This is a genomic window from Neisseria mucosa (assembly GCA_003028315.1).
GTDB classification, from domain to species: Bacteria; Pseudomonadota; Gammaproteobacteria; order Burkholderiales; family Neisseriaceae; genus Neisseria; species Neisseria mucosa.
This window is the reverse complement of sequence record CP028150.1, coordinates 922,744-980,414: the sequence shown is the minus strand read 5'-3', so window position 1 is coordinate 980,414 and position 57,671 is coordinate 922,744. Positions and strand designations below refer to the sequence as shown.

Annotated in this window: 49 protein-coding genes and 7 pseudogenes (2 of these 56 only partly in view); 23 read left to right on the top strand and 33 right to left on the bottom strand. The window is 52.0% G+C overall.

Annotation, left to right across the window (positions count from 1 at the left end; genetic code table 11):
- The 4 genes from NM96_04805 to NM96_04790 form a co-directional block, all read left to right on the top strand.
- On the top strand, window positions 1-33 hold the final stretch of the coding sequence (locus NM96_04805; GenBank protein ID AVR78750.1) for an amino acid ABC transporter ATP-binding protein. Its footprint begins 735 nt before the window's first position; the window shows 33 of its 768 coding nt (coding positions 736-768); its start codon lies off the left edge, out of view; the stop codon is at window positions 31-33.
- 193 nt (window positions 34-226) lie between these two features.
- Window positions 227-2,149, top strand: coding sequence for an ABC transporter (locus tag NM96_04800; GenBank protein AVR78749.1), 1,923 nt, complete (start codon window positions 227-229; stop codon window positions 2,147-2,149).
- Between the two features lie 289 nt (window positions 2,150-2,438).
- Window positions 2,439-2,807, top strand: a complete 369-nt coding sequence (locus NM96_04795) for a nucleolar protein (protein AVR78748.1) — start codon at window positions 2,439-2,441, stop codon at window positions 2,805-2,807.
- Window positions 2,808-2,870: 63 nt separating this feature from the next.
- Complete coding sequence (locus NM96_04790) at window positions 2,871-3,509, top strand: hypothetical protein (GenBank protein ID AVR78747.1); 639 nt, start codon at window positions 2,871-2,873, stop codon at window positions 3,507-3,509.
- A 260-nt stretch (window positions 3,510-3,769) separates the two neighbouring features.
- Here NM96_04790 and NM96_04785 read toward each other — a convergent pair whose 3' ends face one another.
- Window positions 3,770-4,603, bottom strand: a complete 834-nt coding sequence (locus tag NM96_04785) for a GTP cyclohydrolase I FolE2 (protein ID AVR78746.1) — start codon at window positions 4,601-4,603, stop codon at window positions 3,770-3,772.
- Between the two features lie 121 nt (window positions 4,604-4,724).
- Here NM96_04785 and NM96_04780 point away from each other — a divergent pair, with 121 nt between their 5' ends.
- Both NM96_04780 and NM96_04775 read left to right on the top strand, forming a co-directional pair.
- Complete coding sequence (locus NM96_04780) at window positions 4,725-5,882, top strand: PLP-dependent transferase (protein AVR78745.1); 1,158 nt, start codon at window positions 4,725-4,727, stop codon at window positions 5,880-5,882.
- Between the two features lie 93 nt (window positions 5,883-5,975).
- A complete protein-coding gene (locus NM96_04775; protein AVR78744.1) occupies window positions 5,976-6,434 on the top strand; it encodes an META domain-containing protein in 459 nt (152 codons plus the stop codon).
- A gap of 105 nt (window positions 6,435-6,539) precedes the next feature.
- Here the strand turns inward: NM96_04775 and NM96_04770 are convergent.
- Window positions 6,540-6,659 (bottom strand): annotated as a pseudogene (locus tag NM96_04770) (IS5/IS1182 family transposase).
- A gap of 58 nt (window positions 6,660-6,717) precedes the next feature.
- On the opposite strand from NM96_04770, the gene NM96_04765 reads away from it, so the two are divergent.
- Entirely contained in the window at window positions 6,718-7,497 is a 780-nt protein-coding gene (locus NM96_04765) for a ferredoxin--NADP reductase (protein AVR78743.1), read from the top strand.
- 26 nt (window positions 7,498-7,523) lie between these two features.
- Window positions 7,524-8,714, top strand: a complete 1,191-nt coding sequence (hflX, locus tag NM96_04760; protein AVR78742.1) for a GTPase HflX — start codon at window positions 7,524-7,526, stop codon at window positions 8,712-8,714.
- 514 nt (window positions 8,715-9,228) lie between these two features.
- Here hflX and NM96_04755 read toward each other — a convergent pair.
- Window positions 9,229-9,537: pseudogene (locus NM96_04755) on the bottom strand (hypothetical protein).
- On the opposite strand from NM96_04755, the gene NM96_04750 reads away from it, so the two are divergent.
- Complete coding sequence (locus NM96_04750; protein AVR78741.1) at window positions 9,448-11,919, top strand: copper-translocating P-type ATPase; 2,472 nt, start codon at window positions 9,448-9,450, stop codon at window positions 11,917-11,919. The pseudogene NM96_04755 and the gene NM96_04750 sit on opposite strands and share 90 nt — an antisense overlap.
- Before the next feature lie 81 nt (window positions 11,920-12,000).
- Here NM96_04750 and NM96_04745 read toward each other — a convergent pair whose 3' ends face one another.
- Together NM96_04745 and NM96_04740 are read right to left on the bottom strand one after the other, a co-directional pair.
- On the bottom strand, window positions 12,001-14,028 hold the full coding sequence (locus NM96_04745; GenBank protein ID AVR78740.1) for a BCCT family transporter: 2,028 nt from the start codon (window positions 14,026-14,028) through the stop codon (window positions 12,001-12,003).
- Between the two features lie 133 nt (window positions 14,029-14,161).
- On the bottom strand, window positions 14,162-14,341 hold the full coding sequence (locus NM96_04740) for a hypothetical protein (GenBank protein AVR78739.1): 180 nt from the start codon (window positions 14,339-14,341) through the stop codon (window positions 14,162-14,164).
- 166 nt (window positions 14,342-14,507) lie between these two features.
- Here NM96_04740 and nadE point away from each other — a divergent pair, with 166 nt between their 5' ends.
- Both nadE and NM96_04730 read left to right on the top strand, forming a co-directional pair.
- Window positions 14,508-15,299 carry an NAD(+) synthase gene (gene nadE / locus NM96_04735; protein ID AVR78738.1) on the top strand — a complete coding sequence of 264 codons (792 nt, stop codon included), beginning with the start codon at window positions 14,508-14,510 and terminating at the stop codon, window positions 15,297-15,299.
- 156 nt (window positions 15,300-15,455) lie between these two features.
- Window positions 15,456-17,480 carry a recombinase gene (locus NM96_04730; protein AVR80269.1) on the top strand — a complete coding sequence of 675 codons (2,025 nt, stop codon included), beginning with the start codon at window positions 15,456-15,458 and terminating at the stop codon, window positions 17,478-17,480.
- Window positions 17,481-17,598: 118 nt separating this feature from the next.
- Here the strand turns inward: NM96_04730 and NM96_04725 are convergent, their stop codons facing one another.
- The 3 genes from NM96_04725 to NM96_04715 all read right to left on the bottom strand — a co-directional run bounded on the left by NM96_04725 (window position 17,599) and on the right by NM96_04715 (window position 20,384).
- Entirely contained in the window at window positions 17,599-18,630 is a 1,032-nt protein-coding gene (locus NM96_04725; GenBank protein AVR78737.1) for a Holliday junction branch migration DNA helicase RuvB, read from the bottom strand.
- A 71-nt stretch (window positions 18,631-18,701) separates the two neighbouring features.
- Entirely contained in the window at window positions 18,702-19,010 is a 309-nt protein-coding gene (locus NM96_04720; protein AVR78736.1) for a hypothetical protein, read from the bottom strand.
- A gap of 120 nt (window positions 19,011-19,130) precedes the next feature.
- On the bottom strand, window positions 19,131-20,384 hold the full coding sequence (locus NM96_04715) for a multifunctional CCA addition/repair protein (GenBank protein ID AVR80268.1): 1,254 nt from the start codon (window positions 20,382-20,384) through the stop codon (window positions 19,131-19,133).
- A 90-nt stretch (window positions 20,385-20,474) separates the two neighbouring features.
- Here NM96_04715 and NM96_04710 point away from each other — a divergent pair, with 90 nt between their 5' ends.
- Window positions 20,475-20,660 (top strand): hypothetical protein, encoded by a 186-nt coding sequence (locus NM96_04710; protein ID AVR78735.1) that lies wholly within the window; start codon window positions 20,475-20,477, stop codon window positions 20,658-20,660.
- On the opposite strand, the gene NM96_04705 is transcribed toward NM96_04710, so the two are convergent.
- The 4 genes from NM96_04705 to NM96_04690 form a co-directional block, all read right to left on the bottom strand.
- Window positions 20,578-21,537: a paraslipin gene (locus NM96_04705; protein AVR78734.1), complete on the bottom strand. Its 960-nt coding sequence runs from the start codon at window positions 21,535-21,537 to the stop codon at window positions 20,578-20,580. The genes NM96_04710 and NM96_04705 overlap by 83 nt on opposite strands.
- A gap of 209 nt (window positions 21,538-21,746) precedes the next feature.
- Window positions 21,747-22,154, bottom strand: a complete 408-nt coding sequence (locus tag NM96_04700) for a nodulation efficiency NfeD family protein (GenBank protein AVR78733.1) — start codon at window positions 22,152-22,154, stop codon at window positions 21,747-21,749.
- 149 nt (window positions 22,155-22,303) lie between these two features.
- Entirely contained in the window at window positions 22,304-23,614 is a 1,311-nt protein-coding gene (locus tag NM96_04695; GenBank protein ID AVR78732.1) for a DUF2130 domain-containing protein, read from the bottom strand.
- Between the two features lie 92 nt (window positions 23,615-23,706).
- On the bottom strand, window positions 23,707-25,476 hold the full coding sequence (locus NM96_04690) for an ABC transporter ATP-binding protein/permease (protein AVR78731.1): 1,770 nt from the start codon (window positions 25,474-25,476) through the stop codon (window positions 23,707-23,709).
- Window positions 25,477-25,726: 250 nt separating this feature from the next.
- On the opposite strand from NM96_04690, the gene NM96_04685 reads away from it, so the two are divergent.
- A complete protein-coding gene (locus NM96_04685; GenBank protein ID AVR78730.1) occupies window positions 25,727-27,949 on the top strand; it encodes a TonB-dependent receptor in 2,223 nt (740 codons plus the stop codon).
- Window positions 27,950-28,146: 197 nt separating this feature from the next.
- Here the strand turns inward: NM96_04685 and yhbY are convergent, their stop codons facing one another.
- A complete protein-coding gene (gene yhbY / locus NM96_04680; protein ID AVR78729.1) occupies window positions 28,147-28,431 on the bottom strand; it encodes a ribosome assembly RNA-binding protein YhbY in 285 nt (94 codons plus the stop codon).
- A 108-nt stretch (window positions 28,432-28,539) separates the two neighbouring features.
- Between yhbY and NM96_04675 the strand changes: the two genes are divergently transcribed.
- The 3 genes and pseudogenes from NM96_04675 to NM96_04665 all read left to right on the top strand — a co-directional run bounded on the left by NM96_04675 (window position 28,540) and on the right by NM96_04665 (window position 31,829).
- Window positions 28,540-29,160 (top strand): RlmE family RNA methyltransferase, encoded by a 621-nt coding sequence (locus NM96_04675; GenBank protein ID AVR78728.1) that lies wholly within the window; start codon window positions 28,540-28,542, stop codon window positions 29,158-29,160.
- Window positions 29,161-29,224: 64 nt separating this feature from the next.
- Window positions 29,225-31,171 (top strand): ATP-dependent metallopeptidase FtsH/Yme1/Tma family protein, encoded by a 1,947-nt coding sequence (locus NM96_04670; protein ID AVR78727.1) that lies wholly within the window; start codon window positions 29,225-29,227, stop codon window positions 31,169-31,171.
- Window positions 31,172-31,247: 76 nt separating this feature from the next.
- A pseudogene (locus NM96_04665) lies at window positions 31,248-31,829 on the top strand (IS5/IS1182 family transposase).
- Here NM96_04665 and NM96_04660 read toward each other — a convergent pair.
- The 6 genes and pseudogenes from NM96_04660 to NM96_04635 all read right to left on the bottom strand — a co-directional run bounded on the left by NM96_04660 (window position 31,798) and on the right by NM96_04635 (window position 38,001).
- Window positions 31,798-31,988 (bottom strand): annotated as a pseudogene (locus NM96_04660) (IS110 family transposase). The pseudogenes NM96_04665 and NM96_04660 sit on opposite strands and share 32 nt — an antisense overlap.
- 3 nt (window positions 31,989-31,991) lie before the next feature.
- Window positions 31,992-34,757 (bottom strand): DNA gyrase subunit A, encoded by a 2,766-nt coding sequence (locus NM96_04655; GenBank protein AVR78726.1) that lies wholly within the window; start codon window positions 34,755-34,757, stop codon window positions 31,992-31,994.
- Between the two features lie 182 nt (window positions 34,758-34,939).
- Window positions 34,940-35,500 (bottom strand): elongation factor P, encoded by a 561-nt coding sequence (efp, locus tag NM96_04650; protein ID AVR78725.1) that lies wholly within the window; start codon window positions 35,498-35,500, stop codon window positions 34,940-34,942.
- Between the two features lie 40 nt (window positions 35,501-35,540).
- On the bottom strand, window positions 35,541-36,692 hold the full coding sequence (gene earP, locus NM96_04645) for an elongation factor P maturation arginine rhamnosyltransferase EarP (protein ID AVR78724.1): 1,152 nt from the start codon (window positions 36,690-36,692) through the stop codon (window positions 35,541-35,543).
- A 48-nt stretch (window positions 36,693-36,740) separates the two neighbouring features.
- A complete protein-coding gene (locus NM96_04640; GenBank protein AVR78723.1) occupies window positions 36,741-37,019 on the bottom strand; it encodes a hypothetical protein in 279 nt (92 codons plus the stop codon).
- 37 nt (window positions 37,020-37,056) lie between these two features.
- The gene (locus NM96_04635; protein AVR78722.1) at window positions 37,057-38,001 is read right to left on the bottom strand and encodes an SAM-dependent methyltransferase; all 945 of its coding nucleotides are present in this window, start codon (window positions 37,999-38,001) and stop codon (window positions 37,057-37,059) included.
- A gap of 337 nt (window positions 38,002-38,338) precedes the next feature.
- Here NM96_04635 and NM96_04630 point away from each other — a divergent pair, with 337 nt between their 5' ends.
- Window positions 38,339-39,712 (top strand): ATP-dependent helicase, encoded by a 1,374-nt coding sequence (locus tag NM96_04630; GenBank protein AVR78721.1) that lies wholly within the window; start codon window positions 38,339-38,341, stop codon window positions 39,710-39,712.
- 217 nt (window positions 39,713-39,929) lie between these two features.
- Here NM96_04630 and NM96_04625 read toward each other — a convergent pair whose 3' ends face one another.
- The 4 genes and pseudogenes from NM96_04625 to NM96_04610 all read right to left on the bottom strand — a co-directional run bounded on the left by NM96_04625 (window position 39,930) and on the right by NM96_04610 (window position 42,510).
- Window positions 39,930-40,424, bottom strand: coding sequence for a hypothetical protein (locus NM96_04625; protein AVR78720.1), 495 nt, complete (start codon window positions 40,422-40,424; stop codon window positions 39,930-39,932).
- A gap of 307 nt (window positions 40,425-40,731) precedes the next feature.
- A complete protein-coding gene (locus NM96_04620) occupies window positions 40,732-41,010 on the bottom strand; it encodes a cell division protein FtsB (GenBank protein AVR78719.1) in 279 nt (92 codons plus the stop codon).
- A 16-nt stretch (window positions 41,011-41,026) separates the two neighbouring features.
- The gene (locus NM96_04615) at window positions 41,027-42,313 is read right to left on the bottom strand and encodes a phosphopyruvate hydratase (protein AVR78718.1); all 1,287 of its coding nucleotides are present in this window, start codon (window positions 42,311-42,313) and stop codon (window positions 41,027-41,029) included.
- Window positions 42,310-42,510: pseudogene (locus NM96_04610) on the bottom strand (hypothetical protein). Before NM96_04610 ends, NM96_04615 begins: the two are co-directional and overlap by 4 nt.
- A 464-nt stretch (window positions 42,511-42,974) precedes the next feature.
- Here NM96_04610 and NM96_04605 point away from each other — a divergent pair.
- A complete protein-coding gene (locus NM96_04605) occupies window positions 42,975-44,438 on the top strand; it encodes an IMP dehydrogenase (GenBank protein AVR78717.1) in 1,464 nt (487 codons plus the stop codon).
- 71 nt (window positions 44,439-44,509) lie between these two features.
- On the opposite strand, the gene NM96_04600 is transcribed toward NM96_04605, so the two are convergent.
- From NM96_04600 to NM96_04575, 6 genes are all read right to left on the bottom strand, one after another.
- Entirely contained in the window at window positions 44,510-46,417 is a 1,908-nt protein-coding gene (locus tag NM96_04600; GenBank protein AVR78716.1) for an ABC transporter ATP-binding protein, read from the bottom strand.
- 119 nt (window positions 46,418-46,536) lie between these two features.
- Window positions 46,537-47,022 (bottom strand): 5-(carboxyamino)imidazole ribonucleotide mutase, encoded by a 486-nt coding sequence (gene purE, locus NM96_04595; protein AVR78715.1) that lies wholly within the window; start codon window positions 47,020-47,022, stop codon window positions 46,537-46,539.
- A gap of 79 nt (window positions 47,023-47,101) precedes the next feature.
- Window positions 47,102-47,836, bottom strand: a complete 735-nt coding sequence (locus NM96_04590; protein ID AVR78714.1) for a hypothetical protein — start codon at window positions 47,834-47,836, stop codon at window positions 47,102-47,104.
- 4 nt (window positions 47,837-47,840) lie between these two features.
- Window positions 47,841-48,509 carry an O-methyltransferase gene (locus NM96_04585; protein AVR78713.1) on the bottom strand — a complete coding sequence of 223 codons (669 nt, stop codon included), beginning with the start codon at window positions 48,507-48,509 and terminating at the stop codon, window positions 47,841-47,843.
- 10 nt (window positions 48,510-48,519) lie between these two features.
- Entirely contained in the window at window positions 48,520-48,705 is a 186-nt protein-coding gene (locus tag NM96_04580; GenBank protein ID AVR78712.1) for a DUF3460 domain-containing protein, read from the bottom strand.
- Between the two features lie 134 nt (window positions 48,706-48,839).
- Window positions 48,840-50,168: an anaerobic C4-dicarboxylate transporter gene (locus NM96_04575; GenBank protein AVR80267.1), complete on the bottom strand. Its 1,329-nt coding sequence runs from the start codon at window positions 50,166-50,168 to the stop codon at window positions 48,840-48,842.
- Between the two features lie 331 nt (window positions 50,169-50,499).
- Between NM96_04575 and NM96_04570 the strand changes: the two genes are divergently transcribed.
- Window positions 50,500-51,786: a CAP domain-containing protein gene (locus tag NM96_04570; GenBank protein AVR78711.1), complete on the top strand. Its 1,287-nt coding sequence runs from the start codon at window positions 50,500-50,502 to the stop codon at window positions 51,784-51,786.
- 77 nt (window positions 51,787-51,863) lie between these two features.
- Here NM96_04570 and NM96_04565 read toward each other — a convergent pair whose 3' ends face one another.
- Both NM96_04565 and NM96_04560 read right to left on the bottom strand, forming a co-directional pair.
- Complete coding sequence (locus NM96_04565) at window positions 51,864-52,760, bottom strand: hypothetical protein (protein AVR78710.1); 897 nt, start codon at window positions 52,758-52,760, stop codon at window positions 51,864-51,866.
- A pseudogene (locus NM96_04560) lies at window positions 52,664-53,047 on the bottom strand (transposase). The gene NM96_04565 and the pseudogene NM96_04560 overlap by 97 nt, the downstream one beginning before the upstream one ends.
- Before the next feature lie 117 nt (window positions 53,048-53,164).
- Here NM96_04560 and NM96_04555 point away from each other — a divergent pair.
- From NM96_04555 to NM96_04540, 4 genes and pseudogenes are all read left to right on the top strand, one after another.
- A complete protein-coding gene (locus NM96_04555) occupies window positions 53,165-53,398 on the top strand; it encodes a cytochrome b6 (GenBank protein ID AVR78709.1) in 234 nt (77 codons plus the stop codon).
- Window positions 53,395-53,835, top strand: coding sequence for a DUF971 domain-containing protein (locus tag NM96_04550; GenBank protein ID AVR78708.1), 441 nt, complete (start codon window positions 53,395-53,397; stop codon window positions 53,833-53,835). Before NM96_04555 ends, NM96_04550 begins: the two co-directional genes overlap by 4 nt.
- Before the next feature lie 20 nt (window positions 53,836-53,855).
- Window positions 53,856-54,003, top strand: a pseudogene (locus NM96_04545) (ribonuclease Z).
- Window positions 54,004-54,044: 41 nt separating this feature from the next.
- Window positions 54,045-54,782: a bifunctional demethylmenaquinone methyltransferase/2-methoxy-6-polyprenyl-1,4-benzoquinol methylase UbiE gene (locus NM96_04540; protein AVR78707.1), complete on the top strand. Its 738-nt coding sequence runs from the start codon at window positions 54,045-54,047 to the stop codon at window positions 54,780-54,782.
- 73 nt (window positions 54,783-54,855) lie between these two features.
- Here the strand turns inward: NM96_04540 and rep are convergent, their stop codons facing one another.
- Together rep and NM96_04530 are read right to left on the bottom strand one after the other, a co-directional pair.
- Window positions 54,856-56,856 (bottom strand): DNA helicase Rep, encoded by a 2,001-nt coding sequence (rep, locus tag NM96_04535; protein ID AVR78706.1) that lies wholly within the window; start codon window positions 56,854-56,856, stop codon window positions 54,856-54,858.
- Window positions 56,857-57,091: 235 nt separating this feature from the next.
- Window positions 57,092-57,671: the 3' portion of a folate-binding protein YgfZ gene (locus NM96_04530; GenBank protein ID AVR78705.1), read on the bottom strand. The gene runs 278 nt beyond the window's last position; only the last 580 of its 858 coding nucleotides appear in the window; the start codon falls outside the window, past its right edge; it ends in the stop codon at window positions 57,092-57,094.

The following is a 57,671-nucleotide window of genomic DNA, read 5'->3' as shown; positions in this document are numbered from 1 at the left end:
ATCCGTAAGGATTCGGCAGATTATCGACATTAAGCCGTTTCGTTACATCAAAGGTCGTCTGAAAACGGATATAGCGGGTTTTGCTAAAACATCCGCCGTTTTCAGACGACCTTTTTTCACTATGGATTCACATTGAAACACTACGGCATCAACGAACGGCGACATCACGCTGTTTTCGCTATAAAATACCGCCTTTCCCATTTTTCCGCCCGTCCATTATTACATCATGATTGAAATCAAAAACCTCACCCTGCAACGCGGTTTGAAAGTCCTGCTCGACAAAGCCAACGCCACCGTCAATCCCGGTCAGCGCGTCGGTTTGATCGGTAAAAACGGGACGGGCAAATCCAGCCTGTTTGCCTTAATCAAGGGTGAAATCACTCAGGACGGCGGCGATATCTCGATTCCGAAAAATTGGCGGATGGCTTCCGTTTCCCAAGAAACACCCGACTTGGACATCTCCGCGTTGGACTACGTTTTGCAGGGCGATGCCGAGTTGCAGGCTTTTCAGACGACCTTGGCGCAGGCGGAAGCGCAAAATGACGGCATGAAGCAGGCGGAATACCATGCCAAATTGGAGGAAATCGACGCTTATACCGCGCCGGCCCGTGCAGCGAAATTGTTGAACGGACTGGGTTTTTCGCAAGAAGAACACAGCCGTCCCGTTAAATCCTTTTCCGGCGGCTGGCGTATGCGCCTGAATCTTGCGCAAGCCCTGATTTGCCGCGCCGATTTGCTCTTGCTCGACGAACCGACCAACCACTTGGATCTGGAAACCGTCTTGTGGCTGGAAAACCACCTTGCCTCTTTACCCTGCACGCAAATCATCATTTCCCACGACCGTGATTTCCTCAATGCGGCCACCACCCAAACCATTGAATTGTCCCAGCAAAAGCTCACGCAATACGGCGGCAATTACGATTTTTACCAAAACGAACGCGCGCAACGCCTGGCGCAGCAACAAGCCGCCTATGTCAAACAGCAGGCGCAAATCAAACATCTGCAATCCTTTATCGACCGCTTCAAAGCCAAAGCCACCAAAGCCGTTCAAGCGCAAAGCCGAATGAAGGCGTTGGCGAAGCTCGAGCGCATCGCTCCCGCGCATTTGGACAGCGAGTTTTCCTTTGAGTTTTACAATCCCGACCATCTGCCCAATCCCTTGCTGAAGTTGGAACACGCTGATTTGGGTTACGAAGGCAAAACCGTCCTGCACGACATTACCCTATCGCTGGAGAGCGGCGCACGTTACGGGCTATTGGGTGTCAACGGCAGCGGTAAATCTACGTTTATCAAAGCGTTGGCAGGAAAAATCAATTTGCTCTCCGGCAGCATCGTCCGTTCCGAAAAACTCAATATCGGCTATTTTGCCCAACACCAGCTCGATACCATCCGCGCCGACCAAAGCCCTGTTTGGCACATTCAGCAGCTTTCTCCCGAAGTGCGCGAACAAGAAATCCGAAATTTCCTCGGCGGCTTCAACTTTGTCGGCGATATGGCGTTGCAGAAAACCGAACCTTTTTCCGGTGGAGAAAAAGCCCGCCTCGCCCTTGCCATGATTATCTGGCAAAAACCGAATTTGCTGCTGCTTGACGAGCCGACCAACCATTTGGACTTGGATATGCGCCACGCTCTGACGCTCGCGCTGCAAAGTTTCCAAGGTGCCTTAATCGTCGTATCACACGACCGCAGCCTGCTTGAAGCCACTACCGACAGCTTCCTCCTGATTGACAAAGGTCGTCTGAAAAACTTTGACGGCGATTTAAACGATTATCGTCAATGGAGGTTGGCGCAGGAAAACGCCACCGCCGCACCTGCCGCTTCCGCACAAAGCCAAAACCGCAAAGACACCAAGCGTATCGAAGCACAAATCCGTCAAGAAAAAGCCCGACGCGGCAAGCCGATACAGCAGAAAATCGACAAAGCCGAAAAAGAAATGGCGCAGCTTTCCGAAATTCAAACGGCATGTGAAACATTTTTGGCACAAGAGGAAGCCTATTCGGACGAAAATAAAACAAAATTACAACAAACCCTCGCACAATTAACAGAAATTAAAGTAAAATTAACACAAATAGAAGAAAACTGGCTTTTGTGGCAGGAAGAGCTAGAGCAAATCCTGACGGAAATCGACGCAGAATTTACACAACTATAAATACTTCGCTGCGATGGTTTCCGTACTTGCCTTCAGAAGCCGCCAAAAAATACAGTTCGGCATGGTCATTTCAGACCGTCGGACTGTATATAGTGGATTAAATTTAAATCAGTACAAGGTGACGAAGCCGCAGACAGTACAGATAGTACGGAACCGATTCACTTGGTGCTTCAGCACCTTAGAGAATCGTTCTCTTTGAGCTAAAGCGAGGCAACGCCGTACTGGTTTAAAGTTAATCCACTATAAAAACAAAAATAGGTCGTCTGAAAACTCAAACTACGGAAAACTCATGCGTTCACGAATCAAGCAAGGAGCACTTATCGTCGCATCCTCCCTCATTTTGGGCTTATCCCTCCACACCGCAGCAGCCGTCTTCAGCTGCCATTCCGGCAACAGCAAAACCTATACATCCGAACCTTCGGGAAACTGCACAGGCACAGACCTGCCCAAAATCAGCAGCCATCAAGGCGATGCATACCGTCTGAAAATCAACAAATTAAGCAGTGATACCGAAGAAAAGGCAGCCAAGCTCAAGAGGGCGCGTTCAAAAGAAAAATCGCGGGAAAAGGCGCAAGAGCAAGAGACAAAGAGCAAAAACGCCAAATCACGCGCCAAAAAATCGGATAAAGCCGCAAAAACGTCGTCTGAAAACGAGTGAGGCAATTTTCGCTAAAACGAATAAGACGGTTTGGTTTGAAATTAAAAAAGTCAGCCGTCCTATTTGAGAGAATATGCTGGCATTGTTATACTATTACAGTTAAATGCAATATCTATCGAACAATTACTTATTTCACATTACGACCTTACCATGAAACAATCACTTCACGCATTGGCAGCTTCATTGCTAATGTTTGCCACCGCATCAGGCGCACAAGCTTCCTCTAAAATCTATACCTGCACAGTCAACGGCGAAGTTGTCTATACTTCGCGCCCATCCGGAAACTGCCATTCGGCAGATTTACCGACCATCGGCAAATACAGCAGCACGCGCTACGATGCTCCCGCTTTAGAAATGCCCGAGCCTGCTGCCGAAGCTCCGTCAAAACGAGCCGGCAACGCAAAACCTGCCCCTAAAAATACCGCTAAGGTAAATCCTGCACCTGCGCCCATCCGTCCGGCCCCTGAAGTCGCAGCAACGCCTGCACCCAAATCTTCCGGCAGCGCTAGCCGCCGTTCGATTTTGGAAACAGAGTTGAGCAACGAGCGTAAAGCGCTGGGCGAAGCGCAAAAATCTCTGGCGCAAGCCCGTGTAGCCAAAGGCGGTCATGTCAACCAACAGGAAATCAACAGCCTGCAAAGCGCGGTACTCGACCGCCAACAAAACATCCAAGCCCTGCAAAGGGAATTGGGGCGAATGTGATAATTTAGATAACCGGGTAGAAGCTTTAAACTATAGTGGATTAAATTTAAACCAGTACGGCGTTGCCTCGCCTTGCCGTACTATTTGTAATGTCTGAGGCTTCATCGCCTTGTCCTGATTTAAATTTAATCCACTATAAATATAAGAAGGACATTACACTTGTCCTAAATGAAGTTCTATGAAATAAATCCACGAACACAAAAGGTCGTCTGAAAACGGATTTTTCGGTTTTCAGACGACCTTTTCGATTTTTTGCTTGTTTAAGGATAAGCAATATAGGCGTAAGCCGAGTGGTTGTGTATCGACTCGAAGTTTTCGCTTTCGACGATGAAGCTTTCGATGCGCCCGTCCGCAATCAGCGCAGTGGCTACGTCGCGCACCATGTCTTCCACGAATTTCGGGTTTTCATAGGCTTTTTCGGTAACGTATTTTTCGTCGGGGCGTTTGAGCAGGCCGTAAAGCTGGCAGCTTGCCTGCGCTTCCACGCAGTCGATGATTTCCTCGATACCGACTTCGGCGTTGGCGGTCAGGCTGATGGTAACGTGCGAACGTTGGTTGTGCGCGCCGTATTGGGAAATTTCTTTGGAACACGGGCACAACGAGGTTACGGGTACCATGACTTTCAAATTATGGCTGTATGCGCCGTTTTTGATTTCGCCCGTCAGGGTAACGTCATAGTCGAGCAGGGATTGGATGCCGGAAACAGGTGCGGATTTTTTGCGGAAGAAGGGGAAGGAAACGCTGATTTTGCCGGAATGAGAGTTTAAAAGGGCAACCATTTCGGCGGTCAGTTTGTGCAGCCTGTCGAAATCCAAAGCCTCGGTTTGTTGTTCCATCAACGCCACGAAGCGCGACATATGCGTGCCTTTTTGGTCGGCGGGCAGGAAAACCGTCATGGTCAGGCGGGCGACGGTGGATTGGCTGCCTTCGGCGGTATTCAAAGTAATCGGAAAGCGCAGGTCTTTGATACCGACCTGGTTAATCGGCAGATTGCGTAAATCTCGGCTGGATTGCACGTCTGCAATGGCGTTCATGCGTTGTTTGTCCTTAATTGTCGGATTGTTGGGGTGTGTGTCGTTTGGAAACGGATTCATGCCGTCCGTTTTGCAAATGCGAGATTATATCACTTGCAAACCGTGTCCGCATTGATTGTTTCTATTTTTCGGATAGTGATAAAATCCTGAATTATTCATATCTTTATAAGGTTGAACCGAGATGAAATTCGCCACCAAAGCCATCCATTCCAGCTACGATTGCGACGAACACAACCGCGCGCTGATGCCGCCGATTTATCAGAACAGTATGTTCGCGCTGCACGAAATCGGCGAGCAGGTTCCCTACCGCTATTCGCGCCTGAGCAATCCGACCCGTCAGGTTTTGGAAGACACGGTTGCTGATTTGGAACGCGGGGCGGCGGGTTTTGCCTTTTCCAGCGGTATGGCGGGCATTGATGCCGTGTGGCGTACCTTCCTGCGTCCGGGCGATACCATCGTCGCCGTAGCCGATATTTACGGCGGCGCGTATGACTTGCTGGTTGACGTATATAAAGAGTGGGGCGTGAACGTCGTCTTTGCCGATTTGGGCACCCCCGACAGCTTGGACGAACTGCTTGCCGCGCACAATGTGAAACTGGTTTGGCTGGAAACCCCGTCCAATCCGCTTTTGCGGCTGGTGGACATCAAAGCGCTTGCCGCCAAAGCCCACGCAGCCGGCGCACTGGTCGGCATCGACAACACCTTCGCTACGCCGTATCTGCAACAGCCGTTGGAGATGGGCTGCGACATCGTGTTCCACTCCGCCACTAAATACCTTTGCGGCCACTCCGACGTATTGATGGGCATCGTTGCGGTTAAAACCAAAGAACTGGCGAAACCGCTGCACGACATGATGGTGCATACCGGCGCGATTGCCGGCCCGATGGACTGCTGGCTGGTGTTGCGTGGCATCAAAACGCTCGCCTTGCGCATGGAAGCGCACTGCAAAAACGCGCTCGACATCGCCCGCCGCCTCGAAGCCCATCCCGCCGTAGAAAAAGTGTTCTACCCCGGCCTGCCGTCGCACGAACACTACGAACTGGCGAAAACCCAAATGCCCAAAGGCATAGGCGGCGTGGTAACGGTTTATTTGAAAAACGACACGCGCGAAGCGGCAAACAGCGTGATTAAAAACATGAAACTGGTCAAAATGGCGTCCAGCCTAGGTGGTGTCGAAAGTTTGGTCAACCATTGCTATTCCCAGTCCCACAGCGGCGTACCGCATGATGTGAAAATGGAGATGGGCATCAAAGTCGGCCTGCTGCGCTTCTCCATCGGTATTGAAGACGCGGACGATATTTGGAACGATATTTCCAAGGCTTTGGATTCGACGTTGTAAAGATCAAGAGGTCGTCTGAAAAGTGCGTAGCGGGTTTTGCTGAAGCGGTTTCAGACGACCTTTTAGCTGACCTCACGTTAGAAAGGCAAAATCATGAAAACCCTGATCCCCACCCTTATGACTGCAATCATTCTGACCGCCTGTACTTCGCCTGCTGAAAAACCGCAGCCGTCCCAACCTGTCACGTCGTCTGAAAAACCATCCGAACCGCGTCAAGCGTCAACGCCGGCTTTGGCAGCGAAATGGTTTGTGGTTTCTTTCGACAAATTCACCGAAAAAGATTTGGCGGGCAGAACGGCTTTTTTGGATTTGAGCAAAATGCCCAAGGCGCATGGCAAGATGGGTTGCAATCATTTGACGCTTCAAGCGCAGGAAGCCGGAGCGGGCAAAATTGATTTTGGTCCGATTGCCACGACGATGATGCTGTGTGAAGACATGAAGCTGGAAGAGGCTTTCTTGAACATGAAAAGCGTGTGGAACTATCGTTTCGACGGCAATGATTTGATTTTGGAGCAAAACGGCAAGACCATGCGCCTGCGCCGTCAGCCGTAAAATTTGAGTTTCAGTTCCGCTTCAAGGTCGTCTGAAAACCGGACAATCAGGTTTTCAGACGACCTTTCGTCAAGCGAACGGGTATAATATAGTGGATTAAATTTAAATCAGGACAAGGCGACGAAGCCGCAGACAGTACAGATAGTACGGAACCGATTCACTTGGTGCTTCAGCACCTTAGAGAATCGTTCTCTTTGAGCTAAGGCGAGGTAACGCCGTACTGGTTTAAAGTTAATCTACTATACCTTCCATTTTCCATCCCGCACACACAAGGAATCCCATTATGGCAGCCTCGCCCGAAGCCAAGTTCACCGAAGAAAAAGTCTTGTGGATTAAACACCATACGCCCAAGCTGATGACTTTTGCCATCAGCCGCCCCGAATCCTACCGCTTCTCGGCGGGGCAGTTTTCGCGGCTCGGTTTTCGCGACGGCGAAGGCTTTATCTGGCGCGCGTATTCCGTCGTGTCCGCCGAATACGCCGACACGCTCGAATATTTTGCCGTTTTGATCGAAGGCGGCCCCATGTCCGCGCGGTTTGCCGCCATGAAAGAGGGCGACACCATACTGCTTGATAAAACCGCTACCGGTTTCCTCTTGCCCGAGCGATTCCCCGACGGCAAGGATTTGGTCATGCTCTCCACCGGTTCGGGCATCGCGCCTTTTCTTTCCATCATCGAGCAGCCCGAAATCTGGCAGCGTTTCGACCGCTTGATTTTGGCGCACTCAGTTTCTTTCGCCGATGAACTGATTTTCAGACGACGTGTTGAAGCATTGAAAGACCATCCGCTGATTGGCGAGTATTTCCACAAATTCCGCTTCGTCCCCATTACCACGCGCGAGGAAACCGAAGGCGCGTTGAGCGGCAAGCGCATTCCCGAGCTGCTGAAAGACGGCAGCCTCGAAACATACGCGGGATTCAAGTTCACCAAAGCGGACACGCGCTTTATGGTCTGCGGCAATCCCGCCATGGTCAAAGACACGTTCCAAGCCCTGATGGACTTGGGCTTCGCCATGCACCGCAACCGCATCCCCGGCGAAATCATGATGGAAAACGGGTTTTAAGCCCTTTGAAAAAGAAAGGATTTTCCTTGTCCAAACGCAACATTTTCCCCGTCGACAAATCTTTGGAGCAACCCGAACGCGTGATGCTGGTCGGGGTGATGTTGAGTGCGGATTATTCGGGCGCGAACGAAGTGCGCGAGCGGACTTTTCAGACGACCTTGGACGAGGCGGCGGAATTGGTCGCGGCGGCAGGCGGCGAGCTGGTGTTGCGGGAAACCGCCAAGCGCGACAAGGCGCATACGGCTTATTTCGTCGGCACGGGTAAGGCGGAAGAGCTGGCGGCGGCGGTGAAGCTGCACGACATCGGCTTGGCGGTGTTCAACCATGAATTGACGCCGACGCAGGAGCGCAATTTGGAAAAAATCCTGCAATGCCGCGTCCTCGACCGTGTGGGTCTGATTTTGGCGATTTTTGCCAAACGCGCCCAATCGCAGGAGGGTAAATTGCAGGTGGAGCTGGCGCAGTTGAACCATTTGAGCGGGCGGCTGGTGCGCGGCTACGGGCATTTGCAGAGTCAGAAGGGCGGTATCGGCTTGAAAGGGCCGGGCGAGACGCAGTTGGAAACCGACCGCCGCTTAATCGGGCAGAAAATCACGGCGTTGAAAAAACAGTTGGCGCAAGTGAAAAAACAACGTGCCACGCGCCGAAAATCGCGGATGGAAGGTCGTCTGAAAACCTTTGCCATCGTCGGTTATACCAACGCGGGCAAATCCAGCCTGTTCAACCGTCTGACCAAGGCGGACGTGTTGGCGAAAGACCAGCTTTTTGCCACGCTGGATACGACGGCGCGGCGTTTGTTCCTGTCGCACGAGGCGGGCGTGATTCTGACGGATACGGTCGGTTTCGTCCGCGATTTGCCGCACAAGCTGGTGTCAGCGTTTTCGGCGACGTTGGAGGAAACGGCTTTGGCGGATGTGCTGCTGCACGTCGTTGATGCGTCCAATCCCGATTTCGAGCGGCAGATGGACGATGTGAATGTGGTTTTGGAGGAAATCGGCGCGCATGAAGTGCCGCAGCTTGTCGTGTACAACAAAATCGACCTGCTGCCGGAAGGCGCGCGCGATGCGGGCGTGTTACGGGACAATTCGGGACGCGCCGTCGGCGTGAATATTTCGGTTACGAAAAGTCTGGGCTTGGATGCTTTGCGCGAGGCGATGATTGAACGGGCGTTGGAAAACGGCGGCAAGAGGTCGTCTGAAAACTGCGAAGCAGAATAAAAACAAGATGTTTTGACTGCCGTTGTTTCTCAATGGGAAGGGAGGCGGGGTGGATTTCGATTTCAATCCATTGTTTGCCGCCGCGTGTTTCAAAAGGTCGTCTGAAAAATAAAGGCCGTTTGGAAAACAAAGATAAATCAGGGAGGGTTTATCTTTATTTCCAAACGGCCGTTTAAAGGGTTTACCGCTTAGAAAGGAAGGAGGCGGCGTTTTTTCATAACGTTTTCGTAAATCATCCATGCCGCCAAGCTTAGGTAGGCGAAGCTGGACAGGATGCCGATAACGGCAAAAATAGGTAGCAGGCGGTCAATCATGATGTTTTCCCGAGTAAGTAGTTAATGGAAATTTTTGTGTAAAAGCGTAATGTTTTGTATTTTTTACCGCACTGTTTGTACGGAATATGCGCATAGTATGCAGCTTCAAATTGAGTCGGTCAACAAAAATGTAGTGCGTTTTTTCAAAAAAGTTCCATTTTTACATTAAAATAATCGGTAAATTCGCACGATATGCGGTATCAGAACGTAACCGTTCGTCTGTTGATGAGCGGTTATATTATTGAAAAATATAAATAAAAGTAATAAAAATATGCAAATTGTTTTAAAATAAACGTTTTGTAAAATATTTTTAAAAATCTGCTAAAAAGCGACACTTTAATAAAGTTTACATTTCTAAACATTTTAAATCCAAGTTTGAAACGGCAAACCATCTGCCGGCACACCATTAGGCACATATTATGAATCAAACGGAAAGAACCTGTTTCCATTGCGGTCTGGAAGTCCCCGAACACCTCCATTTGACCGTCCGCTACGAAAATGAAGACCATGAAACCTGCTGCGCGGGTTGTCAGGCGGTGGCGCAGAGCATTATTGATGCAGGTTTGGGCAATTATTACAAACAGCGTACCGCCGACGCGGAAAAATCCGAACTGCCGCCGCCGGAAGTGTTGTCGCAACTGAAATTGTACGATTTGCCCGAAGTGCAGGCGGATTTTGTCGAGGTCGGGGAAGGGGATGAACGCGAGGCGGTGTTGATGCTGGGCGGCATTACCTGCGCGGCGTGCGTATGGCTGATTGAGCAGCAGCTTTTACGGACGGCGGGCGTGGTGCGCGTGGATTTGAATTACAGTACGCACCGCTGCCGCGTGGTGTGGGACGAGGGCAAAATCGCGCTGTCGGACATTCTTTTGAAAATCCGCAAAACAGGTTATACCGCCGCGCCTTACGATGCGCAAAAAGTCGAGGCGCAGGCGCAGAAAGAGCGCAAACAGTTTATCGTCAGGCTGGCGGTGGCGGGTTTGGGCATGATGCAGACGATGATGTTTGCTGTGCCGACTTATCTTTACGGCGGCGACATTGAGCCGCTGTTTTTAGAAATTCTGCACTGGGGCGGTTTTTTGATGGTGCTGCCCGTTGTGTTTTACAGCGCGTTGCCGTTTTACCGCGGCGCATGGCGCGATTGGAAAAACCGCCGCGTCGGCATGGATACGCCGATTGCGATTGCCGTCGTGATGACTTTTGTCGCGGGCATTTACAGCCTTGCCGTCAATGCGGGGCAGGGGATGTATTTCGAGTCCATCGCCATGTTGCTGTTTTTCCTGCTGGGCGGGCGGTTTATGGAACAAATCGCAAGGCGCAGGGCGGGGGATGCGGCAGAACGGCTGGTGAAACTCGTCCCCGCGTTCTGCCACCGCCTTCCGTCTTATCCCGACAGCGAGGAAATCGAAGAAGCGGCGGTTGTACAGCTTCAGGCGGGCGACGTGATCGTCGTCAAACCCGGCGAAGTCATTCCTGTGGACGGCACGGTGTTGTCCGGCGAGAGCGAAGTGGACGAAGCCATGCTGACGGGCGAGAGCCTGCCCGTCGTCAAAAGGTCGTCTGAAAACGTTACCGCAGGCACGCTCAATACGGGCAGCCCGCTTGTTATCCGAACCGACCGCACCGGCAACAACACGCGCCTGTCGCACATCGTCAAACTGCTCGACCGCGCGCTCGCCCAAAAACCGCGCGCCGCCGAGCTTGCCGAGAAATACGCTTCCAGCTTCGTGTTTGGCGAGCTGCTGCTTGCCATCCCCGTTTTCATCGGCTGGGCATGGTATGCCGACGCGCAAACCGCCTTGTGGATTACCGTAGCGCTGCTGGTTATTACCTGCCCGTGCGCACTTTCGCTTGCCACGCCGACCGCGCTTGCCGCCTCCACAGGCGCGCTTGCCGACGACGGCGTGTTAATCAGCGGCAAACAAAGCCTCGAAACGCTCGCGCAAATCGACGATGTCGTGTTCGACAAAACCGGCACGCTGACCAAAGGACAACTGTCCGTCAGCCGAATCATCCCCTTAGGTCGTCTGAAAACAGCAGAAGCGCTTGCCGCCGCACAAGCCTTGGAACATCAATCCGAACACCCCATCGCCCGCGCCATCTTGAACCACACGCTTTCAGACGACCCCGCCCATGCGCCCGAATACACAGTTTCCCAACGCGTCAACCGCATCGGACAAGGAGTCAGCGCGCAAATGACTTATAAAGACGAAACCCAAGTTTGGGCATTGGGACGCGCCGATTTCGTCGCCGGAATAGCCGGCGTGTTGCCTGGCCAAGCCGCCAACATCGAATACGCAGGCAGCATGGTGTTCCTCGGCAACCAAAGCGGCTTCCAAGCAATCTTCCTACTCGAAGACCAAATCAAAGACAGCGCCGCCGCCATGCTCGACATCCTCAAACAACAAGGCATCCGCACCCACCTGCTCAGCGGCGACCGCACCAATGCCGTCGCACAAGTCGCGCAGGAGCTCGGTTTGGACACCTACCGCGCCGAAGCCACGCCCGAAGACAAACTCGCCTATGTTGAAGACTTGCAGAAACAGGGCAGAAAAGTTTTGATGGTCGGCGACGGCATCAACGATGCCCCTGTCCTCGCCCAAGCCGACGTATCCGCCGCCGTTGCAGCAGGCGCCGATGTCGCACGCGACGGCGCCGATCTGGTCTTGCTCAACGACGATTTGAACATCCTGCCCGCCACCATTGCCCAAGCCCGCCGCACACGCGAAATCATCCGCCAAAACCTCGCCTGGGCAAGCGCATACAACATCATCGCCGTCCCACTTGCCGTACTAGGCTACGTCAAACCCTGGATCGCCGCATTGGGCATGAGCCTCAGCTCGCTGTTTGTAGTGGGCAATGCGTTGAGGCTGTTGAAGAAGAGGAAATAGGTGGTTTGGAGAGGAAGGTCGTCTGAAAAACCGGATTTGGGGTTTTCAGACGACCTTGGTTGCAACTTATTCAAACAAAACTTATTCCGCCAATTCGGTTTGCTGGTGCGACATGAGTTCTTGTCCGACATCGGTCAGGAGGTTGAGGTAACGCTCGTACTGCTTGAGGATGTCGGCGATGAGTTCGCGGCGGTTCATGTATTGCACGTCGTAGCCGCTGCGGCCGTCGAAGAAGTAGGTGTAGGGCTCGTAGGTGACGTTGTGGCGGATGTGCGGGAGGTGGCCGTCTTTGATAAGCTGTTCGGACACTTCGCGCTTGATGGTTTTAATGCCGTACATGAAGTCGCGCAGGGACTCTTTGTGGATGGTGAATTCGACAGCGGGCTCTTCGCGGTCGAAGTGGGTTTGGATGTCGACGCTCAGGCTGTATTTGTCGGACAACTCTTCGCTCAGTTCGCGCATGGCGGGCAGGGCGGTGGTTTTGAGGAATTTGAGGATGTCTTGTTCCTGCGTTTGGTTCAGCATACGCTCGAGCCTGTCCTGCCAGTTGTCGCCGCTCCAATAGACGCTGGAGGGGGTGACGGCGGTCGTGAAGTATTTGTGGTCGGCGTTTAATCCGCGCCATAGGCTGAAACACATGATCAGCATGAGCAGGGCGAAAGGCAGGGCGACGATGAGGGTCATGGTTTGCAGGGTGGGCAGTCCGCCGAAGCGCAAAAGGACGATGGCAGCGGCAGACATCAACAGCCCCCACATCACTGCCTGCCAGCGCGGGGCGGCCACGCTTTTGTCGCGGGAGGCGATGTTGTTGAGGACGTAAATGCCGGAGTCGGCGGAGGTGATGAAGAAGAGGGCGATCACCATGAGGCTGACAAGCCCTGTGAGGGTCGGCAGGGGGAGGTATTCGAGGAAGCGGAAGAGGAGTTTTTCGGGTGTGCCGGTCAATTCGCCCAATGCGCCTGCTGCGGTGTGGTCGTTAATCCAGATGGCGGTGTCGCCGAAAATGGTGAACCAGATGACGCAGAATAGGGAGGGAACCGCCAAAACGCCGAAAATGAATTCGCGTATGGTGCGTCCGCGCGAGATGCGGGCGATGAAGAGTCCGACGAAAGGCGCCCAAGAACACCACCATGCCCAGTATAAGATGGTCCAGCCGCCGAACCATTCGGTATGGTTTTGTTCGTAGCTGTATGTTTTGAAACTGAGTTGTACGAGGTTGCTCAGGTAAGTGCCGAGGTTGTCGTTGAAGGCGGAGAGCAGGTGGAGGGTCGGGCCGGTGGCGAGGACGAAAACCATCAGTACGAAGGCAAGGGTCAAGTTCATCTCGCTCAACATTTTGACGCCTTTGCCTATGCCGGAGGCGGCGGAGGCGACCGCCAAACCCATGACGGCGAAAATCACGATGGTTTGTACGGAAAAGGTGTTTTCGCTTATCCAGCCGATTTGTGCCAAGCCCGCACCCAACTGCGCCGCGCCGAAACCAAGCGTGGTAATGATGCCGAACAGGGTGGCGACCAGCGCAAGTATGTCGATGATGTCGCCTGCCTTACCGTCGATTTTCTCTTTCAACAGCGGATAAAAGCAGGAACGCAGAGAAAGCGGGAGTTTGTAGCGGAAAGCGAAATAGGCGAGCGCCAACGCCATGGCGGCGTAAACCGACCAGGCATGTACGCCCCAGTGGAAGAGGGTGTGGAGCAACGCGTCCTGCTGCCTTGCGCCGCTGCCGCCTTCGGTGATGGGGGACAGATAATGGGTGAGCGGTTCGGCGACACCGAAAAACATCAATCCGACGCCCATACCCGCCGCGAACAGCATGGCGAGCCAAGACCAAAAGCTAAATTCAGGCTCTTCTTCGTTGCTGCCCAGCTTGATGTTGCCGAAGCTGCTGACCGAAAGTGCGAGCAGGAAGAAGAAGAAGGCTGAAAACGCCAAGATGTAAAACCAACTGAAGTTTTTGAAAATGCCCGTTTTGGCGGCATTGAGGACGGTTTCTGCCTGCTGCGGAATCAAAAGCGCGATGCCGATGACCAGCAGCACGAAGGACAGCGTAACGGAAACGACGAAGGGATTGAACGAAGAGCGGTTGCGTAAGAAATGAAATAAAGACAAACCTTGACCTCCTTTGGGATGGTGAGGCAGGCGGATACGGGCGCAAGGCTGTATATGGTTGATTAACAAAAACTAGGAATAAAACATGGTCTGTTGGACAGGGTCCGAGACTTTCCCGATTTTTGGTAATCCACTATAAAACGCAGACAAAAAACGAATGGCGTTTAAACCGTCCTGCCGGATGAAAAACAAGGGAAAAAGAGAGTAAAAACGCACAGATGAATCGGTCGTAATGGGGGGCGGGTGAGACAAATTGGATGATGATTATTTCTTTGTTTGAAGGAATAATAACAAAATCAGGAAATTGTTTCAAATTGGGAAAGATTGTGCGAAATTTCAGCAGGATTTTATTGCTGATGAAAACAGGGGGAAAGTCGTCTGAAAGCTGCGAAACCGATTTTCAGACGACCTGTCCGGTCCATATGCCGCAGCCTCTCAAAATCGGGTATGATTCCCCCTTTCAAATCAGGAGCCTGACTATGCAGACGCAAGCCGTTATCCGCCATATTGCCGACTGGCTGAAAAACTATGCCGCCGCCGCACACGCCAAGGGATTTGTCGTCGGCGTTTCCGGCGGTATCGATTCCGCAGTCGTTTCTGCCATCGCGGCACGGACGGGGCTGAAGGTTCTGCTGCTTGAAATGCCCATCCGCCAAAAAGCCGACCAAGTCAGCCGCGCGCAGGAGCACATCCGCCGGTTGGAACAGGCGTTTTCCAACGTCAGCGGGATGCGCGTGGATTTGACGCCGACTTTCGATACCTTTGCCGCCGATGTCGAGGTCGATGAAACCGAGTTCCCCGCCAAACAGCTTGCGCTTGCCAACGCCCGCAGCCGCCTGCGGATGCTGACGCTTTATTATTACGGTCAGCTAAACGGTTTGCTGGTTACCGGTACGGGCAACAAAATCGAAGATTTCGGCGTGGGCTTTTTCACCAAATACGGTGACGGCGGCGTGGACATCAGCCCGATTGCCGATTTGACCAAAACGCAGATTTATCAAATTGCCGCCGAACTGGACATTGCCGAGTCCATCCAAAAAGCCGTGCCGACCGACGGGCTTTGGGATACCGAGCGTACGGACGAAGAACAGATGGGCGCAAGCTATCCCGAACTCGAATGGGCGATGAGCGTTTACGGCACGCACCGTCCTGAAGATTTTGAAGGCAGGCAGCGCGAAGTCTTGGAAATCTACACCCGCCTGCACAAAGCCATGCAACACAAAGTCAATCCGATTCCCGTCTGCAAAATTCCCGAAGAGTTGCTGAAATAAACAAGGGGTCGTCTGAAAACGGTTTTCAGACGACCTTTTCAAAACAAAGAGGGTTGAAATCGTCAAACATTGCTCCAAAATATCGAATGTGCTTACAGCAGGTTGCATAAATTACCCGAACTTATCAAACCCGCCGTTTTGTGTAAAAATACCGCAATGGAAAAAATTACTCACCAAAATCTACATCCTTTACTTTCCAAAAGCCTGACCGACACCGATTTCGTCCTTATCCTCAACGCCTTAATCAAATTCCTGCGGCGCGACGGCAAAAAACAGGCGGCAGAACGCTTCGACCTGATTATCGCCACGCTCAAACAAGACGAAGAACTCGCAAAAAATTTCAGCGGACGCTTCTACCACTGGCTCTCGCAAGTCCACATCTATCCCGCGCTGATCAAACTCGGCATCTTCTCGCGCCACAGCTTTACCCGCGAGATGGGCATACGCATATACGAACGCTTCAGCCCGTCCTACAAAGACTTTGCCAACCTGCGCGAAGTGTTCCTCTACCTTTTCCACTCCGAAAACGACGACAAATGGCTGCAAACCCTCAGCATCCGCCAATGGTTGAGCCTGTACGACCTGATCCGCACCAGCGCCGATCCCGCCTTGCTGCAAAACGCCTGCCGCCAGTTGGTTGACGCTCGTCTGCGCGCCATCGAAATGCTGGCCATTTGGATTGCCTCCGAAGCCATCGAACCCGACCTCATCCGCATCGCCCCGCGCCTGCTCGAAGCCGATTCGCCCTTCGTCGCCCTCCAGCGCGAAACCGCCAAACTGGTCGAACACTACCGTAACGACACCACCCCTTACGACACCGCCCACCTCGAAGTCATGTTCGACCAGTGCAGCAAGCAAATTGACTATCTGCGTCGCAAAGGAACGGGCGCAGGCTCAGGCTCGTCCGTCAAAGTCGCCCACCTGCTTGAACGGCTCCAGCAGACCATAGGTCGTCTGAAATTGCTCACCGACATCCAAACCGATGCCGGCAACCGCAACCGCCTGACCATTACCCTGATGAACTCCCTCATCTACGCTGCGGTCGAGCAATACAGTACCCGCCACCTGCGCCGCAGCAGCATACGCATGCTCGCCCGCAGCATTACCGAAAACAAAAGCCACCACGGTGAGCATTACATCACCCGCAACCGCAAAGAATATTTCAAAATGTTCTACTCCGCGGCGGGTGGCGGCGTCATCATCGCCCTGATGGCATTGCACAAAATCCACATCGGCACACTCGGCTTCAGCCCCTTCGTTACCTCCTTGCTGTCAGGGCTCAACTACGGCATAGGCTTCATGCTCATCCATATGCTGCACTGCACCGTCGCCACCAAGCAGCCCGCCATGACCGCCGCCAGCTTCGCCGAACAAGTCGATCTCAACGAAGGCGGCAAAGCGGTGGACAACAAGCTCGCCAAGCTCCTTATCGACGTATGCCGCTCCCAAAGCGTCGCCGTCTTCGGCAACGTTTCCATCGCCATCCTCTTGGCGTGCGCCATATCGTTCGGCTATGCCCATCTGCACCAACAGCCCATACTCGATGCACATACCACCGCCTACCAGTTCAAATCCATAGACATTATCGGTCATCCAACGCTATGGTATGCCGCCATCGCAGGCTTGTGGCTGTTCTGTTCCGGCATCATCGCAGGCTTCTTCGACAACCGTGCCGACTACCTCAACCTGCGCCAACGCCTGCCCTTCAATCCCTTGTTGCGCAAAATCATGCGCCCCAAACCCCGCCGCGTCCTCGCCGCCTACATTCACAAACACTACGGCTCGCTGGTCGGCAACTTCATCTTCGGTATGCTCTTGGGCATGACCGGCTACTTCGGACACCTCCTCGGTCTGCCGCTGGACATCCGCCATGTTGCCTTCTCATCCGCCAACCTAGGCTACGCCGCCGTCAGCGGCAACGTCGGCTTTGGTACATTCATGCTCGGCATTTGCAGCGTCCTCGCCATCGGCTTGGTCAACCTCATCGTCAGCTTCACCCTCGCCCTCTTCGTCGCCCTGCGCTCGCGCGGCACGAAAATCGGCAGCGTCGGCAATTTGTGCAAAAGCTTCTGGCAGCAGATTAAGGCAAACCCGCTGATCTTGTTTTTCCCGGTTACGCCGGTTCAGACAGATAAAGACGGCGGGAAAGATACTGCCAAAGAGGGTGAGGACAAACACTAGCTTACGAGAAAAGCACTTGCCTTTATCCTGACTCAAGTCTTCCATTCGAATGGATACAAAAAGGTCGTCTGAAAACCAAAAATCCGGTTTCAGACGACCTTTCTTCATTTCAATACGCTTATTTTTCCATTTTCAAGCCGAAGTGCAGGTAGGCGCGTTCGGTGGCCATTCTGCCGCGCGGGGTACGTTGCAGGAAGCCTTGTTGGATGAGGTAGGGTTCGATAACGTCCTCGATGGTGTCCGTGGATTCGCCGATGGCGGCGGCAACGTTATCAAGACCGACGGGACCGCCGCTGAATTTGTGCAGGATGGCTTCGAGGAATTTTCTGTCCATGACGTCCAAACCTTGCGCGTCCACATCCAGCATGCTTAAAGCGGCATCGGCGATGGCGGCATCGATGACGCCGTTGTTTTTCACATCGGCAAAATCGCGGACGCGGCGCAGCAGGCGGTTGGCGATGCGGGGTGTGCCGCGGCTACGCTTGGCGACTTCCATTGCGCCTTCTTCGCCCATGTCGAGTTGCAGTAATTGTGCGGAACGGCTGACGATGGTGGCAAGGTCTTGATTTTGATAAAACTCCAAGCGGGCAACGATGCCGAAGCGGTCGCGCAGTGGGTTGGTCAGCATACCTGCGCGGGTGGTCGCGCCGACGAGGGTGAAGGGCGGCAGGTCGATTTTGACGGAACGGGCGGCAGGGCCTTCGCCTATCATGATGTCGAGTTGGTAGTCTTCGAGCGCGGGGTAGAGGATTTCTTCGACGACGGGGCTGAGGCGGTGGATTTCGTCGATGAACAATACGTCGTGCGGCTCGAGGTTGGTCAGAAGGGCGGCAAGGTCGCCGGCGCGTTCGAGGACGGGGCCGCTGGTTTGGCGCAGGTTGACGCCCAGCTCTTTGGCGATGATGTGCGCCAGCGTGGTTTTGCCCAGTCCGGGCGGGCCGAAGAGCAGGGTGTGGTCTAGGGCTTCGCCGCGTTTTTTGGCGGCTTGGATAAAGATGGCGAGCTGTTCTTTGGCTTTGTCCTGCCCGATATAGTCGTCCAGCGTTTTAGGGCGCAGGGCGCGCTCAAGCAACTCTTCCTGCGAGGAGATGCTTTGGGCGGTGATGATGCGCTGGGGTTGGGCGGCGGTCAGGTTGTCGGTTTGCAGCATGGGTTTTCCGATGGGTTCGGGGTCGTCTGAAAAGCGGTTTGCCGTTTTCAGACGACCTTTTTGAAAGGGGTTTAGCCGCGTGTTTCGCGCCAAACAAGGTAATCGCGCAGGGGCGGCATGGGCGGGTTGATGCAGTGGGGGCAGATGCCTGTGGTGTCTTCGTCGTCGCTGTCGATGTGGTAGGCGTTGGGGTCAAAGCGCACCTGCTGCATCACCGCCTGCGCCAATGCCTGCGCCTGAACGACGTCGAAGGTGAATTTTTCGAGGATTTCGTTCAGCAGGCGGATTTCGCCTTCGCTGAATTCTACGCTGTGTTTGAGGATGAGGCGTTGGTAATCTTCGTTGTTGATTTTGGGCAATAAATCGGTCTGAATAGTCATGATTTTTATGGGTGTAACGAAATAGCTGAGAGGCAGATTATAGCGGATATGGCGGCGGCTGTTTCAAAGCTTGGGTTGGGTATCGTCCTCAAAACTTTAAAAGTCGCTGCATTGGGCGTTTTAATGTCTTTCTGTTTTGTCTTGCGCCGCCTGATATGTTTTTTGCAAAGGAGCAATTTCTGTCAACCGCGCCCGGTCGATTTCTTCGGCGATAAGGTGGGCTTTTCCCTGTGCGCGGCATTCGGCGGCGATTTTGCCTGAATCCACTTGGTTGGCGGCTCCGAGCAGGGCGAGCCAGTGCGCGCGTTGCGGGTAGGGCGTATTTTCGCGGTTCAGACGACCTTGCGTATCGGCAATACAGACGTTTAAGGCGGCGGCGAAGCGTTCGGGTCGTCTGAAAGCGTCGGTTTTTTTCAAAACGTTCAGAATGGTTTGGCTTTTAAGCTGTCCGACTTGGTGGAAAATAATGTGCCAGCGGCAGACCAGCTCGGCAAGCTCGGCGCAATGCTTCGGCGCGCGCAGCCGCTGATTGACTTCGCGTACGGGTTCGACGCCGGCGAGGTCGTGTCCGTGGTGGCGCGGCAGGATGTCGGGCGGGGTTTTGGCTTTGCCCAAGTCGTGCAGCAGGGCGGCGTAGCGTTCAGGCAGGCTCAGCCCCATATCGGCGGCGCGTTGCAGCGTCATCAGGGTATGGATGCCGCTGTCGATTTCGGGATGATAGTCGGCGCGTTGCGGCACGCCGAAGAGGGCATCGACTTCGGGCAGCAAGACTTCGAGCGCGCCGCATTCGCGCAATACTTCAATCATCCTGCGGGGATTTTTTTCCATCAAACCTTTAGCCAACTCCTGCCAGACGCGTTCGGCAACCAAAGCGTCCGCTTCGCCGTTTTCCACCATCTGCCGCATCAGTTTCATGGTTTCTTCGGCGATTTCAAACCCGTAGCGCGCAGCAAAGCGGGCGGTGCGCAGGATGCGGACGGGGTCTTCGGCAAAGGCGGGGGAAACATGGCGCAAAATGCCCGCTGCCAAATCCTGTTGTCCGCCGAAGGGGTCGATGATGAGGTCGTCTGAATCCTGCGCCATCGCGTTGATGGTCAGGTCGCGGCGCATCAAATCCTGCTCCAGCGTAACGTCTTTGTCGGCGTGGAAACTGAAACCGGCATAGCCCTTGGCGGTTTTGCGTTCGGTACGGGCGAGGGCGTATTCTTCGTGGGTGTCGGGGTGGAGGAACACGGGAAAATCTTTGCCGACCGGCTGGAAGCCTCGCGCCAGCATGGTTTGTGCGTCAGCGCCGACGACCACCCAGTCGCGGTCTTTAACGGGCAAACCTAAAAGATAATCGCGGACGGCGCCGCCGACGAGGTAGGTTTTGATGGTGTGTGTTTTCTGAGTCATTGAATTGGTCTTGGGTAACAATCAGAATGTCTTGAAGCTTGGTCAGATGGGCATCCTGTCTGCCATCATGTGAATAAAGGTCGTCTGAAAAACGGTTTGGCGAAATCCGCTGTTTATGGTAGCGAAACGCGTTGCACTCGTTTTCAGACGACCTTGTGGCAAAACGTAAGGTTTATTTTGCCGCTTTGTTGCCGTCCACAATCTTCAGTCCGGCTGAAACCAGGCTGCCGATGTCGGCGACGTTGGCAGGCATAATCAGCGTGTTGCTTTCTTTTGCCAAATTGCTGAAGGCGGCGACATATTGCTCGGCAACTTTCAGGTTGACAGCTTCTGAGCCGCCCTCTGAGCGGACTGCCTCGGCGATTTTGCGAATGGCGTCGGCGTTGGCTTCGGCAACCAGGCGCAGGGCTTCGGCTTCACCTTGTGCGCGGTTGATGCGGGCGATTTTTTCACCGTTTGACGCGTTGATGGCGGCTTGCGCTTCACCTTCGGACTGTTGGATTTCCGCTTCACGCTGACCGCTGGCAAGGTTGATTTGCTCGATTTTGCGGCCTTCGGATTCGGCGATGCGGGCGCGTTTTTCACGCTCGGCGGTAATTTGCGCCTGCATAGAACGCAGGATTTCTTGTGGCGGAACCAAGTCTTTGATTTCGTAACGCAATACTTTCACACCCCATGCGCCTGCCGCTTCATCAAGCGCGGAAACGACGATGCTGTTGATTTCGTCGCGTTCTTCAAACGTTTTGTCCAATTCCATGCGGCCGATAACCGAACGCAGCGTGGTTTGGGCAAGTTGGGTAATCGCCATGATATAGTTGCTGGAGCCGTAAGAAGCGAGTTTCGGATCGGTTACTTGGAAGTAGATGATGCCGTCCACGGTAAGCTGGGTATTGTCGCGGGTGATGCAGACTTGGCTGGGAACGTCCAAAGGCACTTCTTTGAGCGAGTGGCGGTAGGCGACGCGGTCAACGAAAGGAATCAGGATGTTCAGACCGGCGGTCAGCGCGTTGTGAAATCTGCCGAGGCGTTCAACGACGTAAACTTCCTGTTGCGGCACGACGATAAAGGCTTTGAAGCCGAAAATTACAACGACAAGCAACAGGATGACGGGAAAGCTGTATAAAAATTCCATTGTTTTTTCCTTATGCGGTGAGAGCAAAGATTAATATTTTATAGTGGATTAAATTTAAATCAGGACAAGGCGACGAAGCCGCAGACAGTACAAATAGTACGGCAAGGCGAGGCAACGCCGTACTGGTTTAAATTTAATCCACTATAATAGGTGAATATTTTTAGGAAGGGTAATCAATTCGCCCATGATGCTCCTTTTGATTTTATTAATCAATTGAAACGAATGAGTAAAACATTACCGTTTTTACCGGTAATCACGGCGGTAGAGGTCGTCTGAACGGCATCGGCATTTTCAGCCTGCGCCTGCCAGTACGTTCCCCGATACGAAACTTCATAGCAATCGCCGTGAAGGCGGCGGAGGATTTGAACGGTCTGTCCGATGTCCAAATCATCGTTCAATTCTTGGCGGGGCGTAGTTTTTTTGAATTTACTGTGTACCACCCAGATACCGACGGCGGACAAAACGGCTGCCGCAGCGACGGCAATCGAAGTATTACCGGTCAGCCCATACACCAATCCTGCGCCAAACAAAGCCGCACTGACAACCAAGAGATATACAGTACCGACAAACAGCTCGACAATCAGGACGGCGGCAGCGGCAATAAACCAAGTGGTCATGCGGGATTCCTTTCATTATCAATGTAAATGTATAGGGACAGGCTTCATCATAGCCGTATCGCAGGTAATATTCAAACGGCTTTGACTCGGGAAAGGTCGTCTGAAAACGGGGAAGGCCGCTTTCAGACGACCTTTACTTCATACGAACCTCAATCCTCTTTTTTCTCCAACGCGGCAAAGGCGGCCTTCATGGTCGGGTTTTTGCGCACTAATTTTTTGACGGTCAGGTCGGTTGCTTTGTTGTTGGCGAGGCGCAGGTTGTTTTCTGAAGAGAGTAGGGCTTCTTTGGTTTTTTGCAGGTGGCTGATGGTTTTGTCGATTTCGTCGATGGCGGTTTGGAACTTGCGGCTGGCGAGTTCGTAATTGCGGGCGAAATCGGTTTTGAACTTGTCCAAGTCTTCTTCAAAGTGTGTGATGTCGATGTTTTGCGCGCGCATTTGTGCCAATTCCTGTTTGTATTTCAATGAATTGAGCGCGGCATTGCGCAACAGGGAGACGATGGGGATAAAGAATTGCGGGCGCACGACGTACATTTTCGGGTAGGTGTAGGATACGTCGACGATGCCGTTGTTGTAGAGGTCGCTGTCGGCTTCCAAGAGTGAGACGAGGACGGCGTATTCGCAGTTTTTCTCTCTGCGGTCTTTGTCCAACTCTTTAAAAAAGTGTTCGTTTTTCTTTTTGGTGGCGGTTTCGTCGTTTTCGTTTTTCATCTCGAACATGATGGAGATGATTTCGTTGCCTTCTTCGTCGGTTTCGCGGTAGATGTAGTCGCCTTTGCTGCCGGTTTTGGCGTCGTTGTCCTTGCCGAAGACGGCTTGGGGAAAGGCGGTGGTGCGGATGCGGTTGAATTCGGTTTCGCAGTGCTGCTCGAGGCTTTCTCCTATCATTTTGGTGGACTGTCTGGCTTTGAAGTCTTTGTAGAAGGCGATGGTTTCGTCTTTTTGTTTGAGTTCGGCTTCGTATTTTTCGCGCAGGCTTTGTTTTTCCAACTGGTTTTCTTTGGATTGCAGCATGAGCTGCGTGTTCAGATTGCCCAATTCGCGCTCTTTTTCGGCAACGGCTTTGGTGATTTCCAGCTCTTTTTCCATGTTTTTCGCCGTTTCCAGCGATTTTGCCTGCGCTTTCAGTTCGGCAATCAATTTATCCTGTTCGGCAATTTGCTCTTTCAGACGACCTTCGATTTCGGCGGCGGCAAGTTTGCTGTCTTTTTCGTAGGCATTGATTTGGTTGGATAGGGCGGCGATTTCGTGGTTTTTGTCGGCTAGGATTTTGTCAAACTGATTTTGCGCCTGCGCTTGGGCAAGCTGCATATCGCTTTGAAACTGCATCTGCGCCTGTTGCAGGCGCTCGTGGATTTCGGTTTGAAATTCTTGGGTGCGGACTTGGTTCAGGATGTCGGCGTAACTGGCTTCGTTGACGGTAAACGCGGTGTGGCAGTGCGGGCATTTGATTTCGTGCATGGCGGGTTTCCCTTTTGTTTGAGAGTGGGATTTTAGCAGAAAGGTCGTCTGAAAACCCTTGCGGGTTTTCAGACGACCTCGTCGCTTTAAATTCAATCGCAAGCTACGTTGCCAACATCAAGACTGAAATCGTGAAACTCGTTGAGCGTGCTGCGGTGGCCGATGCTGATGATGATGCTCTGCGGCAGTTTTTGCTTTAAGGCGCGGTAGAGCAGGGCCTCGGTCGGTTCGTCCAAGGCGGCGGTGGCTTCGTCGAGCAGGATGACTTTGGGCTGCGAGAGCAGGGCGCGGACGAAGGCGACGCGTTGCAGTTCGCCCGGGGAGAGTTTGTGTTGCCAGTCGTCGGGTTTGTCCAATTTATCAACGAGATAACCTAAGCGGCAGGTGTTCATGGCGTCGGCTAGTTCGGGATGCTGTTTGTCGATGTCGGGGTAACAAATCGCGTCGCGCAGGCTGCCTTGTGCCGTGTACGGGCGTTGCGGCAGGAAGAGGATGTCTTGATGCGGCGGACGGCTGACTTTGCCGCTGCTGCCGAACGGCCAAAGCCCTGCCAGCGCGCGCAGCAGCGAGGTTTTGCCGCAACCGCTCGGGCCGCGTATCAGCAGGGAATCACCGCTTTTGAGGTTGACGTTGATGCCGCTCAACAGGATTTCGCCGTTGTGGCGGAACAGGACGACGTTTTCCAGCGAGAGGTCGTCTGAAACTTCAGTAATGTCAGGTTGCTGCGCGCTGTGTTGTTCTTCCGTACTCAGCAAGAATCCGTACAGACGCTCCAGTCGGGCGCGGTAGGCGGTGAATTTGTTGTAGAACATCCGAAAGAAGGACAGGGCGTTTTGCAGTCGGGCGAAGGCTTGGACGGTCTGCTGGATGTCGCCGATTTTGATTTGCCCGGCAAACAGGCGCGGGGCTTGCAAAATAATGGGGAAGAGCTTAATTCCGTTGGTAAACATATCGTTAAAGCCGCTCAAGCAGACGCTTTGGCGGGCGATGCGCCAACGGTTGCGGATAATGGCCTTGAAGCGGTCGGCAAGCTGGTCGTGTTCGTGTTGTTCGCCGCTGTAAAACGCCACGCTTTCGGCGTGGTCGCGCACGCGGATGAGGGAATAACGATAGTCGCCGTTGAGCTTTTCGTTTTCATAGTTGTAACGAATCAGAGGGTTGCCTATCCACATGGCGATAAAGGTCGCCAAAATCACAAACATATAGACAAACCAAACGATGCCGTGCGGAATGTCGAAGCCGAACACGGTCAGGATGCCCGCCAAGCTCCACAAAACAACGGCAAATTCCAGCGAGGTAACGACCGAATTGACCATGCCGCGCACAAATTCTATGGTCGAGGCGATGAAATCCTGCGCGTCTTGTTGGATACGCTGGTCGATGTTGTCCGGCGCATGGCGGCGCATTTGCAGACGGTAGTAGTTTTTGTCGGCAAGCCAGCGCGTTGTCAGCACTTCATTGAGCCGCTCCGACCATTTAATCGCCAAGCCTTGATCGAGAAAGTCGTTGACGACGTTGTTAAACGCCCGCACCAACACCACGCCCGCGTTCATCGCTGCAAACATCCAAAACGCGGAGGCGTTCAAATCCTGCATCGAGTCGTAAAGTCCTTTGGACATAAAGGTACTCAATACATTCAGCCGCACTTCGGTCAGCAGCAGCGCAATCATCGCCGTAATCAGCAGCAATACTTTGACCGCGCTTTTCGGCGTCAGACACAGCCGCAGGATATAGGCAAACTCCCGCCCGAAGCGCGTTTCGCGTGCCAAAAACAGAATCACCGCCGAGGCGGCGGCGACCATCAATAAGGTCTGTAACAGCCAAGACGGCGTGGAATAAAGCTCGATTTGCCATTTTTGCATGTGCGTTGTCTCTTGGGGCAGGCAGCGGGCAGGGGTCGTTTGAAACCCTGATTCTCCGCTTAATAAAATAATTTACAATTACTATGGATAAAGTTTTGATTGATGTTGTATTTTTGTTTTTACAAATAGTTATCATCAATTTTTATAGAAAAGCAGAATATTATCAAATATAATTCCGCAGCAAAATTACTTTGTGATTTTTAACGCTTATTGCAACAAAAATAACCCACCTCAAAGACAGAAGGAATCTATGAACAGCAAATTAGCCCTGATGCCGCTTTTGATTATGAGCGCATTTTCTTATGCCGCCGATGAAGCGACGCCCGAAGCCCCAGTGCAACAGCAGTTGCAGGAAGTCCATGTCCGCGCCGACGCCAAACGCGTCAAAGCCGCCCGTTCTTACTCCATCGCCAGCGACGGCGACTTGCGCGACCGCGTGAACTTGGGCGTATTGGGCAAAGCCAATGCCTTTACCGCGCCGATTACCGTCGTCAACTACGACGAACAAGCCCTCAACAACACCGAAGCGCGTACTTTGGTGGATGCCGTAGCGAAAAAAGACGCTTCCGTTTGGCAGTTCGGCGGCGAAAGCAACACATTGACCGGCCTGTATTTCCGCGGTTATCAGCTTGATGCGCGCCAATTCAGCGTCAACGGTTTGGCAGGTATGTACGGCACGCAAGGCACAGCCAGCGTGCAAGTCGGCTCCGCGCAACTGATTAAAGGCGCGTCCACCACTGTAAACGGCATGGACCCTGAAGGCGCGGTATCCGGTTCCGTCAATATCGAGACCAAAAAAGCTGCAGATGAAGGCAACCGTAAAATCGGTTTGGGCTGGTTCAGCAACAACCGTGCTCAAGGCACATTCGACTTGGGTCAACGCTTCGGCGAAAACAAAGAATTCGGCGTGCGTGCCAACGGCAAGCTGCGCCACGGCGATACCCCGCGCCACGGTTACAGTGAAGACAACAAAGAATTTGCCTTGAATGCCGACTACCGCGGCGAAAAACTGCGCGTGGCGTTCGATTCCATCTACGCGAAACGCAAAACCAACGGCGGCCGCGCGCGTATGCAGGATATTCAAAACGCCAGCGGCCGCTTGTTTGACGCGCCTGAAGGCAAAGTGAATCTGGCGCCGAGCTGGCAGGCTCAAAACACGCGCGGTCAGACCAATATGCTGACCTTCGAATGGGATGCGTTTGAAAATGCCCAAATTACAGGCGGTATCGGCTACAACAATGCGCGCTATTACGGTAATTTCGCCTCTCCGACCGTTACGAGCAGCGGTTTAACCTACAATTCAGGTCGCGCACGTTTGACCGACCAGCGTTTCAAAACGCTCAGTATGAATCTGACTGCACGCGGCGAATTTGAAACCGGTCCGGTGAGCCACAACTGGAGTGCCGCATTTGACCGAATCGACCGCAAACGTACTACTTATCAAGGAGCACGTCAAACAAGAAGCAGCGTTATCGATCCAAGCCTTGATATTCCGACCCAATTGGCAAAATTGGATTCCAACTTAGGAAGCGCGTGGAGTGCAACGCCTTCATTGGATACCGTAATCAAAGTAAACAGTTTGGCGGTATCTGACACGCTTGGTTTTGCCGACAACAAATACCGACTCACTTTGGGCGGGCGTTTCCAAGCCGTCGAGCAGAAAAACAAATTAAACGGCCGCAAAGCGGATGCAAGCCGTTTCAGCCCGATGTTGATGGCGGCATGGGTTCCGCAGCCTGATTTGGTGGTTTACGGAAACTATATGGAAGATTTGGAGCCGTCCGACATCCGTACCGATGACGACGGTCATGTAACGATGGCAGATCCGCGCGTCAGCCGCCAATTTGAAGTCGGCGTACGCAAAAACTGGGGCGACTTTGTCACCACTTTAAACGCGTTCCAAATCAAACGCCCGGGCTACTGGCGCGGCAACACGACTTCAGGAACTGATTTCGCAGCGCGCAAAAATGCAGGCTTGGCTTATAGCGGTTCCGAGCAAGGCATGGAACGCAGCCGCGGTATCGAGTTCAATACCTATGCCAATTTGTTGAACAAAACCCTGCGTCCGAGCTTTGGTTTGATGTATCTGCAATCGACCGTAAAAGATTACCCGAATTTCGCCGACAATCTTGTTAACGGCGTGCAAGTCGCCAACCCGCGCGTGATTGCCAAAGCGGGCGTGGAATGGGACACCCCGTTTGCCAAAGGCTTGACCTTGAACGGCAACGTTTCGTACTTCGGCAAGTCTTACCAAGACACTCAAAAGCAATACGCCTTCCCATCCTATACCTTGGTTGACGTAGGCGCGCGCTACAAAACCAAACTGGGTAAAAACACCCTGACCGTCAGCAGCTCGGTAGAAAACCTGTTCAACAAAAACTACTGGCAGGTACAGCGCGGCCAATACGACCGCAGCTTCGCCGTCGTCGGCATGCCGCGTACTTACTGGCTGAAAGCGGAATTGGATTTCTAATATCCGGATAGACCAACCGGCAAAGACAAAGGTCGTCTGAAAATCCCCAATCAGGGTTTTCAGACGACCTTTTATATCAAGGGATAAATAATCTGCTGTTGTTTCTATACTGATTTCAAGATTTATTAAACGAAAGTCGTCTGAAAGCCTTGATAGTTTTTCAGACGACCTCTCATTGTTTGGAACCAAACGCTTTCTCAAGCCTCCAAGTTTTTACGCCACAACACCAACAGCTTACCGATATGCTGAACCAGTTGCGCATCGACGGCTTCGCACAACGCATTGCAAATTTCAACGCGTTCGGCGCGGTCGTCGCCGAATACACGGACTTTGATTAACTCATGCGCCGTCAGAGCGGCATCGGTTTCTTTGATAACGGACTCGGTCAAACCTTGTTGTCCCACCATTACAACGGGATGAAGGTGGTGGGCGCGGGCTTTCAATTCCAAAATTTCTTTGGTGCTTAATTTATTGTCAGTCATGTTCTAATGCTTGAAAAGAAAGAATAATGCGGCATTGTACGCGATTTGGCGCAATCTCGGGGGAAAATAACGTACAATACGGCGTTTCTCTATATCATTAAATAAATTATGGCAGTACGTTCAAAATCATCAAAAGCCTGGCTTCACGAACACGTAAACGATCATTACGTCCACATGGCGCAAAAAGACGGTTATCGCGCCCGCGCTGCATATAAACTGCTGGAAATCAACGAAAAAGACAAATTAATCAAACCCGGCACGGTTTTGGCGGATTTAGGCAGCGCACCGGGAAGCTGGTCGCAAGTCGCGGCAAAACTGGTCGGCAATTCAGGACGAGTGTTCGCATTGGATATCCTGCCTATGGATGAAATAGAAGGTGTTTCTTTTATTCAGGGCGACTTCAGGGAAGACGAAGTATTGGCGCAATTTGAAACCCTGCTGGACGCCCGTCCGCTAGACCTTGTAATTTGCGATATGGCACCCAATATGTCGGGTAACGCCGTAACCGACCAAGCCCGCAGCTTTTATTTATGTGAACTGGCTTTGGACTTTGCCGTCAATCATTTGAAAACGGGCGGCAGCTTTTTGGTGAAAGTATTTCAGGGAGCGGGCTATCAGGAATATATGGCAGCCATGCGTGAAATCTTCGGAACGGTGCAGACGCGCAAGCCCGAGGCATCGCGCAATCGTTCCAGTGAGATTTATTTATTAGGAAAAAATAAACGCTGACAATACAAGCAGCGTGTTTTAAAATCTTTCTTTCGTTTATCTTTATATCATGGAGCCTGGCTAAGTGGGGAATACCTTTAAGTCAATTCTGCTCTGGGTTGCTTTGTGCGTCGGCTTGATGGCTGCGTTCAATGCTCTGACCAGCAAGCAGGAAAACAAGCAGCAAATCGAATACTCTCAATTTATCCAACAGGTAAACAACGGTGAAGTAGCCAATGTCAATATCGAAGGCTCAGTCGTCAGCGGTTATCTGATTAAAGGCGAGCGTACCGATAAAACCTCTTTCTTCACCAATGCGCCTTTGGACGATAATTTGGTTAAAACGCTTTTGGACAATAAAGTCCGCGTCAACGTTATCCCCGAAGAAAAACCAAGCATGCTCGCCAGCCTGTTTTACAGCCTGTTGCCGGTATTGCTGCTGATTGGCGCATGGTTTTATTTTATGCGTATGCAAAGCGGTGGCGGCGGTAAGGGGGGCGCATTCTCTTTCGGTAAAAGCCGTGCCCGTCTTCTGGACAAAGATGCCAACAAAGTTACCTTTGCCGATGTTGCCGGTTGCGATGAGGCAAAAGAGGAAGTGCAGGAAATCGTTGATTACCTGAAAGCTCCAAGCCGTTATCAAAGTTTGGGCGGACGCGTTCCGCGCGGTATCTTACTGGCAGGCAGCCCGGGTACCGGTAAAACTTTGTTGGCAAAAGCCATTGCAGGCGAAGCAGGAGTACCGTTCTTCAGCATCTCAGGTTCTGACTTTGTTGAAATGTTCGTCGGGGTCGGTGCAAGCCGCGTGCGCGATATGTTTGAACAAGCGAAGAAAAACGCTCCTTGTATCATTTTTATTGACGAAATCGACGCTGTCGGCCGTCAGCGCGGTGCCGGTTTGGGCGGTGGTAATGATGAGCGCGAACAAACCTTGAACCAGCTTTTGGTCGAGATGGACGGTTTTGAAAGTAATCAGACCGTTATCGTCATTGCCGCAACCAACCGTCCGGACGTATTAGACCCCGCCTTGCAACGTCCCGGCCGTTTCGACCGACAAGTGGTGGTTCCACTACCCGATATCCGTGGTCGTGAACAGATTTTGAAAGTACACGCAAAAAAAGTGCCTTTGGATGCATCTGTCGATTTGGGTTCTTTGGCCCGAGGTACTCCCGGTTTTTCCGGTGCGGATTTGGCTAACTTGGTTAATGAAGCCGCCCTGTTTGCAGGCCGTCGGAATAAAACCAAAGTTGATCAAAGCGATTTCGAAGATGCCAAAGACAAAATCTATATGGGTCCCGAACGCCGCAGCATGGTAATGCATGAAGACGAAAAACGTGCGACTGCCTACCATGAAGCTGGTCACGCGATTGTTGCCGAAAGCCTGCCATTTACTGACCCTGTCCACAAGGTGACCATTATGCCGCGCGGCCGTGCGCTTGGTTTGACTTGGCAGCTTCCAGAACGCGACCGTATTAGTATGTACAAAGACCAAATGCTGAGCCAGCTTTCCATCTTGTTCGGCGGTCGTATTGCCGAAGACATCTTCGTCGGCCGTATTTCCACCGGCGCGTCCAATGATTTCGAACGTGCTACGCAAATAGCGCGCGAAATGGTTACGCGCTATGGGATGAGCGATAAAATGGGCGTAATGGTTTATGCGGAGAATGAAGGCGAAGTGTTCTTGGGACGCAGCGTTACCCGTTCTCAAAACATTTCCGAAAAAACGCAACAAGATATTGATGCTGAAGTACGCCGTATTTTGGACGAGCAATATCAGGTGGCCTACAAAATCCTTGATGAAAACCGCGATAAAATGGAGACCATGTGTAAAGCCTTGATAGATTGGGAAACCATCGATCGTGATCAAGTATTGGAAATTATGGCAGGCAAACAACCTAGCCCGCCTAAAGATTACAGCCACAATATACGTCAGGATAATGCGGAACCATCCGAACCAGAGCCTAAACCTCAAACTGTTGCTCAGGAATCTGCTCCGATTGAGTCTTTTGAAGACTCGGGAAATAAATCATAAATATGGGAAACGGCAGCTTATTAAAGCTGCCGTTTTTATTTTAATATGATTGAGTGAACTGGGAAGGAGGGAACGTGTTGACGCCATCATTATTCAGACCGCCGGCAGCAAACAGCGTCAGGCCATAGAAGTCGACGAGGAAGGACAAGTCAGCGGACAAACCACACCGAGTAAGGACAAAGATGCCCGTTGGACAAAGAAAAACGGCCTCTACAAACTCGGTTACAAACAACATACCCGTACCGATGAGGAAGGCTATATCGAGAAACTGCACATCACTCCTGCCAATACCCATGAGTGCAACCACCTGTTGCCTTTGTTGGAAGGCATTGCCGAAGATACGACCGTCTATGCCGATAAAGGCTACGACAGTGCGGAAAACCGACAACATCTGAAAGAGCATCAGTTGTTAGACGGCATTATGCGCAAAGCCTGCCGCAACCGTCCGCTGACGGAAGCGCAAACCAAACGTAACCGATATTTGTCGAAGACCCGTTATGTGGTCGAACAAAGCTTCGGTACGCTGCACCGTAAATTCCGCTACGCCCGGGCAGCCTATTTTGGTCTGTGTAAAGTGAGTGCGCAAAGCCATCTGAAGGCGATGTGTTTGAACCTGTTGAAAGCGGCTAACAGGCTAAGTGTGCCTGTTGCCGCCTAAAAGGCGGCCCGGATGCCTGATTATGGGGCGTCCGGGGAGGATTAAGGGGGCATTTGGGTAAAATCAGGAGCAATTAGGAGCGGAAATAGACGAAAACCTGTGTTTGGGTTTCGGTTGTCGGGGGAAAAGGAATTTTGCAAAGGTTTCTGCCTGTTTCTTGCTTTATTGCGGTGTGTTGTCTTCTGTCGTTACGTTTGTCTCACCAGTGTTTTCTTCACCTGAAACTGATTCGTCTTCCGGCTCTTCCGCTACCCGCTCGAGGCTGACCAGTTGTTCGCCTTCGTCCAGATTAATCAGGCGCACGCCTGCTGCGGCGCGGCCGGTTTCGCGGATTTGTTCGACTTTGGTGCGGATGAGGACGCCGCCGCTGGTAATCAGCATCAGGTCGTCGGTTTCGCCGACCAAGGTTGCAGCAACCAAATCGCCGTTGCGCTCGCCGGTGTTGATGGCGATATTGCCTTGTCCGCCTTTGTTTTTACGGCTGTAATCGGCAATCGGGGTACGCTTGCCGTAGCCGTTGGCGGTGGCAGTCAGCACTTGCAAATCGCTTTGAGCGGCTTCAGGGGCAAAGGTAATCAGGCTGACGATTTTGCCGTCGGCAGGCAGGCGCATACCGCGTAAGCCGCCGCTGCCGCGACCGGACGGACGCACACCGTGTTTGCCGCTTGGCAGGGCGTTTTCGTTGTCGGCGGTTTCGTCTTCAAGGTCATCTAAAATTTCGGTTTCGATGTCGGCATCTTCCGCTTCGTCGTTACCGGATTTTTCCCAGTATTCGTTGAAACGGATGGCTTTGCCCAAGTTGGAGAACAGCATGATGTCGTCCGAGCCGCTGGTTTGCGCGGCGCCGACGAGGTAGTCGCCCTCTTTGAGCGCGATGGCTTTGATGCCTTGGCTGCGGACGTTTTTGAAGGCGGAAAGCTGGACTTTTTTCACCATGCCTTGCGCGGTGGCGAAGAAGACGTATTGGTCTTCGGGGAATTCGCGCACAGCGAGGATGGCGCTGACTTTTTCGCCTTCTTCCAACTGGATGACGTTGTTAATCGGACGCCCGCGGCTGTTGCGTCCACCTTCGGGCAGTTTGTAAACCTTAATCCAATGGCACTTGCCGAGGTTGGTGAAACACATCAAATAGTCATGCGTATTCGCAACAAACAGGGTTTCGATGAAGTCTTCGTCTTTGGTTGCCGCCGCCTGTTTGCCGCGTCCGCCGCGACGCTGCGCCTGATAGTCGGTGGTCGGCTGGGTTTTGATATAGCCGCCGTGGGTCAGGGTAACAACCATTTCTCGTTGCGGAATCAGGTCTTCATCGGCAATGTCGCCGCCGAACGGGTTGATTTCGCTGCGGCGTTCGTCGCCGAAATTGGTTTTGGTTTCTTCCAATTCTTCGCGGATGATTTGGGTGATGCGTTCCGGTTTCGCCAAAATGTCCAAATAGTCGATGATTTTTGCCATGATGTTTTTGTAGTCGCCGACGATTTCTTCTTGGTCAAGGCCGGTCAGGTTGCGCAGGCTCATGCGCAGGATGGCGTCAGCCTGGATTTCGCTCAGATAATAGCCTTGTTCCTGCAAGCCGAGATTGGCGGGCAGACCTTCGGGACGCGCCATGCGCAGGTCGAGGTCGGTACGGCTCAGCATGTCTTCCACCAAACCGCTGCGCCATGCACGGGACAGCAGTTTTTCTTTGGCTTCAGGCGCGTCGGCAGATTCTTTGATGAGGCGAATCATCTCGTCGATATTGGACAGGGCGACGGCTTTACCTTCAGCGATATGGCCTTCATGACGCGCTTTTTTCAGGCGGAACAGGGTGCGGCGGGTTACGACTTCACGACGGTGGCGCAGGAATTCCGCCAAAATCTGTTTCAGGTTCAACAGGCGCGGCTGACCGTCAACCAAAGCAACCATGTTGATACCGAAGCTGTCTTGAAGCTGGGTGAGTTTATAGAGTTGGTTTAAAACGACTTCGGCGTTTTCGTTACGTTTCAATTCGATAACGACGCGCATACCGGATTTGTCGGATTCGTCGCGCAGGTCGGATACGCCTTCCAACGTTTTTTCGCGCACCAGTTCGCCGATTTTTTCCACCAGCTTGGCTTTGTTCACCTGATACGGGATTTCGTCGATGATGATGGCTTCGCGTTCGCCGTTTTTGCCTATCGGTTCGATATGGGTTTTACCGCGCATGACGACGCGGCCGCGGCCGGTTTTATAGCCTTCGCGCACGCCGCTCAAGCCGTAGATGGTCGCGCCGGTCGGGAAATCGGGGGCTTGCAGGATGTTGATCAATTCGTCGATTTCGGTTTCGGGTTCGTCCAAAAGACGCAGACAGGCGTTGATGGTGTCGGTGAGGTTGTGCGGCGGGATGTTGGTCGCCATACCGACGGCGATACCGGACGAGCCGTTGACCAACAGCGCGGGGAAGCGGGTCGGCAACACCAGCGGCTCGTGTTCGCTGCCGTCGTAGTTCGGACCAAAATTGACGGTTTCTTCTTCGATGTCCGCCAGCATTTCGTGGGCGATTTTCGCCATGCGGATTTCGGTATAACGCATGGCCGCGGCGCCGTCGCCGTCAACCGAACCGAAGTTGCCCTGACCGTCGATTAAGACGTAGCGCATCGAAAAATCCTGCGCCATGCGCACGATGGTGTCGTAAACCGCGGAATCGCCGTGCGGATGGTATTTACCGATGACGTCGCCGACGATACGCGCCGATTTTTTGTAGGCGGCATTCCAGTTGTTTTTCAGCTCGTGCATGGCGTAAAGCACGCGGCGGTGCACCGGCTTCAAACCGTCGCGCACATCGGGCAGCGCGCGGCCGACAATCACGCTCATGGCGTAATCGAGATAGCTTTTGCGCATTTCGTCTTCAAGGCTGACGGGCAGGGTTTCGAGTGCGAATTTATGGTCGTTGCGGATAGTTGCGTCGGTCATGGTTTTCTTTATTTCGTATGGCAAAAATTAGCTCGAATTTTAGCATAAAAACGGCTTGGAAAGGGCGTTTTGCGGGGCAATGCGGCAAATCCGGGCAACTTGCAGAACGATGGTTGTAAAAATAGATAAAAGGTCGTCTGAAACTTTTCAGACGACCTTTTATCTTGAACCGAAGCTGATGCTTAAGCGCGTTTGCGGAATTCGCCGGTACGGGTATCGATTTCGACTTTGTCGCCGTTTTCGATGTAAGACATCACTTGGATTTCAGTGCCGCCGACCAGACGCGCGGTTTTCATCACTTTGCCGGAAGTATCGCCTTTAACGGCAGGCTCGGTGTATTCAACTTCGCGTACGATGATGGTAGGCAGCTCGACAGAAATGGGGTTGCCTTCGTAGAAGGTTACTTCGCATTGGTCTTCCATGCCGTCAACGATGAATTTCAACGCATCGCCGATGTTGTCGGCTTCGATTTCGTATTGGTTGAATTCTTCGTCCATGAAGACGTACATAGGGTCGGCAAAGTAGCTGTAAGTACAGTTTTTGCGGGACAGGATGACGACGTCGAATTTGTCGTCGGCTTTGTAAATGGTTTCGGAAGCGGCACCGGTCAGCAGGTTTTTCAGTTTCATGCTGACTTTGGCGGAAGAGCGGCCGCCTTTGATGTATTCGGTTTTTTGAACGACCATAGGATCGTTGCCGACCATGAATACGTTGCCGGCGCGCAGTTCTTGTGCTGTTTTCATGTATTGTCCAATCAAATCGGTTGTAAATAAACGCGCTATTTTAGCGTATTTTTTTAAGCTTTGAAATAAAGGCGGCGAGTTTTTCGGGGGCGGAAGGTTGCTTAAAAAGATGACGGCTCCAGTCCTCCGCGCCTTGCCGCCAGTCGTTTTGGTGTTGTTGCAGGATTTGCCAACATTCGAGGCGTTGTGTGGCGGATAATGCCTCTCCGCCGTTGAGGTCGTCTGAAAGGCGGCGGTGTGCCGAGGCGGTTTCGGGCGTGTAGAAGCCGTGTGCCTTATCCCAAAAGGCGTGGAGTTTGTCGAGATGGACATTCTCGTCTTGCGGGTAGATGTGCCAAAAGAAGGATTTGCCGGCAAGCTGGGCGCGGACGAAACTGTCTTCGCCGCGTATCACGGCGCAGTCGGCGAGGTGCAGCAGTTTGTCGAAATCCTGTTGCGGCACGAAAGGGATTTTGACGAGGCGGACAGAGGTCGTCTGAAAAACATCGCCGTCGTTTTGCAGGGCGTTTTGCGGAATGACGCCGCTTTGTTTGAGGCTGTCGATGATTTGCGTACCTGCCAGCAGCAGGGTTATCGGGCTGCCTACCTGTTGCCACATGTCCAGCCATTTTGCCCAAACATCGCTCCGATAGCCGAAAAGCAGCCATTCGGGGGCATTTTTTTCGGGCAACATCAGCCGCTCTCGCAAGGCTTTGGTATCGAAACGGACGGCATCACGGTAATCGCGTTCGCGTATCAGCCCGCCGCTTTTTTCGCTGAAACCCATAAACCAAAAATATTTTTGAACACCCTCCTGCGGTGAAGGCATCAGGTGCAGCCTTTCATTGCTTTCTTCCGCGCTCAAATATTCCCAATTCAGCCAAAGCGGCTTGTGTTGGCGGATGATGTGCAACACATTTTCAGGCAGATCACAGGCGAAAGTTTCGATGACATTATCGGGAACAGGCGCATTATTAATATCCGCCACTTCAGCATGCCAAGTGCGGACATGAATATCCTGATGAACGCAGGGAACGTCGGGCAAATCGGGACAAAGCGCACGCAAGGCGGACACATCGTCCGTCCACAAATGCACCTGCCAACCGAGTTCACGGTGCAAAACACGGGCAAGCCGCAAGGAAACGCCGATGTCGCCGAAATTGTCGATGACGTTGCAAAAAATCCAACAAACAGGAAAAGCGTGTGTATTCATAAAAGACTCGAGGTCGTCTGAAATCGGTTTTAGACGACCTTTTCAAAACTAAAACGCGCCGAAATAGTGGAACAAATACACAATCAGCAAAACGATTGGGATAAACAGCAGCATGGTTTGACGTTTCAAATCAAACTCTTGCTTAAGATGATGCTTGATGGTGTCGAAAAGGACGAATTTGAACAGAAACGTCGCTTCGCAGGCAAGGATGATGCCGTTGATTAAGTGTTGCGCCGCATCTTCGGGCGGATTGACGGCGAAAACGGCAAGCGTCGCCAAGGGTATCAGGCAGACGACGAGCCAGCGGATGATGAGCGGTTTGGGCATGGTGTGTAATCAGTTCAAAATAATTGGAAGAGGGCGGTTATTTATGTCTGATTTCCCAACACTGATGGATTTTCTTGTTGCGGAAATCGTCGGGAACGGATTGTTTGGAAATGTCTTTGACGGCGTATTGTTCCGATACCGAATCGTCCAAGACGAAGCTGCGCAAGTTGTTGGAGAAGTACAAAAGACCGTCTGAAGCGAGCAGGCTCATTGCGCCGTCAATCAGCTTTTTGTGGTCGCGCTGGATGTCGAGGATGTCAAGCATCTTTTTGCTGTTGGAGAAGCTGGGCGGATCCATGACGATGAGGTCGAACTGTTTGCCTTCGGCGGCGGCGTTTTGCAGGTATTGGAACACGTCGGCGCGGATGATTTTGTGTTGTTCGGGGCTGATGCCGTTGAGTTCGAAATTGCGTTTCGCCCAATCGAGATAGGTGTTGGACAAATCGACGGTTTCGCTGGACGCTGCGCCGCCGGTGGCGGCATAGACGGTGAAGCTGCCTGTGTAGGAAAACAGGTTGAGGAAGCGTTTGCCCGCTGCGGTTTCGCCGACTTTTTTGCGCGTGTTGCGGTGGTCGAGAAAGAGGCCGGTGTCGAGGTATTTGTCGAGGTTGACCCAAAACTGGCGGACGTTTTCGGTGATGACGAAATCGTCGCCGGTTTTGCCGGTTTTCTCGTATTGCTGCAAGCCTTTTTGGCGTTCGCGGCGTTTGAGGTGGATTTGTTCGGGCGCAAAACCGGTAACGAAGGCGACGGCTTCCAATACTTCGGCAAGCCACGCTTCGTATTCTTCGGGCTGCATCAGCCAGCCGGTATCGTATTCCTGAAGGTGGATTTGGTCGCCGTAAACATCGACGGCAAAGGGGAATTGGGGGATGTCGCGGTCGTAAATACGCCAGGCTTCGATGCCGTTGCGTTTCGCCCATTTCATGAGGTGTTTGATGTTTTTGCCCATGCGGTTGGCGAAGGGTGTGATGTCGGTCATGGTTTCAGACGGCCTGAATGAGGATTGGGAAGGGTTTGGATTTTAACGCACTTGATGCCTTTTTGCTTGACCGTTGTCCATAAAATCTATATTATCCGCCGTTCGCCTTTTTATACGAAGCCATCGTCTTCCAACCTAAACCGCTGTTTCGGGCGCGTTTCTTTTATTGCTTGCTGATTTGCCAAGCCTTTCTATGCAGGTTGTCGTCGATGTTAACCACAAGCAAGATGCTTGCGACAACCCTGTAACTTCACATTTCCCGTATCGTTACTTTCCTTTGCTTCAGGTCGTCTGAAAACCGTTCAGACGTGCGCGTTGTTGTCTCTTTAGGATAGCCATGTCTATTAAATTTGCCGATTTGAACCTTGATAAAAACATCTTGTCCGCCGTGCGCAGCGAGGGTTACGAAAGCCCGACGCCGATTCAGGCGCAAGCCATTCCGTTTGCTTTGGAAGGCCGCGACATCATGGCTTCGGCGCAAACCGGCTCCGGCAAAACCGCCGCCTTCCTGCTGCCGACGTTGCAGCGGCTGACCAAACGCAGCGAGAAACCGGGCAAAGGCCCGCGCGCGTTGGTATTGACGCCGACCCGCGAATTGGCGGCGCAAGTTGAGAAAAACGCGCTGGCGTACGCCAAAAATATGCGTTGGTTCCGCACCGTCAGCATCGTCGGCGGCGCATCTTTCGGCTACCAAACCCGCGCCTTGAGCAAACCGGTTGACCTGATTGTCGCCACGCCGGGCCGTCTGATGGACTTGATGCAAAGCGGCAAAGTCGATTTCGCCCGCTTGGAAGTGCTGATTTTGGACGAAGCCGACCGTATGTTGGACATGGGTTTTATCGACGACATTGAAACCATCGTCGAAGCCACCCCGACCGACCGTCAGACTTTATTGTTCTCCGCCACTTGGGACGGCGCAGTCGGCAAACTCGCACGCAAACTGACGAAAAACCCTGAAATCATCGAAGTCGAGCGCGTGGACGACCAAGGCAAAATCGAAGAGCAGCTGCTGTACTGCGACGATATGCGCCACAAAAACCGCCTGCTCGACCACATCCTGCGCGATGCCAACATCGACCAATGCGTGATTTTCACGTCCACCAAAGCCATGACCGAAGTCATCGCCGATGATTTGTATGAAAAAGGTTTCGCCGCCAACTGCCTGCACGGCGACATGCCGCAAGGCTGGCGTAACCGCACGCTGATGGATTTGCGCAAAGGCCGCTGCAAAATTTTGGTTGCCACCGACGTTGCCGCACGCGGTATCGACGTGCCGACCATTACCCACGTCATCAACTACGACCTGCCGAAACAGGCGGAAGACTACGTTCACCGCATCGGCCGTACCGGACGGGCAGGGCGCACGGGTATTGCGATTACCTTCGCCGAAGTGAACGAATACGTCAAAGTACACAAAATCGAAAAATACATCGGCCGTAAATTGCCCGAGCTGACCGTCGAAGGCATGGAACCGACCCGCAAGCGCAAATCCGCAGGTGGCAAGCCGAAAGGCAAAGGTGGCTGGGGCGATAGAAAATCCGGCGGCTGGCGCGGCGATAAGAAACCGGGCAAAGAAGGCTTCGGTGGCAAATCGCGCGGCGAAGGTTTCAAAAAAGAAGGATTTAAGAAAGGCGGCGAAGGCTTCAAAGGCAAACGTAAAGCCAACGATTCTTTCGGCTCGAAACCAAGCCGTCCAGCGAAAAGAGGCTGATGCTAAAGCCAAATCAATAGCGGGTATAGTGGATTAAATTTAAATCAGGACAAGGCGAGGCAACGCCGTACTGGTTTAAAGTTAATCCACTATATGAAGAAACTTTGATACCGCGTTGCCTAACAAAAAGGTCGTCTGAAAATCGATTTCAGACGACCTTTTTATTATGATGAGACGAAGGAGAGTTTGAGACAGATGGGTTCAATACGCCATAAATTTATACCGGCTCATGCGCCCATTGAGGAAGCGTGGTTTTCTGTTTGCAAAATGCAAATAACCGCTGTCCGCTGAATTTCTCAAACATCAGCTCCACACCGCTTTGCAAGCGCAAAATCAGTGCGGAAGGTGTATCTATTTTGATAAAGTCGATGCGGTGCTGTACCAGTTTTGCAATAGTCGAATACAAATCAAGCTTGTCTGCATGATTGAAGAACCAGGGATTAAGACTTAACCAGCGTCCTCCGTTTAATGGCTCTCCGGGTTGGAAATCAGCACGGATTTGAGTAAGGCGGTCGTCTGAAAAATGCAGTTCAATATTGCCATAAAGCCAGATATTCCATCCCTTTTTCACTAAAAGCCCTTTAGGAACGCATTCGGGAGCGGGGAACATTTGTAAAATCATTTCTGCAGTTTGTCCGATTTCCAGATAATCAAATCGGCCTGTGGTCAGAAAGTCAAACATATCGACAGAAATCGGAAAGTGGTAACGCATGGCAAGCTTCAGACGAGGTAGGAAGAATGGCGTTATATTAGTTCAAAAGTCAAATGCAATCAATTCTTATTTCTATTTTTAGTTGATTTCACTATTTGAGGACATTTCATTTTTTGTACAATTTAAAATTAAGATACTCTCATTAATACCGTCATTTCCGCATAGGTAGGAATATGAAAGTTTGAAGTAGCAGCAAACTCTGAATATTTTTATAAAACCAAGTTGTTTTCGCGGGGAAAGTCCAAGCTACAGATAAAAGAAGGTCGTCTGAAATTTTTCAGACGACCTTTTATTCCCATCAGGGCAATTAACGGCTGCGTTCGATAAAACGGTAATAGGTTTCGCCGTCTTGGACGTAACCCAATTCCACACGGGCAATTTCAGAAATCGCTTCTTGACCGTTCGCCAAATCATCGACTTCCGCAGCAAGGAACTGGTTGCGCAAAGTGAGCGTCTGGTTTTTCTCCTCCTGCACGGAAAGTTGTTCCTGCAATTCTTCCGTATGCCCGATACTGCCTTTTCCAAACCAAAGGCTGTATTGGCAGTAAGCAAGCGCGATGGATAAAACAACAGTTACCCACTTCATACATCAATACCTTTTCTTATTTGCCCAGTTGATAGAATGCGGCTTTGCCGGGGTAGTAGGCAGCTTCTGCCAATTCTTCCTCGATGCGCAGCAGTTGGTTGTATTTCGCCATGCGGTCGGATCGGCTCAATGAACCGGTTTTGATCTGCATACAGTTGGTAGCGACTGCCAAGTCGGCAATGGTGCTGTCTTCAGTTTCGCCCGAACGGTGGCTCATTACGCTGGCGTAACGGCTGCGTTTTGCCAAGTCAACCGCTTGCAAGGTTTCGCTCAAAGTACCGATTTGGTTGACTTTGACCAGCAATGCGTTTGCCACGCCTTTTTCGATGCCTTCGGCAAGGATTTTCGGATTGGTTACGAACAAGTCGTCGCCAACCAGTTGTACTTTGTTGCCGAGTTTTTCGGTGAGAAGTTTCCAGCCGTCCCAGTCGTTTTCATCCATACCGTCTTCGATGGAGATAATCGGGAATTCGTTAACCAAGCCCTCAAGGTATTCGGCAAATTCTGCGCTGGTGTAAGAACGGCCTTCGGCTTCCAAGTGGTATTTGCCGTCTTTGTAGAACTCGCTGGATGCGCAGTCCAAAGCAAACAAGACATCATCGCCTGCTTTGTAACCAGCGGCTTCGGTTGCTTCAACCATCAGTTGCAGGGCTTCTTTGTGGCTGTTCAGGTTAGGTGCGAAACCGCCTTCATCTCCGACAGTAGTCGGGAAGCCTTTACCGTCGCACAGTTTTTTCAGCGCGTGGAAAATTTCGGCGCCGCAGCGCAGGGCTTCGCGGAAGGATTTTGCGCCGACAGGCATAATCATAAATTCTTGAATGTTCAGGCTGTTATTGGCATGTTCGCCGCCGTTGATAACGTTCATCATCGGAACAGGCAAAGCCATAGGACCGGCGCCGCCCAAGTAACGGTACAGCGGCAGACCTGAATCTTCGGCAGCCGCGCGGGCAACAGCCATAGAAACCGCCAAAGTAGCATTCGCACCCAAATTGCCTTTGTTTTCAGTGCCGTCCAGCTCGATCATGATTTTGTCGATGTAGGACTGTTCGTTGGCATCGATGCCGATCAGGGCTTGGGCAATTTGGTTGTTGACGTGTTCAACTGCTTTCAATACGCCTTTGCCCGAGTAGCGGGATTTGTCGCCGTCGCGAAGTTCCAAAGCCTCTTTTTGACCGGTAGACGCACCGCTCGGTACGGCGGCACGGCCCATTACGCCGGACTCCAGCAATACATCGCATTCTACGGTGGGGTTGCCGCGTGAATCCAAAATCTCGCGGGCAAAAATATCAACGATTGCGCTCATAAATATTCTCCAAATGAGGATGAAAAAAGAAAAGTAGCTTTGTTACATTTCAGACGACCTGTGAGTGTCGCTGAAAGCACATCAACGGCGATTATACCGATGGTGGTATTGGAATTACGATGAAACCGACTTTAAGTTTGTTTCACGTCAACATCGGTTTTGCACAAAAAATAATATCTGCTCAAGCAGCCTCGCATTTTAACAGTTTTTGAGGTTTCAGGGCAGGGGAGCTTGCTGAGAATGCTTTGTTTTAGGCAGGAAGGTCGTCTGAAAAACGATTCGAATGAGCATTTAACCAACCGATAATATTCAATATCTTTTCGAATTTTGAGATAAATGAGGATTTTTTAAGGGCTTGGAGAGCAGCATTGTCTAATCTGTGATAGCCGCTGATTTCAATAATGCGAACCATATTTGAGTGATTATTTAAAGCCCTTACGCCGAGAATGGCTTGTCCTTTCTCTCCATTTTCTAGGAAATAAACAGGATATTTGGGAACAGGTATATTGGCAACTTTGTTGAAAAAGCAAAATCGGTATCAAAATTTCCGGGCATTTATCATCGTGTAAAAAAATAACAAAGCCCTTGCAAAATTTTGTCAAGGTTGGCATTTAAATGCTATAATGCCGTGCATCTTGCACAAACTGAAAGACTGAGCATCATGCGTATCGTAGAAAAAGCCTATACTTTCGACGATGTTTTGTTGGTTCCTGCACATTCAACCGTGCTGCCACGAGACGTTAAACTTCAAACCAAGCTCACCCGCGAAATCACGCTCAACCTCCCCTTACTTTCCGCCGCAATGGACACCGTTACCGAAGCACGCCTCGCCATTTCTATGGCGCAGGAAGGCGGTATCGGCATTATCCATAAAAACATGACGCCCGAAATGCAGGCGCGTGCTGTTTCCAAAGTGAAACGCCACGAGAGCGGCGTAGTGAAAGACCCGGTAACGGTTGCCCCGACGACGCTCATCCGCGAAGTATTGGAAATGCGCGCGCAACGCAAACGCAAAATGTCCGGCCTGCCCGTCGTCGAAAACGGCAAAGTAGTAGGTATCGTTACCAACCGCGACCTGCGTTTTGAAAACCGCCTCGACCTGCCCGTTTCCGCCATTATGACCCCGCGCGAACGCTTGGTTACCGTCCCCGAAGGCACAAGCATCGACGAAGCGCGCGAACTGATGCACGAACATAAAGTCGAGCGCGTTTTGGTCTTGAACGAAAAAGACGAGCTTAAAGGCTTGATTACCGTAAAAGATATTTTGAAAACCACCGAGTTTCCGAATGCCAACAAAGACTCCGAAGGCCGTTTGCGCGTAGGCGCGGCAGTCGGCACCGGCGGCGACACCGAAGAGCGCGTAAAAGCCTTGGTCGGAGCAGGAGTCGACGTCATCGTCGTCGATACTGCACACGGCCATAGCCAAGGCGTTATCGAGCGCGTGAAATGGGTGAAAGAAACCTATCCGCACATCCAAGTCATCGGCGGCAATATCGCAACCGCCAAAGCCGCTTTGGATTTGGTCGCAGCAGGTGCAGACGCCGTCAAAGTCGGTATCGGACCGGGTTCGATTTGCACCACCCGTATCGTTGCAGGCGTAGGCGTGCCGCAACTGACCGCCATTCACAATGTTGCCGAAGCCCTCAAAGGTACAGGCGTTCCGCTGATTGCCGACGGCGGCATCCGCTTCTCCGGCGACATCGCCAAAGCCTTGGCAGCGGGCGCATACAGCGTCATGCTCGGCGGTATGTTTGCCGGTACGGAAGAAGCACCGGGCGAAATCGAACTCTACCAAGGCCGCTCGTACAAATCCTACCGCGGTATGGGTTCTCTGGGAGCAATGAGCCAAGGCTCCGCCGACCGCTACTTCCAAGATAAAACCGACAGCACCGATAAATACGTCCCCGAAGGCATCGAAGGCCGCGTTCCCTACAAAGGCCCGATTGTGAACATCATCCACCAACTGACTGGCGGTTTGCGTTCCAGCATGGGCTATTTGGGCTGCGCCAATATCGAAGAAATGCACGAAAAAGCGGAATTTGTCGAAATCACCTCCGCCGGCATGAGCGAATCCCACGTTCACGATGTCCAGATTACCAAAGAAGCGCCGAACTATCACCGCTAAGGTAAAGTGAAAAGAGGTCGTCTGAAAGTTTCAGACGACCTCTTTCTATTGTTTGAATAATGCCCTAAAAATCAGATTGCTTCACCGTTCTGCTTAGCCTCCAGAAGCTCCCAGCGTTCCAATTTTTCCAAGAGCAGTGTTTCGATTTCTTCGGCACGGTTTTGCAATGCGCCGGCTTTTTCGTAATCTTTGAAAATTTCAGGATCGGAAAGTTGCGCGTTGATTTCCGCCTGTTCGGTTTCCAAGGCGGCGATTTCGTCGGGCAGGGCGTCGAGTTCGCGCTGTTCTTTGTAGGAAAGTTTGACCGTGCGGTTGGCTTTGGGTTTGGCTTTTTCCGGTTCTGCGGTTGTTTTCGGCGCGGAGGTCGTCTGAATTTTCTCTTCGCGTGATTTTGCGTCGATGTAGTCCTGATAGCCGCCGATGTATTCTTTCAGACGACCTTGTCCTTCGAAAACAATGCTTTGGGTAATCACGTTATCAAGGAACATACGGTCGTGCGAGACGAGGAATACCGTGCCTTGGTAATCGCGCAGCAGGTCTTCGAGCAGCTCTTGGGTGTCGATGTCCAAATCGTTGGTCGGTTCGTCCAAGACCAGGATATTGGCGGGGCGGGTGAAGAGTTTTGCCAGCAGGAGGCGGTTGCGTTCGCCGCCGGAGAGCGATGAGACGGGGCTTTGCGCGCGGGCAGGGTGGAATAGGAAATCTTCCAAATAGCTCATGACGTGTTTTTTCTTGCCGCCGACTTCGACGTAATCGTTGCCTTGGCCGAGCGTGTAAAACACGGTGTCGTTTTCGTTCAGCGCGCTGCGGAATTGGTCGAAATAGGCGACTTCCTGCTTGCTGCCGATGCGGATTCTGCCGTAGGTCGGCTGCAATTCGCCCAGAATCAGCTTGAGGAAGGTGGTTTTGCCGATGCCGTTAGGGCCGATTAAGCCGATTTTGTCGCCGCGCTGCAAGATGGCGGAGAATTTGTCCATGATGACTTTGTCGCCGTAGGCAAACGAGGCATGTTCCAGTTCGGCAATGATTTTGCCGCTTTTCTCGCCGCTGTCGAGTTTGAAGTTGACCTGTCCCTGCACGTTGCGGCGTTCGGCACGCTGGCGGCGCAGTTCTTCCAAACGGCGCACGCGGCCTTCGTTGCGGGTACGGCGCGCTTCGATGCCTTTGCGTATCCACGCTTCTTCCTGCGCGTGGAATTTGTCGAAGAGGCGGTTGTGTTCCGCTTCAACCGCCAATTCCTGCGCTTTTTTTTCGCTGTATTTGGAGAACGAGCCGGGATAGGAACGCAGGATGCCGCGGTCGAGTTCGACGATGCGCGTGGCAATGTTGTCCAGAAAACGGCGATCGTGGGTAATCACGACCAGGCTGCCTTCAAACGCTTTGAGCAGGTTTTCCAGCCAGATAATCGCGTCGATGTCCAAATGGTTGGTCGGTTCGTCCAGCAGCAATACGTCGGGCTTCTGCACCCAAGCCTGCGCCAAGGCGACGCGTTTTTTCTGCCCGCCGGAGAGGTTGCCGATTTTTTCATTTTCCGGCAAACCGAGTTCGCCCAAAGTCTGCTTCACTGCCGCATCCAGCTTCCAACCGTCCTTCGCTTCGATTTCAAGCTGCAATTCGTTGAGTTCTTTTAATAAGGTTTCACTTGAACTATTTTCCAACTCATGGCTGACGCGGTGGTAACGGCGCAGCAGGTCGCGGATTTCGCCCAAGCCTTCGGCGACGGTGTCGAATACGGTGGCTTCTTTGTCGAAAAACGATTCCTGCGGCACATAAACGATTTTGAGGTTGTTTTGAACGATAATCTGCCCGTCGTCGAGCTTCTGCACGCCGGCGAGGATTTTTAGAAACGAAGATTTACCCGCGCCGTTGCGGCCGATTAAGCCGATTTTTTCGCCGCTGTCGAGTTGGAAGGAAGTTTTGTCGAGCAGGGCGACATGGCCGACGGCAAAGGAAGCGTTTTCTACGGATAAGATGTTCATAAGGCAGATTGAGAAAGATGAAAGGGTATGGATTTTAAACGATTTTGAAGGTTTCTTTGAAATCAAGCAAAAAGGTCGTCTGAAAAACGAAAATCCGTTTTCAGACGACCTTTTTTATATCAGGCTTCGGGCAGTTCCATGTCTAAAACGGTTTGCTCCTGCTTGGCGCGGAAATCGGCAAGTTTTTGCGCCAGCTTGAGATCTTCGTTGGCAAGCAGCGAGATAGCGAACAGGGCGGCGTTGGCGGCTCCTGCTTCGCCGATGGCAAAAGTGGCAACGGGAACGCCTTTGGGCATTTGCACGATGGAGAGCAGGGAGTCTTCGCCTCGCAGGTATTTGCTGGGTACGGGAACGCCCAATACGGGGACGGTGGTTTTGGCGGCAACCATGCCGGGCAGGTGTGCCGCGCCGCCCGCACCGGCGATGATGGCTTTGATGCCGCGTTCACGGGCGGTTTCAGCGTATTCGAACATTAAATCGGGGGTGCGGTGTGCGGACACGACGCGGGCTTCGTATTCGACGCCGAACTCTTTGAGAAACTGCGCTGCCTGCTGCATGACGGGCCAGTCGCTGTTGCTGCCCATGATGATGCCGATTTTGGCCATATTTGCTCCTATTGTATAAAACATTATTCAATGAATGATTTCAGACGACCTTCGAATAGGGGGGAGATCGTCTGAAAAGTTATCGTTGCTTGATACTGATAGCGGCACGTTTGGCAGCTTCGCTATCGGGATAGCTCTGTATCAGCTTGCGCCATGTGTTGCGGGCGATGTCTTTCTGTTGCAGCTTGTATTGGCATTGTCCGATGCTGAAAAGCGCGTCGGGGGCTTGCGGGCTGTTGCGGAAGCGGTTGGCGTAGCGGCCGCCGATTTCGATGACGGATTCGCAGTGGCCCATGCGCTGCTGGCTTTGCAGCAACAGATACATATTGCGGCGCGCAATATCGCTGCCGTTACCGCCGTCGGCTTCCTTCAGAATGGCTGCCGCCGCCCGATAATTCCCGTTGCGGTAGTATTTGGACGCACGCTCGTAAAGACGGGTTTCGTTTAGGGTAAGCGAATCTGTTTCGGTCGGTACAGTACCGCCGTTCTCCAGATAATGTTTTTTGAGTTTCTGGTCGTCTAAGCGTTGCGACACGGTTTTCTTAGCAGGACGGGAGTGGATTTTGTTTTGCTGCTCGATTTGCTGCAAACGAAGGTTTACTGCCTCCATTTCCCGCTCGATGCGTGCAACCTGTACGCCCAAATGGTCGATTTGTGTCTGTTCGTCGAGCTTGGGATAGGGGATGGATACTTTCTGCGGGCTATCGGGAATATCCGGCAGCGAAAAAGTGTCGTCTGAAGTCGGGGATGAAACGGAAGTACAGGCGGCGGTAAAGGCAATGGGAAGCAGTCGGATAAGCAGGTTTGTTTTCATCGGTTTATTTTTTCAAAAGAAGGGTCAATCCGTCGCCTACGGGTAGGGTAATGGGAACGATACGTTCATCTTCGGGCAGGCTGCGGTTGAATGTTTGCAGTATTTTCAAGCTGGGCGGGGAGTATTCGTCGCCCTCATGCAAGACCCGGCCGTTCAGCAAAACATTGTCGATGGCGATAATGCCGCCCTTACGCACAAGCTTCAGGCAACGTTCGAAATATTGCGGGGTAGGGGGCTTATCCGCATCTATCAGGGCCAGGTCGTAACTTTCCGCTTCGCCTTGCGCTATCAGATCGTCCAAAGTCAAAAGGGCGGGTTGCAGGTACAGCGAAATTTTGTGTTCCACTCCTGCCGCCCGCCAAGTTTCGCGCGCTATGTCGGTAAATGTTACGTTGATGTCGCAGGCGGTAACTTTGCCATGCTCGGGCAATGCAAGCGCGACGGCGGTGCTGCTGTATCCTGTAAACACGCCGATTTCCAAATATTTTTCGACACGGATAAGCTGCGCCAACCAAGAAAGCAGGGCGGCTTGTTCGCGGGCGATAGCCATATTGCCCAATCGGTGGGAAAGCATGCGCTCGCGCAATGCGGCAAGGACGGGATGCTCCGCCTGTCCGATGGTATTGAGGTAGTCCTGTAGTCCGGCAGGTGTGTTGGATGTGCGGACGGTCATTTCGGCACGATCAGTCTTGATAGTATGTATAGGGTTTTTTAGCAACTTTGGCAGCCTCAAACTCTGCCTGCTCTTGCGGATTTAATTCGACATCCCAAAGCAGGTGGCGGTTTTCGAGGCGTTGCGTTTCCAGTTGCGGATTGTCTTCGATAAGTTTGTCGAGAAACTGGGTGGCTTCGGATTTGTAGTGGTACATTTTTGTACGCTCCGTGGGAATAGGGTCGTAAAAGACGGGTTTTGTTATGCGGTGATATTATAGCGGATAATCCTAATGCAAAGGTCGTCTGAAAACCTATTTTGTGTTTTCAAACGACCTTTTTTCAGACGACCTTAAAAGAAGTAATTCGCCAGCAGCAAACCGAATACCAAGCTAAACGCCATGCTCAAGAGGCCGGGAATCATAAAGCTGTGGTTGAAAATGAATCTGCCGATTTTAGTCGAACCCGTGCTGTCAAAATCAATCGCCGCGATAATCGGACCGTAGTTCGGGATGAAGAAGTAGCCGTTCACCGCGACAAACGTGCCGATGATAATTGGGGCGGGAATGCCCAGCGAAATACCGATGGGGAACAGCGTTGCAACGGTCGCCCCTTGGCTGTTGACCAAGACGGACAAAACGAACAGGGCAAACGCAAAAGTCCACGGCGCAGTTTCGACCAGATGCGATACGGTTTCTTTGACTTCAGCCAGATGACCGTGCATCAGCGTGTCGCCCAGCCATGCCACGCCGAATACGGCGATAACGGCACGCATACCCGCATGAAATACCGAGCCTTTGGTAATCGCGTTACCATCCGGTTTACACAGCAGGATAATCAGCGCGGCAGCAGAAAGCATGACGATTTCGATGGCGTGCGCCATGCCCATCAGTTTCGGGCCCTCGTCCGTTTGAAAGGTCGGGCGCAACTCGGGGACGGCACCCATCACGACCACCAGCAACGCAGCAGCAAGGAAAATCCCGACTGAAAGTTTCGCCTCTTTGCTGACGGGCGCATTGGATACTTCAACCGAATCTTTTTCGTTGGCTTTTACATATTCCGGGTCTTTCAGCAACGCCTGATAATGCGGGTCGTCTTTCAACTCTTTGCCGAGCTTGTTGACGAATACGCAGGCGAGACCGATACCGAGAATGGTTGAAGGAACAGTCACTTTCAGCACATCAGCCATGGTAATGTGTTGAGGCTCAAGGTAGGTAACGCAGGCAACGACCGCGGCCGCAATCGGGCTGGCAACAATGGCAAATTGTGACGCGATGACCGCCATCGTCAACGGGCGCGACGGGCGGATACCGTTGCGGCGGCTGACTTCGGCAATAACGGGCAATACCGAATAGGCGACGTGTCCCGTGCCTGCCAATACGGTAAACAGGTATGTGACCGCAGGTGCGATGAAGGTGATGTATTTCGGATTGCGGTGTAAAACGCGGGTGGCGATTTTAATCATATAGTCCAAACCGCCGCTTGCCTGCATCGACGCAGCAGCGGAAACGACCGCCATAATCATCAGCATCACGTCAATCGGCGGACTGGTCGGCTCAAGATGGAAACCGAAGGCCAAAACCGCCAGCCCGATACCGCCGAGCACGCCCAAGCCGATGCCGCCGACCTGCGCGCCGATTAAGATACACACCAGTACGATGGCGAACTGGATAAAAAACATTGTGGACATGAACACTCCGTAATTTGAGGATGTAAAGCAAATATCAGCTTCAGGCTGGTCAAACCAATACCGATGGAGTAAATATTCAATATTTTCAACAGACAAAAAAGAGGATGAAGTCATTTGCCCATAAAATACAAAAACTTCATCTTTTAATATGACGGGAATTATAAATCAGGCAGATAAGCTTAACAATATTTTACTGTAATAAAAATACATTTATTTTACTTGGCTGGTACTTTTCAGACGACGTTTACGGATATTATGCTGTATGATTCGCCAAGTTCTTCCATCATTACGTTAAACTCACTTTACCCTATAAAATGACAATATGAAATCCATCTCCATCTGGCTGGTAATATTAGCGGGCGCGCTTGGTCTGTTTTATTACCAGCAAAATCGCTATTTCTTTTCAGACAACCTTATCCACCCGCAAGCCGGTCAAGACCGTTCGTCCGTAGAATCTTTAAGCGGCTTGGGTTACCTTAATTTTTTGCGTGCTGCTGCCGGTTTGAATCCCCTGTCGAATTCCCCGGTATTGGAACGCTCAGCCCGCAGGCACGCCAAATATCTGCTGATCAATCCTGAAGATGGCCATGACGAAAAACATCGAAACAATCAATTTTACACAGGGTACAAGCCCTCCGACCGCGCCCGCAAGGCCGGCTATTATTTCGATGGTGTTCATGAAAACATCAGCACGGGCGAGTACCGCCATCAGGATGGATTTAAAAACACACTTGTCCTGCACGAGCAAACCGATGCCCTGATGACAGCCATTTACCACCGTTTTTCTTTGCTTGATCAAAATATTGACGAAGCGGGAGTAGCTGTTGAGCGTGGCAACGGAAAAACCGCCGTCGTTTTCAATCAAGGCAACCGGGAATTCAATCATTGGTGTTCGTTAGGGCGATCCTATCCGGAAGCGGACCGCCGTTTCTATAAAAATTCTTGTTTTAACGGTTCTATCGTTTACGCCGACGAAATTAAAAATCAAACAAAGTTAGCGTATATCGCTTATCCGAAGGGAAATTTTGCCGCGCCGGATTTTTACGGAGAACATCCCGATCCCATGCCCGGTTATGAATTTACCGGAAATCCCGTCAGCATTGCATTTTCAGACGACGGGGGAGAAGTCAAGATGCTGTCGTTCAAACTTTATCAAGGCAAAAACGAAATCGACAAAACCAAAATTTTGGATAAATACACAGATCCAAACGGACAGTTGACCGACAAACAATTTGCGCTTTTCCCGCTATCGCCGCTCGAATACGACACTGCCTACCGCGCCGTGTTCGAATACAGCCAAAACGGTAAAAAACAGAAAGCAGAATGGACATTCAAAACCAAAAAGCCCGATTATCCCTATTTTGTCGTCAATGGCGGAGAAACGCTTGCCGTCAAACCAGATAACATTTATTTCATCCATTGGAAAAACCACTGGTGTCTTCGCGAATGCGAGAAAATCACATTCCGCCCGCGAGGTGATGCAAAGCTTGAGGTTTTGGAACGCAAACCCGGAGGCTTCCTCGTGCGCCTCAAAGGAAAAACCGGCACAGCCGTGCGCCTAATGCCGAATGAAGAAACAGAAAAAGCAGTTGTCCTGTTTATCGAGTAAGCCAGATAAAGCAAAAGCCAAAAGGTCGTCTGAAACATGAACTGGCCCCCAAATCTTGGACACTCATAAAAGCCTATTCAGGCGCTCTGTGCAAGCTGGGTTCTGTATGCGACAGGACTCAGCTTTTTCAATTTCAAACTGCAACGCTCCCGGTTGTAGTAATCCATATAGTCATCTATCTGCTTCATCAATTCATCCACCGTCAATTCTCCTGCGTTATAGAAACACTCCGTCTTCAACACCGCAAAGAAGCTTTCCATCGGCGCATTGTCCCAACAGTTCGCCTTACGCGACATGCTTTGAACCATGGAATGTTTTGCAATCAATTTCCTATATTCCGCCGTACGGTACAGCACACCTTGGTCGGAATGCAGCATTGTTCCCTTATCAGTCAGACGGGGTGCGGCTTTTTCGAGCATTTCCTTCACCATTTCGCTGTTAGCATTGCGGCTCATGGCGTAGGCGACGATCTCACGGTTGAACAAGTCCAAGATTGGCGAGAGGTACAGTTTGCCGTCGCTCCCTTTGAGTTCGGTCACGTCGGTCAGCCATTTTTCGTTGGGCTTTTGGGCTTTGAACCGGCGTTTGAGGAGGTGTTCCGATATTTCACCCATGGCGGGATGGCGGTAGGCTTTTTTTGCCCGTATTTTGGCTTTCAGCCCCATCTGTTTCATCAACCGAGCTGCTTTTTTGCGGTTCCAATCCAATGCTGCGGCAATGCGCCTTTGCCCGTAGCGTCCTTTATGCCGCCGGTAGGTTTCGACAAGGAGGGCTTTGTCGGCTTCATCGGGATCGGGTCGGTCTTGGTGATGGTAGTAAAAGCTGCTTTTGGGCAGGTTTGCGATGTGCAGCAGGTATTTGAGCGGGTGTTGCGCCCTCAGTGTTTGGACGGTTTGGCTTTGTCCTTTGCGGTCTGTTTTTGGCTGAGGGCTTCTAACTCCTTTAGATAGGCAACCTTTGCGCGCATATAGCACAGTTCTTCAATAAGCTCTGCCTGTGTTTTTTCTTGGTCGGGTTTATCTGCGATGAAGGGGTTTTTGCGGTGTTGGGGCATGGTTTTGGATTGGGGATGTTCGAGTGCGCCGATACCGCCTTCTTGATAGGCGCGTATCCATCGTCTCAGGTGGGTTCGGGAAATGCCGTAGTGGTCTGCGGTACGCTGTTGGCTGCGTATATGCAGGTAGTGGAGTACGGCTTGGTATTTGAAGTGTAATGTATATTTGCTCATAAAAAAACTGCACCTTGTGAGTTGGAGGGGATGTCCAACTTTTGGGGTGCAGTTCAACAGGCGTTTTCGTTTCAGACGACCTTTTATCGAAATTAGCCTGCAAAACTGATAGAATGACCCGACTTCAAGTTCAGCAACCCTTGCGCAACCATGAGCCGTCATCACAAAATCAATGCCAATACCCGCTATGCCTTCATTTCTATCGCTTTAATGGTTTCGGCGTTTTTAATATTTGCAGGACTGATGATGTTGCCTTTGGGCTTAAACGGACAGATGAGGATAAATCTGATACGCCTGTCCCTTTATTCAATTTTGCTGTTTGCTGCGGCCGGGGGCGTTTTTTCCATCAGAGTTGCGTGGCTGCGTAAAAAATCCGGAGTATGACTGTGAACGAAAACAACCTTATTCCGACGGAAATCCGTCTGTCGAAAGACCGAGCATTGCTGACGCTGCGTTACGATGCCGATGAAAAACCACTTTCCGCAGAGTTTTTGCGTGTTTATTCGCCCAGTGCGGAAGTGCGCGGACACGGCGTAGGGCAGGAGGTTTTACAAACCGGAAAGGCAAGCGTTACCGTTACTGATTTGGAGCCGGTCGGTAATTATGCCTTGAAAATCACTTTTTCAGACGGCCACAACAGCGGCCTGTACGACTGGGCCTATCTGCACAAACTGGCACACGATCACGACGCACTTTGGACGGACTACCTGCGCCGTATGGAGCTGGCTGGTGCGTCCCGTGTCCCTTCTCCTGACGATTTGAATACCGAATCGAAATCCGGCCATACCTGTGGCAGCGGAGGTTGTGGCGGAAGACATTGACGAAAAGGTCGTCTGAAAAGATGGAACTGAAATTTTTAGGTACCGGAGCGGGCTACACACAACGTTACCTGTTACTCAACAGCCGCTCGTTTTAAGGTGGGATAGGCGAAAAATATATTTCCCACGTCGAAAGCGATTGGCGATTTCTTCGACGTATTCAATATCTGAATTCATATTATTTTAATTTTAAATTTCAAAAGGCAGGCAACATGAGCAACCACAAAACCCATTTTGGTTTCAGTACCGTAGATGAGAACGAAAAAGCAGGCAAAGTAGCCGAAGTATTCCATTCGGTAGCGAAAAACTATGACATTATGAACGATGTGATGTCCGGCGGCCTGCACCGTGTTTGGAAGCATTTCACCATTAATACCGCACGCTTGAAAAAAGGAGACAAAGTATTGGATATTGCCGGCGGTACGGGCGATTTGTCTCGCGGCTGGGCCAAACGCGTGGGTAAAGAGGGCGAAGTTTGGCTGACCGATATCAATTCTTCGATGCTGACCGTCGGACGCGACCGACTGCTCAACGAAGGCCTGATTCTGCCCGTGTCGCTGGCTGATGCGGAAAAGCTGCCATTCCCCGATAACTATTTCAATCTGGTTTCTGTCGCCTTCGGTCTGCGCAACATGACGCACAAAGATGCCGCGCTGAAAGAGATGTACCGCGTGTTGAAACCGGGCGGCACGCTGCTGGTATTGGAGTTTTCCAAAGTCTACAAACCACTGGAAGGGGTGTACGACCTGTATTCCTTCAAGCTGCTACCGGTCATGGGCAAACTGATTGCGAAAGATGCCGACAGCTATCAATATCTCGCCGAATCCATCCGTATGCATCCCGATCAAGAAACTTTGAAACAGATGATGCTGGACGCGGGGTTCGACAGTGTGGATTATCATAATATGAGCGCGGGTATCGTGGCGCTGCACAAAGGCGTAAAGTTCTAAGATAGGAATATTGCAAAGGTCGTCTGAAACCGGATCTAGTTTCAGACGACCTTTTACTTGTCCATCTTTTGTTTCAGCCCTTCCCTTTCGCCGCCAACATATCCAGCATCCCCGCCAGATGGCTTCTGCCCTCTTCCTTGCTCACAATCGGTTCGCCGCCTTTGCGTCCTAAAATCTTGATGTCTTCCTGCGGCATTTCGTCTATGAAGCGGCTGGGTTCGGGGAACTGCCATGTGCCTTGTTTTTTGCGTTTGACGCAGTGGGTCAGCGTAAGCTGGCGTTTGGCGCGGGTGATGCCGACGTACATCAGGCGGCGTTCTTCTTCAACATTGTCTTCTTCGATGCTGTCGTTGTGCGGCAGGATGCCCTCTTCGCAGCCGACAAGGAAGACGTAGGGGTATTCCAAGCCTTTGGAGGCGTGTAGGGTTGAGAGTTTGACGGCATCGACTTCTTCTTCGCTTTTGCCTTCCAAGAGCGTCATTAGGGCGACGGTTTGGGCGAGTTCGATGATGTTTTTGCCGTCTTGTTCGCCTTTGCGCTCTAGCCAGCCGGTCAGGTCGCTGACGTTGCGCCATTTGATTTCGCCGGCTTTACCCTCTTCGCTGGCAAGCAGGTGGTTTTCGTAGTCGATTTCTTTGAGCAGGCTGTTGATGAGTTCGCCCGCTTCGCTGGTTTCGGCTTTGGCGCGGTAGCTGCCGAACATATCCATAAAGGCTTGCAGGTGTTGGCGGTTGGTATTGTTCAACAGGGCGAGTGCTTCTTCGTTTTGCGCGGCTTCATACAGGCTGCATTCATGTTCGTGCGCGTAGGTGTTGAGTTTGCCCAGCGTTACATCGCCGATGCCGCGTTTGGGTGTGGTAACGGCGCGCAGGAAGGCGGGATCGTCGTTGGGGTTGGCAAGCAGGCGCAAATAGGACAAAACGTCTTTGATTTCGGCTTTGTCGAAAAAGCTTTGTCCGCCGGAGAGTTGGTAAGGAACGCGCGCGCTGCGCAAGGCTTCTTCAAAAATCCGCGCCTGATGGTTGCCGCGGTATAACACGGCGAAATCGGCGTATTGGGTTTTGTCGCCGCCGACCAGCTTCTGCTTGACGATTTGGCTGACAACCCAGTCGGCTTCGTGTTGCTCGTTTTGGCAGGCAACGACTTTGACGATTTCGCCTTCGCCGAACTGCGACCAAAGTTTTTTCGTGAACAGCTTGGGATTATTTTCGATGACTTTGTTGGCGATTTTGAGAATCCGCGCGGTGGAGCGGTAGTTTTGCTCCAGCTTGATAACCTTCATCTGCGGATAGTCTTCCTGCATTTTGCGCAGGTTTTCCATGTTTGCGCCGCGCCATGCGTAGATGGACTGGTCGTCGTCGCCGACGGCTGTAAACATGCCTTCCGCGCCGGTCAAGAGCTTCATCAGCGTAAATTGGCAGGTATTAGTGTCCTGACATTCGTCAACCAACAGATAACGCAGCCGCCGCTGCCATTTGTTGCGCACTTCGCTGTTTTGCTGCAACAACACGGCGGGCAGGCGGATTAAGTCGTCGAAGTCCACCGCCTGATAGCTTTGTAAGGTTTCCTGATAGCTCGCATACACGCGCGCGATTTGTTCTTCCCAAGCGTTTGAGGCCGTCTGAAGTACGTCTTCAGGCGTTTTCAAATCGTTTTTCCACAGGGAAATCTGATGCTGCGCTTTGAATAAGGCTTCTTTTCCCGTGCCGCCCAAAAGTTCGCCGATGATTTTCGCGCTGTCGGTGGAATCGAGGATGGAGAAGTTTTTTTTGTAACCGATATGGTTCGCCTCTTCGCGCAAAATCTTCATGCCCAAAGAGTGGAAGGTGCAAATCGTCAGCCCGCGCGTTTGCGACTTGGGCAGCATTTTGGCGACGCGTTCCTGCATTTCCGTAGCGGCTTTGTTGGTGAAGGTAATTGCGGCGACGGTATGCGGCAGATAGCCGACGTTGACAATCAAATGTTTGATTTTTTGCGTAATCACGCCGGTTTTGCCGCTGCCGGCACCGGCAAGCACGAGCAGAGGCCCGCCGAGGTATTTGACGGCGGCTTGCTGTTGGGGGTTGAGTTTCATGGGGAAAGAGTAGGGGAGTGTGTGAGGAAGAATTATATATAGTGGATTAACTTTAAACCAGTACGGCGTTGCCTCGCCTTGCCGTACTATCTGTGTGTCTGCGGCTTCGTCGCCTTGTCCTGATTTAAATTTAATCCACTATAACAGCCGTCGAAACGGGATGTAAGGAGGAGACAAAAGGTCGTCTGAAACCTTATTCCGAAAGATTTCAGACGACCATGTTATGTTGGACAGGCTATTCTTCAGAAACGGAAAAGAAAAGTTTTTCCTGTTTCAATACGTTGCCGTCTGCATCCGTAAGAGGGGATTGCGCTGCGGAAAACTTGATGACGGCAAGGCTTAAGCTGCCATTTTCAGTTAGCGCAGTGTTGATGATTTGTCCAGCTTCCGCACCTTCGGAAACCACGCCTACACCTGCTGCTTCCAATGAATCTCCGCTCAATACCGCCAGCCCGCGTTTTACTTGGCCTCGATACTGGGCGCGCGCAATAATTTCTTGACCTGGGTAACAGCCTTTTTTGAAATGTACGCCGCCGATGATGTGTTGGTTGAGCATTTGCGCAACGGCGGTTTCTTTGGTCGCAGCAGAAATCCATGGATAGCCGCTGCGGATTTCGTGCAGATTCCACGCATTTTCGGCTTGGGCATCATATTCGGGCAGCTGCGCCGCCTCACCGATTTTCAGACGACCTTTATGGGGCAGGGGAATGGTATATACACCGTTTTCCAGTGATGCCTCGAAAGAAAGGCTGGGTGAGTCGGGCGGGGTAGCAGGGCAGCTTTCATCGAGCATACCTGCAACGGCAAAATCGGGT

Bases quoted from the DNA above. Each gene is read 5' to 3' on its own strand.
- NM96_04700 (AVR78733.1), bottom strand. From the start codon at position 22,154: ATGACCACTTGGTTTATTGCCGCTGCCGCCGTCCTGATTGTCGAGCTG.
- NM96_04550 (AVR78708.1), top strand. From the start codon at position 53,395: ATGACTGTGAACGAAAACAACCTTATTCCGACGGAAATCCGTCTGTCG.
- NM96_04635 (AVR78722.1), bottom strand. From the start codon at position 38,001: ATGACCGACATCACACCCTTCGCCAACCGCATGGGCAAAAACATCAAA.
- NM96_04600 (AVR78716.1), bottom strand. From the start codon at position 46,417: ATGAACATCTTATCCGTAGAAAACGCTTCCTTTGCCGTCGGCCATGTC.
- NM96_04775 (AVR78744.1), top strand. From the start codon at position 5,976: ATGAAAACCCTGATCCCCACCCTTATGACTGCAATCATTCTGACCGCC.
- NM96_04615 (AVR78718.1), bottom strand. From the start codon at position 42,313: ATGAGCGCAATCGTTGATATTTTTGCCCGCGAGATTTTGGATTCACGC.
- nadE (AVR78738.1), top strand. From the start codon at position 14,508: ATGCAGACGCAAGCCGTTATCCGCCATATTGCCGACTGGCTGAAAAAC.
- NM96_04590 (AVR78714.1), bottom strand. From the start codon at position 47,836: ATGAAAACAAACCTGCTTATCCGACTGCTTCCCATTGCCTTTACCGCC.
- efp (AVR78725.1), bottom strand. From the start codon at position 35,500: ATGAAAACAGCACAAGAACTGCGCGCCGGCAACGTATTCATGGTCGGC.
- NM96_04725 (AVR78737.1), bottom strand. From the start codon at position 18,630: ATGCTGCAAACCGACAACCTGACCGCCGCCCAACCCCAGCGCATCATC.
- NM96_04730 (AVR80269.1), top strand. From the start codon at position 15,456: ATGGAAAAAATTACTCACCAAAATCTACATCCTTTACTTTCCAAAAGC.
- purE (AVR78715.1), bottom strand. From the start codon at position 47,022: ATGGCCAAAATCGGCATCATCATGGGCAGCAACAGCGACTGGCCCGTC.
- NM96_04620 (AVR78719.1), bottom strand. From the start codon at position 41,010: ATGAAGTGGGTAACTGTTGTTTTATCCATCGCGCTTGCTTACTGCCAA.
- NM96_04630 (AVR78721.1), top strand. From the start codon at position 38,339: ATGTCTATTAAATTTGCCGATTTGAACCTTGATAAAAACATCTTGTCC.
- yhbY (AVR78729.1), bottom strand. From the start codon at position 28,431: ATGACTGACAATAAATTAAGCACCAAAGAAATTTTGGAATTGAAAGCC.
- NM96_04625 (AVR78720.1), bottom strand. From the start codon at position 40,424: ATGCGTTACCACTTTCCGATTTCTGTCGATATGTTTGACTTTCTGACC.
- NM96_04675 (AVR78728.1), top strand. From the start codon at position 28,540: ATGGCAGTACGTTCAAAATCATCAAAAGCCTGGCTTCACGAACACGTA.
- NM96_04580 (AVR78712.1), bottom strand. From the start codon at position 48,705: ATGTACCACTACAAATCCGAAGCCACCCAGTTTCTCGACAAACTTATC.
- NM96_04705 (AVR78734.1), bottom strand. From the start codon at position 21,537: ATGGAATTTTTATACAGCTTTCCCGTCATCCTGTTGCTTGTCGTTGTA.
- NM96_04570 (AVR78711.1), top strand. From the start codon at position 50,500: ATGAAATCCATCTCCATCTGGCTGGTAATATTAGCGGGCGCGCTTGGT.
- NM96_04685 (AVR78730.1), top strand. From the start codon at position 25,727: ATGAACAGCAAATTAGCCCTGATGCCGCTTTTGATTATGAGCGCATTT.
- earP (AVR78724.1), bottom strand. From the start codon at position 36,692: ATGAATACACACGCTTTTCCTGTTTGTTGGATTTTTTGCAACGTCATC.
- rep (AVR78706.1), bottom strand. From the start codon at position 56,856: ATGAAACTCAACCCCCAACAGCAAGCCGCCGTCAAATACCTCGGCGGG.
- NM96_04800 (AVR78749.1), top strand. From the start codon at position 227: ATGATTGAAATCAAAAACCTCACCCTGCAACGCGGTTTGAAAGTCCTG.
- NM96_04750 (AVR78741.1), top strand. From the start codon at position 9,448: ATGAATCAAACGGAAAGAACCTGTTTCCATTGCGGTCTGGAAGTCCCC.
- NM96_04575 (AVR80267.1), bottom strand. From the start codon at position 50,168: ATGTTTTTTATCCAGTTCGCCATCGTACTGGTGTGTATCTTAATCGGC.
- NM96_04695 (AVR78732.1), bottom strand. From the start codon at position 23,614: ATGCACGAAATCAAATGCCCGCACTGCCACACCGCGTTTACCGTCAAC.
- NM96_04655 (AVR78726.1), bottom strand. From the start codon at position 34,757: ATGACCGACGCAACTATCCGCAACGACCATAAATTCGCACTCGAAACC.
- NM96_04765 (AVR78743.1), top strand. From the start codon at position 6,718: ATGGCAGCCTCGCCCGAAGCCAAGTTCACCGAAGAAAAAGTCTTGTGG.
- NM96_04785 (AVR78746.1), bottom strand. From the start codon at position 4,603: ATGAATCCGTTTCCAAACGACACACACCCCAACAATCCGACAATTAAG.
- NM96_04690 (AVR78731.1), bottom strand. From the start codon at position 25,476: ATGCAAAAATGGCAAATCGAGCTTTATTCCACGCCGTCTTGGCTGTTA.
- NM96_04605 (AVR78717.1), top strand. From the start codon at position 42,975: ATGCGTATCGTAGAAAAAGCCTATACTTTCGACGATGTTTTGTTGGTT.
- NM96_04540 (AVR78707.1), top strand. From the start codon at position 54,045: ATGAGCAACCACAAAACCCATTTTGGTTTCAGTACCGTAGATGAGAAC.
- NM96_04780 (AVR78745.1), top strand. From the start codon at position 4,725: ATGAAATTCGCCACCAAAGCCATCCATTCCAGCTACGATTGCGACGAA.
- NM96_04585 (AVR78713.1), bottom strand. From the start codon at position 48,509: ATGACCGTCCGCACATCCAACACACCTGCCGGACTACAGGACTACCTC.
- NM96_04640 (AVR78723.1), bottom strand. From the start codon at position 37,019: ATGCCCAAACCGCTCATCATCCGCTGGCTCGTCGTCTGCCTGATACCC.
- NM96_04720 (AVR78736.1), bottom strand. From the start codon at position 19,010: ATGACTATTCAGACCGATTTATTGCCCAAAATCAACAACGAAGATTAC.
- NM96_04555 (AVR78709.1), top strand. From the start codon at position 53,165: ATGAGCCGTCATCACAAAATCAATGCCAATACCCGCTATGCCTTCATT.
- NM96_04795 (AVR78748.1), top strand. From the start codon at position 2,439: ATGCGTTCACGAATCAAGCAAGGAGCACTTATCGTCGCATCCTCCCTC.